Origin of the sequence: Flavobacterium sp. RSP15 (assembly GCF_003968755.1) — a bacterium.
Taxonomy (GTDB): domain Bacteria; phylum Bacteroidota; class Bacteroidia; order Flavobacteriales; family Flavobacteriaceae; genus Flavobacterium.
The window spans coordinates 115,344-173,014 of the sequence record NZ_RYDL01000002.1 but is presented as its reverse complement, the minus strand read 5'-3'; the positions used below and the strand labels follow the sequence as shown (position 1 = coordinate 173,014).

At 36.1% G+C, this 57,671-nt stretch carries 48 protein-coding genes and 2 tRNA genes (2 of these 50 cut by a window edge); 20 read left to right on the top strand and 30 right to left on the bottom strand.

The features are described from left to right. The 5 genes from rsmI to EKM00_RS03110 form a co-directional block, all read left to right on the top strand. A protein-coding gene (rsmI, locus tag EKM00_RS03130; RefSeq protein WP_126451961.1) for a 16S rRNA (cytidine(1402)-2'-O)-methyltransferase crosses the window boundary here: on the top strand, nt 1-559 show its 3' portion. 155 nt of this gene lie to the left of the window's left edge; only the last 559 of its 714 coding nucleotides appear in the window; its start codon lies off the left edge, out of view; the stop codon is at nt 557-559. 13 nt (nt 560-572) lie between these two features. Further along, complete coding sequence (locus EKM00_RS03125) at nt 573-917, top strand: HopJ type III effector protein (protein ID WP_126515210.1); 345 nt, start codon at nt 573-575, stop codon at nt 915-917. Between the two features lie 106 nt (nt 918-1,023). Then, nucleotides 1,024-2,715, top strand: coding sequence for a single-stranded-DNA-specific exonuclease RecJ (gene recJ / locus EKM00_RS03120; RefSeq protein ID WP_126515209.1), 1,692 nt, complete (start codon nt 1,024-1,026; stop codon nt 2,713-2,715). Between the two features lie 9 nt (nt 2,716-2,724). Next, nucleotides 2,725-3,993 (top strand): MFS transporter, encoded by a 1,269-nt coding sequence (locus EKM00_RS03115; protein ID WP_126515208.1) that lies wholly within the window; start codon nt 2,725-2,727, stop codon nt 3,991-3,993. Nucleotides 3,994-4,248: 255 nt separating this feature from the next. Then, a complete protein-coding gene (locus EKM00_RS03110; protein ID WP_126515207.1) occupies nt 4,249-4,605 on the top strand; it encodes a hypothetical protein in 357 nt (118 codons plus the stop codon). A 58-nt stretch (nt 4,606-4,663) separates the two neighbouring features. Here EKM00_RS03110 and EKM00_RS03105 read toward each other — a convergent pair whose 3' ends face one another. The 4 genes from EKM00_RS03105 to EKM00_RS03090 all read right to left on the bottom strand — a co-directional run bounded on the left by EKM00_RS03105 (nt 4,664) and on the right by EKM00_RS03090 (nt 7,133). Continuing rightward, nucleotides 4,664-4,870 carry a hypothetical protein gene (locus EKM00_RS03105; RefSeq protein WP_126515206.1) on the bottom strand — a complete coding sequence of 69 codons (207 nt, stop codon included), beginning with the start codon at nt 4,868-4,870 and terminating at the stop codon, nt 4,664-4,666. An 11-nt stretch (nt 4,871-4,881) separates the two neighbouring features. Then, nucleotides 4,882-5,634 (bottom strand): UDP-2,3-diacylglucosamine diphosphatase, encoded by a 753-nt coding sequence (locus tag EKM00_RS03100; RefSeq protein ID WP_126515205.1) that lies wholly within the window; start codon nt 5,632-5,634, stop codon nt 4,882-4,884. Between the two features lie 4 nt (nt 5,635-5,638). Next, entirely contained in the window at nt 5,639-6,103 is a 465-nt protein-coding gene (locus EKM00_RS03095; protein WP_126458035.1) for a 6-pyruvoyl trahydropterin synthase family protein, read from the bottom strand. 262 nt (nt 6,104-6,365) lie between these two features. After that, nucleotides 6,366-7,133, bottom strand: a complete 768-nt coding sequence (locus tag EKM00_RS03090; RefSeq protein ID WP_126515204.1) for an enoyl-CoA hydratase/isomerase family protein — start codon at nt 7,131-7,133, stop codon at nt 6,366-6,368. Between the two features lie 125 nt (nt 7,134-7,258). Here EKM00_RS03090 and EKM00_RS03085 point away from each other — a divergent pair. Then, a tRNA-Ala gene (locus EKM00_RS03085) sits at nt 7,259-7,335 on the top strand. Between the two features lie 158 nt (nt 7,336-7,493). Here EKM00_RS03085 and EKM00_RS03080 read toward each other — a convergent pair. The 3 genes from EKM00_RS03080 to EKM00_RS03070 all read right to left on the bottom strand — a co-directional run bounded on the left by EKM00_RS03080 (nt 7,494) and on the right by EKM00_RS03070 (nt 11,113). Next, nucleotides 7,494-8,906, bottom strand: coding sequence for an AAA family ATPase (locus EKM00_RS03080; protein WP_126515203.1), 1,413 nt, complete (start codon nt 8,904-8,906; stop codon nt 7,494-7,496). Between the two features lie 348 nt (nt 8,907-9,254). Further along, nucleotides 9,255-10,001, bottom strand: a complete 747-nt coding sequence (gene mtgA, locus EKM00_RS03075) for a monofunctional biosynthetic peptidoglycan transglycosylase (protein WP_126515202.1) — start codon at nt 9,999-10,001, stop codon at nt 9,255-9,257. Continuing rightward, nucleotides 10,001-11,113: an NAD(P)/FAD-dependent oxidoreductase gene (locus tag EKM00_RS03070; RefSeq protein WP_126515201.1), complete on the bottom strand. Its 1,113-nt coding sequence runs from the start codon at nt 11,111-11,113 to the stop codon at nt 10,001-10,003. The genes mtgA and EKM00_RS03070 overlap by 1 nt, the downstream gene beginning before the upstream one ends. A gap of 233 nt (nt 11,114-11,346) precedes the next feature. On the opposite strand from EKM00_RS03070, the gene EKM00_RS03065 reads away from it, so the two are divergent. Together EKM00_RS03065 and EKM00_RS03060 are read left to right on the top strand one after the other, a co-directional pair. Continuing rightward, nucleotides 11,347-13,260: a S9 family peptidase gene (locus EKM00_RS03065; protein WP_126515200.1), complete on the top strand. Its 1,914-nt coding sequence runs from the start codon at nt 11,347-11,349 to the stop codon at nt 13,258-13,260. Nucleotides 13,261-13,370: 110 nt separating this feature from the next. Next, nucleotides 13,371-15,803, top strand: coding sequence for an ATP-binding response regulator (locus tag EKM00_RS03060; protein WP_126515199.1), 2,433 nt, complete (start codon nt 13,371-13,373; stop codon nt 15,801-15,803). Here the strand turns inward: EKM00_RS03060 and EKM00_RS03055 are convergent. From EKM00_RS03055 to pdxA, 9 genes are all read right to left on the bottom strand, one after another. Then, entirely contained in the window at nt 15,800-17,146 is a 1,347-nt protein-coding gene (locus EKM00_RS03055) for a sigma-54-dependent transcriptional regulator (protein ID WP_126515198.1), read from the bottom strand. The two genes, EKM00_RS03060 and EKM00_RS03055, sit on opposite strands and share 4 nt — an antisense overlap. 115 nt (nt 17,147-17,261) lie before the next feature. Continuing rightward, nucleotides 17,262-17,558, bottom strand: coding sequence for a hypothetical protein (locus EKM00_RS03050; RefSeq protein ID WP_126515197.1), 297 nt, complete (start codon nt 17,556-17,558; stop codon nt 17,262-17,264). A gap of 34 nt (nt 17,559-17,592) precedes the next feature. Continuing rightward, complete coding sequence (locus tag EKM00_RS03045) at nt 17,593-17,889, bottom strand: hypothetical protein (RefSeq protein WP_126451976.1); 297 nt, start codon at nt 17,887-17,889, stop codon at nt 17,593-17,595. A 265-nt stretch (nt 17,890-18,154) separates the two neighbouring features. After that, nucleotides 18,155-19,501 (bottom strand): acetyl-CoA carboxylase biotin carboxylase subunit, encoded by a 1,347-nt coding sequence (gene accC, locus EKM00_RS03040; RefSeq protein ID WP_126451977.1) that lies wholly within the window; start codon nt 19,499-19,501, stop codon nt 18,155-18,157. A gap of 91 nt (nt 19,502-19,592) precedes the next feature. After that, a complete protein-coding gene (gene accB, locus EKM00_RS03035; RefSeq protein ID WP_126515196.1) occupies nt 19,593-20,072 on the bottom strand; it encodes an acetyl-CoA carboxylase biotin carboxyl carrier protein in 480 nt (159 codons plus the stop codon). Between the two features lie 23 nt (nt 20,073-20,095). Further along, complete coding sequence (locus tag EKM00_RS03030) at nt 20,096-21,094, bottom strand: beta-ketoacyl-ACP synthase III (RefSeq protein WP_126515195.1); 999 nt, start codon at nt 21,092-21,094, stop codon at nt 20,096-20,098. A 172-nt stretch (nt 21,095-21,266) separates the two neighbouring features. Next, nucleotides 21,267-21,461 (bottom strand): 50S ribosomal protein L32, encoded by a 195-nt coding sequence (gene rpmF, locus EKM00_RS03025; RefSeq protein ID WP_007137315.1) that lies wholly within the window; start codon nt 21,459-21,461, stop codon nt 21,267-21,269. 9 nt (nt 21,462-21,470) lie between these two features. Further along, a complete protein-coding gene (locus tag EKM00_RS03020) occupies nt 21,471-22,013 on the bottom strand; it encodes a YceD family protein (RefSeq protein WP_126515194.1) in 543 nt (180 codons plus the stop codon). 85 nt (nt 22,014-22,098) lie between these two features. Continuing rightward, nucleotides 22,099-23,148 carry a 4-hydroxythreonine-4-phosphate dehydrogenase PdxA gene (pdxA, locus tag EKM00_RS03015; protein ID WP_126451981.1) on the bottom strand — a complete coding sequence of 350 codons (1,050 nt, stop codon included), beginning with the start codon at nt 23,146-23,148 and terminating at the stop codon, nt 22,099-22,101. Between the two features lie 57 nt (nt 23,149-23,205). Between pdxA and EKM00_RS03010 the strand changes: the two genes are divergently transcribed. Both EKM00_RS03010 and EKM00_RS14685 read left to right on the top strand, forming a co-directional pair. Continuing rightward, on the top strand, nt 23,206-23,793 hold the full coding sequence (locus EKM00_RS03010) for a riboflavin synthase (protein WP_126515193.1): 588 nt from the start codon (nt 23,206-23,208) through the stop codon (nt 23,791-23,793). Nucleotides 23,794-23,902: 109 nt separating this feature from the next. Beyond that, entirely contained in the window at nt 23,903-24,055 is a 153-nt protein-coding gene (locus EKM00_RS14685; protein ID WP_158614873.1) for a hypothetical protein, read from the top strand. Nucleotides 24,056-24,367: 312 nt separating this feature from the next. Here the strand turns inward: EKM00_RS14685 and EKM00_RS03005 are convergent, their stop codons facing one another. From EKM00_RS03005 to mce, 3 genes are all read right to left on the bottom strand, one after another. Then, on the bottom strand, nt 24,368-25,816 hold the full coding sequence (locus EKM00_RS03005) for an ATP-binding protein (RefSeq protein ID WP_126515192.1): 1,449 nt from the start codon (nt 25,814-25,816) through the stop codon (nt 24,368-24,370). Between the two features lie 429 nt (nt 25,817-26,245). Continuing rightward, nucleotides 26,246-26,319: transfer RNA gene (locus EKM00_RS03000), tRNA-Ile, on the bottom strand. Between the two features lie 143 nt (nt 26,320-26,462). Further along, entirely contained in the window at nt 26,463-26,864 is a 402-nt protein-coding gene (gene mce, locus EKM00_RS02995; protein ID WP_126515191.1) for a methylmalonyl-CoA epimerase, read from the bottom strand. A gap of 218 nt (nt 26,865-27,082) precedes the next feature. Here mce and EKM00_RS02990 point away from each other — a divergent pair, with 218 nt between their 5' ends. Beyond that, complete coding sequence (locus EKM00_RS02990) at nt 27,083-28,735, top strand: Ig-like domain-containing protein (RefSeq protein WP_126515190.1); 1,653 nt, start codon at nt 27,083-27,085, stop codon at nt 28,733-28,735. Nucleotides 28,736-28,738: 3 nt separating this feature from the next. Here EKM00_RS02990 and EKM00_RS02985 read toward each other — a convergent pair whose 3' ends face one another. Beyond that, nucleotides 28,739-29,509, bottom strand: coding sequence for an amidohydrolase (locus tag EKM00_RS02985; RefSeq protein WP_126515189.1), 771 nt, complete (start codon nt 29,507-29,509; stop codon nt 28,739-28,741). 73 nt (nt 29,510-29,582) lie between these two features. Here EKM00_RS02985 and EKM00_RS02980 point away from each other — a divergent pair, with 73 nt between their 5' ends. Then, a complete protein-coding gene (locus tag EKM00_RS02980; RefSeq protein WP_126515188.1) occupies nt 29,583-30,146 on the top strand; it encodes a hypothetical protein in 564 nt (187 codons plus the stop codon). A gap of 80 nt (nt 30,147-30,226) precedes the next feature. Here EKM00_RS02980 and EKM00_RS02975 read toward each other — a convergent pair whose 3' ends face one another. The 4 genes from EKM00_RS02975 to EKM00_RS02960 all read right to left on the bottom strand — a co-directional run bounded on the left by EKM00_RS02975 (nt 30,227) and on the right by EKM00_RS02960 (nt 35,587). Continuing rightward, the gene (locus EKM00_RS02975) at nt 30,227-30,973 is read right to left on the bottom strand and encodes a succinate dehydrogenase/fumarate reductase iron-sulfur subunit (RefSeq protein WP_091253757.1); all 747 of its coding nucleotides are present in this window, start codon (nt 30,971-30,973) and stop codon (nt 30,227-30,229) included. Between the two features lie 73 nt (nt 30,974-31,046). Further along, complete coding sequence (locus EKM00_RS02970; RefSeq protein ID WP_126515187.1) at nt 31,047-33,047, bottom strand: fumarate reductase/succinate dehydrogenase flavoprotein subunit; 2,001 nt, start codon at nt 33,045-33,047, stop codon at nt 31,047-31,049. A gap of 13 nt (nt 33,048-33,060) precedes the next feature. Further along, entirely contained in the window at nt 33,061-33,726 is a 666-nt protein-coding gene (locus tag EKM00_RS02965) for a succinate dehydrogenase cytochrome b subunit (RefSeq protein WP_126515186.1), read from the bottom strand. A gap of 379 nt (nt 33,727-34,105) precedes the next feature. Further along, entirely contained in the window at nt 34,106-35,587 is a 1,482-nt protein-coding gene (locus EKM00_RS02960) for a helix-turn-helix domain-containing protein (protein WP_126515185.1), read from the bottom strand. 161 nt (nt 35,588-35,748) lie between these two features. Here EKM00_RS02960 and aceB point away from each other — a divergent pair, with 161 nt between their 5' ends. Beyond that, nucleotides 35,749-37,350 carry a malate synthase A gene (gene aceB, locus EKM00_RS02955; protein WP_126515184.1) on the top strand — a complete coding sequence of 534 codons (1,602 nt, stop codon included), beginning with the start codon at nt 35,749-35,751 and terminating at the stop codon, nt 37,348-37,350. Nucleotides 37,351-37,412: 62 nt separating this feature from the next. Then, complete coding sequence (aceA, locus tag EKM00_RS02950) at nt 37,413-38,693, top strand: isocitrate lyase (RefSeq protein ID WP_126451992.1); 1,281 nt, start codon at nt 37,413-37,415, stop codon at nt 38,691-38,693. A gap of 73 nt (nt 38,694-38,766) precedes the next feature. Here the strand turns inward: aceA and EKM00_RS02945 are convergent, their stop codons facing one another. Beyond that, entirely contained in the window at nt 38,767-41,604 is a 2,838-nt protein-coding gene (locus EKM00_RS02945; RefSeq protein ID WP_126515183.1) for a glycosyl hydrolase, read from the bottom strand. Between the two features lie 215 nt (nt 41,605-41,819). Here EKM00_RS02945 and EKM00_RS02940 point away from each other — a divergent pair, with 215 nt between their 5' ends. The 5 genes from EKM00_RS02940 (at nt 41,820) to EKM00_RS02920 (ending at nt 48,152) form a co-directional block, all read left to right on the top strand. After that, complete coding sequence (locus EKM00_RS02940) at nt 41,820-43,112, top strand: aminopeptidase P family protein (protein ID WP_126515182.1); 1,293 nt, start codon at nt 41,820-41,822, stop codon at nt 43,110-43,112. A 370-nt stretch (nt 43,113-43,482) separates the two neighbouring features. Further along, nucleotides 43,483-44,283 carry a TIGR00266 family protein gene (locus tag EKM00_RS02935; protein WP_126515181.1) on the top strand — a complete coding sequence of 267 codons (801 nt, stop codon included), beginning with the start codon at nt 43,483-43,485 and terminating at the stop codon, nt 44,281-44,283. Between the two features lie 564 nt (nt 44,284-44,847). Further along, on the top strand, nt 44,848-45,465 hold the full coding sequence (gene bioD / locus EKM00_RS02930; protein WP_126515180.1) for a dethiobiotin synthase: 618 nt from the start codon (nt 44,848-44,850) through the stop codon (nt 45,463-45,465). A 57-nt stretch (nt 45,466-45,522) separates the two neighbouring features. Then, complete coding sequence (bioA, locus tag EKM00_RS02925; RefSeq protein ID WP_126515179.1) at nt 45,523-46,794, top strand: adenosylmethionine--8-amino-7-oxononanoate transaminase; 1,272 nt, start codon at nt 45,523-45,525, stop codon at nt 46,792-46,794. A 203-nt stretch (nt 46,795-46,997) separates the two neighbouring features. Next, nucleotides 46,998-48,152, top strand: a complete 1,155-nt coding sequence (locus EKM00_RS02920; protein ID WP_126515178.1) for a beta-ketoacyl synthase N-terminal-like domain-containing protein — start codon at nt 46,998-47,000, stop codon at nt 48,150-48,152. Nucleotides 48,153-48,450: 298 nt separating this feature from the next. Here the strand turns inward: EKM00_RS02920 and EKM00_RS02915 are convergent, their stop codons facing one another. Then, nucleotides 48,451-48,948, bottom strand: coding sequence for a regulatory protein RecX (locus tag EKM00_RS02915; RefSeq protein WP_126515177.1), 498 nt, complete (start codon nt 48,946-48,948; stop codon nt 48,451-48,453). A gap of 954 nt (nt 48,949-49,902) precedes the next feature. Here EKM00_RS02915 and EKM00_RS02910 point away from each other — a divergent pair. Then, on the top strand, nt 49,903-53,796 hold the full coding sequence (locus EKM00_RS02910; protein ID WP_126515176.1) for a T9SS sorting signal type C domain-containing protein: 3,894 nt from the start codon (nt 49,903-49,905) through the stop codon (nt 53,794-53,796). A gap of 65 nt (nt 53,797-53,861) precedes the next feature. On the opposite strand, the gene bioB is transcribed toward EKM00_RS02910, so the two are convergent. From bioB to EKM00_RS02890, 4 genes are all read right to left on the bottom strand, one after another. After that, a complete protein-coding gene (gene bioB, locus EKM00_RS02905; RefSeq protein WP_126515175.1) occupies nt 53,862-54,947 on the bottom strand; it encodes a biotin synthase BioB in 1,086 nt (361 codons plus the stop codon). Nucleotides 54,948-55,215: 268 nt separating this feature from the next. Beyond that, on the bottom strand, nt 55,216-55,671 hold the full coding sequence (locus EKM00_RS02900; RefSeq protein WP_126452002.1) for a hypothetical protein: 456 nt from the start codon (nt 55,669-55,671) through the stop codon (nt 55,216-55,218). A 94-nt stretch (nt 55,672-55,765) separates the two neighbouring features. Then, nucleotides 55,766-56,695, bottom strand: coding sequence for a bifunctional riboflavin kinase/FAD synthetase (locus tag EKM00_RS02895; protein ID WP_126515390.1), 930 nt, complete (start codon nt 56,693-56,695; stop codon nt 55,766-55,768). 101 nt (nt 56,696-56,796) lie between these two features. Next, nucleotides 56,797-57,671: the 3' portion of a T9SS type A sorting domain-containing protein gene (locus EKM00_RS02890; RefSeq protein WP_126515174.1), read on the bottom strand. 1,165 nt of this gene lie beyond the right edge of the window; 875 of the gene's 2,040 nt are visible here — the last part of the coding sequence; its start codon lies beyond the right edge, outside the window; it ends in the stop codon at nt 56,797-56,799.

The window sequence follows — 57,671 nt, the reverse complement described above, 5'->3', positions numbered from 1 at the left end:
GTACAGCCATCACATGCACAACGAACACAAAACCATCGAGAATTTAATTTCGAGGTTAAAAGCCGGAGAAAATATCGCCTTAATCTCAGATGCAGGAACGCCAGCGATTTCTGATCCTGGTTTTTTACTGACCCGCGCTTGTGTTGAAAACGGAATTGATGTGGAATGTTTACCGGGTGCAACGGCGTTTGTTCCGGCATTAGTCAACAGCGGTTTACCCAATGATAAATTTGTTTTCGAAGGTTTTTTGCCTGATAAAAAAGGACGGCAAACTAGATATTTAGCGTTGGCAGAAGAAACCAGAACGATGATTTTATATGTTTCTCCACATAAATTAGTAAAAACTTTAGCGGAATTCATTACTTTTTTTGGCGAAGACCGCCAAATATCGGTTTCCAGAGAATTATCCAAACTACACGAAGAAAATGTTCGCGGAAGCGTGAAAGAAGTGGTCGATCATTTTAATAAAATAGCACCAAGAGGTGAAATTGTCGTCGTGATCAGTGGAAAAACTATCACTAAAGAACCTAAAAAAAGTAAATTTTCGGAAGAAGAATAACCCATAAAAAACTATGAATTTAGAATCCTTTTTAGATAAATTAAAGCAAACGCCAGAAATGATCACGTTTGCAGAAACCATCGCAACAATTGAAGATAACTACGATTTTACTCCTACAGCATTTGAGAATGGTTTGCAACACAATGCAGCTGGAGAAAATTCAGGATCTTGCAAGTTGTTCGCTTTCGCTGAAATTCAAAGTTTATCAGAAGCAGCAACATTAGCCTGTTTTGGAGCGTATTATTACGAAGATGTTTTGCAAAATCCAAACGGAACAGATCACCAAAACATCCGCAATTTCATGAAAACCGGATGGGATGGAATTGCATTTTACGGAAGTGCTTTGGTTTCAAAATAAAATTACAATCCGATCTCAGGTCGAGCGCAGTCGAGACACATCAGTTGGTCTCGACTGCGCTCGACCTGACAAAATTCCTAATACAATTTTATAATTCCTAATCAATATGCGTTGGACCCTAAAACCAAAACCTTCCGAAAATGCCGTTCAACATTTGGCGAAAGCATTGAATGTAGAAGATTTTGTGGCCACTTTATTAGTACAACGCGGCATTGAAACTTTTGAAGATGCCAAACGATTTTTTCGTCCGAGTTTAGCTGATTTGCACGATCCGTACTTGATGAAAGATATGGAAAAAGCAGTAGCCCGAATCGAAAAAGCGATTGAAAACGAAGAAAATATTCTTGTTTTTGGCGATTATGATGTCGATGGTACCACCGCAGTTTCTCTCGTTTCTTCCTATTTAAAAACCTATTATCCAAACGTGGCGACCTACATTCCGGATCGTTATGGAGAAGGTTATGGCATTTCATTCAAAGGTATTGACTTTGCTGATGACAATGGATTTTCACTTATCATCGCTTTGGATTGTGGTATAAAATCCATTGATCATGTGGGGTATGCCAAAGCAAAAAACATCGATTTTATCATTTGTGACCACCATAGACCAGGAAATTCTCTGCCTGAAGCCGTTGCTGTTCTCGATCCAAAACGTGATGATTGTAATTATCCTTATGATGAGTTGTGTGGTTGCGGAATAGGTTTCAAATTGATTCAGGCTTTGGGTGTCAACCGAAACCAGACAATTGAGGATTTGGTTCCGTATTTGGATTTAGTATCGGCTGCCATTGCCGCTGATATCGTTCCGATGACCGGAGAAAATCGGGTGCTGGCTTACTTTGGACTGCAAGTCATCAACACTGACCCAAGACCAGGAATCAAAGCCATCATTCACCAGATAAAAAAACAAACCTTAGACATTACCGATGTTGTTTTCATCATCGCTCCCAGAATAAACGCTGCCGGACGGATCAAACACGGCAATCATGCGGTAGAATTACTAACCGAATTTAATTTTGAGCAAGCCCAACAATTTGCTTCTGAAATTGAGGCATATAATTCTGAACGAAAAGATTTAGATAAATTAATTACCAAAGAAGCGTTGCAACAGATTGAGGAAAATAATGAAAAAGAACGTTTTACTTCCGTAGTTTTTCAAGAAGATTGGCACAAAGGAGTAATAGGAATTGTTGCTTCCCGTTTGATTGAAACGTATTACCGTCCAACACTTGTTTTCACCAAAAGTGGCGATAAATATGCTGCTTCGGCACGATCCGTAAAAGGATTTGATGTGTATAATGCACTCGAAGCGTGTACAGAATATTTGGAACAATTTGGCGGTCACATGTATGCTGCGGGAATGACATTGGCGGCAGAAAACTATCAAATCTTTAAAGACGCTTTCGAAAAAGAAGTGGAAAGAACCATTCATTCGGATATGTTGACACCCGAAATTGCAGTTGATGCCGAGATTGATTTTGCGGATATTACTCCAAAATTAATCCGGATTCTGAAACAATTTGAACCGTACGGACCACAAAATATGACGCCAATTTTCCTGACTAAAAACATCAAAGACACTGGTTATGGAAAACCTATGGGTCAAGATCAGGAACACCTAAAACTTTTTGTCAAACAAAATAATTCCGAAGGTATTGCTGCAATTGGTTTTAACTTAGGTGACAAAATGGAACTGACTACGCATCAAAAACCTTTTCAAGCGGTCTATTGCATTGATGAAAACGAATGGAAAGGAAAAATAAGCTTGCAATTGCGATTGCGAGATATTAAAGAATGATTATTTGTTATGAAAAAAAAAGACCCGTATTCGGCACTGCGGTATAAAGAATTTAATATTTTTTTGTTATTGCGTTTTGCTATGGTTTTTGGCTGGTCGATGCAATTTATTGTCATTGAATGGGAAGTCTACAGTTTAACCAAAAACCCGTTGTCCTTAGGAATTATTGGATTAATGGAAGTTATTCCAGCCATTTCAATGGCTTTATTTGCCGGACATATAGTCGATCAAAAAGAGAAAAAAGGATTGCTATTTAAATGCATATTAGGGTTTTCAATTATTAGTTTGGGCTTGTTTTTATTTACATGGCCACCCTTTATAAAAAACTTTTCTACCCAAACTATTTTATATTCTATTTACTTTTTCGTGTTTTTAGGCGGATTGGTTCGTGCTTTTCTTGGCCCGACGATATTTTCTCTTTTGTCTTTGATTGTTCCTAAAAAATTATATCCCAATGCTGCCACTTGGAGCAGTTCTGTTTGGCAAATAAGTTCCGTTTTAGGACCTGCGGTAGCCGGTTTTTCGATCAATTGGATTGGTGTTCATTGGTCCATGTCCATCGTTTTGGGGTGTTCACTTTTTGCGTTAATCGCTTTAACCCAAATTGCAACGAAACCTATTTTGAATCCAAAAATTGGCGAACCCATTATGGAAAGTTTGAAGGAAGGTGTGAAGTTTGTCTACAACAATAAAACGATTTTAGGTGCTTTATCACTAGATATGATTGCCGTCCTTTTTGGAGGAGCTGTAGCGCTGTTACCCATTTTTGCACAGGATATTTTGAAAGTAGGCCCGCAAGGATTTGGTGTTTTGAGAGCCGCACCGGCAGTTGGCGCATTTTTGATGCTAATAATATCCGCTTATATTCCTTTTACCAAAAATGCGGGGATGAAACTGTTGTCGGCAATTTTTGCGTTTGGGATTTGTATTATCGTTTTTGGACTTTCATCGATTTTTTGGTTATCAGTTGCGGCTTTATTTTTAAGCGGTGTTTTCGATGGGATTTCGGTTGTGATACGCCAAACTATTTTGCAATTGAAAACACCAGATCACATGAGAGGCCGAGTTGCAGCGGTGAATTCTATATTTGTGGGTTCCTCTAATGAATTGGGTGCTTTTGAAAGCGGATTAACCGCAAAGCTGATGGGAACTGTTAGCGCAGTGGTCTTTGGTGGAACCATGACACTGATTACCGTATTTATTACAGGAGCTGTATTCCCTACTTTTAGAAAACTGGACTTGCAAAAAGATATTGAGGAACATGAAAAGAGCGAGTAATATTGTCATTGCTTCGCCAGTTTGCTATCACTCGTGTCCGACAAGGGGAAATCACACAATTTGAATAACTTGATGTGATTTCTCCTTCGTCGAAATGACAAACTACACGGTTGTTTATTACAAAAGTAGAATGGCATTAAACATGCTATTTTAAAAAAATCTCAAGATTATTTTACCAAACTTTTATGCTTTTTTATGTTTTATTATTTAGAACAAATATAAATAATACTTATATTTGCTTCAAACTAATGAAACATGCAAGAAATAAAACAAATATATCATAACAATTTAGGTACGGCTTTCTACTGGAGAAAAGATAATGACGTTGTACTGGACAAAGTCCAATTGGTTTTTAGAGAAATGGGCTTTTATTTTACCCAACAGGAACTGCAACTATTTAAGCGTTGTATTGAAGACAGCTACATCCAAAACAGATGCTGCGACGATTGTGAACTGAAAAACAAATGCCACAAATTTTTACTAAAAACACCTTGTTCCCAAATTGATTTGGCCGTTTCCATGGAAGAATTAGATGCCGTAAAAGATTTGGTAGAAGGCACTTTGTTTAAAATAAATCTAGATGATTATTTGTATGGTGTGGGTATGAATTAGGGATTGGTTTATTTGCGATAATTGCAAAATATACAAAAAGTATTTTCTTATATACTTTTCAGTTTTTAATTTGATTGGTATGTTTTTCGTTTTGAATTCTGTAAAACGAAATCATGAAAGATACAATTGCAACGATAATTTTGAAATATGATTTTTTATTATTTTCAAAAGAAAAATCATCCAAGTCGATAGATAAAAAACCAACAGTCAACAATATAATTCCTAAATGAATAAAAAATTTAGATACTTTATTTTCAGTTTTCATAATTTAATTTCTTAATACTTTTTAATCTCAAAATTCTCGCCATCAAAAACACCATAAGTAAAATACGTAATCCAGTCACCTAGATTCACATATTCAGCATTTTCTCCTACTGTTACTTTCATAGGCAAATGGCGGTGGCCAAAAATAAGATAATTGTAGTGTTTGGTTTCCAATTTTCTTTTGGAATACAGAATTAACCATTCATTGTCTTCACCCAGAAAAGTCACATCTTCATCACCAGAGATCAGTTTGTTTTTTACGGACAGGTATTGCGCCAGTTTAACTCCAATATCCGGATGCAACCATCTGAAAAGCCATTTGAAAAACGGATTGGTAAACACTTTTTTCATGCGTTTGTACCCTAGATCTCCAGGACCTTTTCCATCACCGTGGCCAATAAGGAATGTTTTATCTCCAAAAGTATATTCTTGATTGTCATGAAAAACTGGAATGTTCAATTCCTTCTGAAAATAATCTTCCATCCATAAATCATGGTTTCCCACGAAGAAATAAATAGGGATTCCACTGTCTCGGATTTCGGCCAATTTACCTAAAATACGGATAAACCCTTTTGGAACTACGGTTTTGTATTCGAACCAAAAATCAAATAAATCGCCCAATAGAAAAATAGCTTCAGCATCGTCTTTTACTTCGTCGAGCCAAGCTACGAATTTTTGTTCTCTCGGGAAACTCAATTCGGGTGTTGGTGCTCCAAAATGCTGGTCGGAGGCAAAATATATTTTTTTGTTATTGTGTAATTGCATGAAGTTACAGTATGGATTTCACATTATCACTGGCAAACCATTCCGCGAAAGAAGATTCGGTTTCTTGTAATTTCAAAGAGAAAAGGGTGATTCCTTCGGGTAATCTTCTGATGATTCTTTGAGAAAAATCAACTACCATATTTTCGCTTGTTGGTTGGTACTCTACTAAAATAACATGGTGTCCGCGAACTATTAATTCGTTTGCCAATTCGATATGCGGGGTTGTTCCGTTGAAAACAGTCGCATGGTCAAACTGATCTACTATTTCTTCTTTTACAATTTTCTTTAAATCCGTGAAGTCAATCACCATTCCAAATTTCACATTAGAGCGATCTGAAATTGGGGTTCCAATTACCGTTACTGACAATTTATAACTATGTCCGTGGACATTTTTACATTTCCCATCATAGCCATATAAGGCGTGTCCGGTTTCGAAACTAAATTGTTTTGTAATTCTGATATTGCTCATTGGAGTTTAATTTTGATGCAAATTTAGCAAATTGATATGAGAAATGGGATGTAAATATTTTCCCTCCCCAACCCTCCCCAAAGTGGAGGGAGATAGGATGAAATTATTTTGTTTGTAATCCGAATTTGATAATTCACAAATGTTTTAGCCCTGATGGAAACGGCATCCTTTTTATAAGGTGATTTTTTTTTACCTTATAAAAAGATATAGTGTACAGCAGGAAATAGCTCCTGAAATAAATTCAGAATAAATCCTGAGAAAATCACTTTTTGAATTGGGACAATGCTTTTCTGGTAAAATCAGACAACACCAATTTACCCGAAATCGTGGCGCGTTCTATCAACAATGTATCCCAATGTTGCGTTCCTTCCCAGAAAACCTTTTTCATCTCCAATAAAGCTTCTGGATTGTAACCGGATAATTTACCAGTGAAATCAGCTATTGCGGCATCCAGTTCTGTTATGGTTTCAAAAGTATTAGCGTATAATCCTTTGGCTACCGCCCAATCAGTGGTTTTCCATTCATGGGCTGCGAGGGTCATTTCGGCCATTGCCGTTTTTCCGATTTTCTTCGAAACGACAGGTTCTATTACAAAGGGACCAATTCCGATGGCCAATTCTGATAGTTTTATTGATGCATTTTTTGTAGCCAATGCATAATCACAGGCGGAAGTAATTCCTACGCCTCCACCAACTGCTTTTCCATGAATGCGCCCGACGATAAGCTTGGAACATGAACGCATTGCATTGATCAAATGCGCAAATCCAGAAAAAAATTGTGTTCCTGCTTCTTCATCCGAAACAGCTAAAAGTTCATCAAAAGAAGCACCCGCACAAAAAGCACCCGAGCCTTCACTTTGTATAACTATCACCGAAACGGCTGGATCGGCACTTAAATTATTGAATTCAGTAGTGAGTCGATCTAACAATTCTCTCGGAAAAGAATTACTTGAAGGATGAGCAAATGTAACGGTTGCAATTTTATTATCAATAGTTGTGAAGAGCGAACCTATTGGGTTTTCTGATACCATAGTGGGGATTTTGATGTAAAGTTAAAAAAAGTAAAGGAGGATTTGACTTTTTTTCAAATAGAATGGATTTGTATTTTGAAATTTGCTTTTTGGGAAATTTATATGTTATATTTGCGAACTAGTTTGGGGGATTAGCTCATTTGGCTAGAGTACTTGCCTGGCAGGCAAGGGGTGACCGGTTCGAATCCGGTATTCTCCACCAGTAATACCAAGCCTTACAGCAATGTGAGGCTTTTTTTATGGAGTCTAAGTGTACTTATTGAGCGTGCTTTCTTCATTAGTGAGTATGAGAATGGATTTTATTGGTAGCCAAAAATGGATTTTAATCATTACTTTTGGCTGCTAATAATTATTGAAAAGCTATATTTTTTCAAATAAACTATCCATCGTAACTTCATTATCCATAACTTCATTGCTATAAGCATTATTTTTAACTCCAAAAGTTGTAACGAATGTGATAAATAAATTATCCCTTGTTAATGTTTCTTTCTTAAATTCACTTTTCTTTTTTCGAATATTTTCAGCATAAGATTTGTCAATAACAAATTCATTTACAGAAAATTTCATTTCACAAATATTAATACTACGGTCACTTCTTGCTATAAGTAAATCAATTTGAGCATTTTTATTTCTCCAACTGGAGCTTTTACTATCGATGCCTATTAATCCTAGTTTTTTTAATATTTGGTCAATATGTTTAAGACATAACGTTTCAAATGCAAAACCTCCCCATGATATATAACTCCTAGAAGTAAAAAGACTTGTCCAACTTGAACTTAAGTTGTTTTTAATAAATTTAAAATAGAAAAGAGAGTATTCATCTGACAGCCTATAAAGAGTGTCTTTTGTTTTTTTATCGTAGGGAAAATATTCAGAAATGAATCCAGATTCAATTAGTTCTTGAATCGTTTTTGATAGAGTACCGCCAGAAGGAATTTTTGACTTATCTATCAATTCCTGTCTTAACATCCCTTTTTGGGTTGAGGCTAAAGCTTCAATTATTCTCATGTGATTTTCAGAATTCTCAAATAAAGAAGCAAAAATTTGATTAAATTCATTTACTAAAACACCATTTTTTTGGAAACATAGCCTATCAATTGCTACAGGAACACTGTCCCCTGGGTTAATTTTTTCCAAATAATGAGGAATGCCTCCAATAGCCATATACAATTGAAGATAGGAATATCTATCTAAATTAATTTTTTTGGATTTTAGAAAAAGTTCAGTTTCATAAAGATTAAAAGGCAACAATCTTATCGGTATTGTTATCCTATTATGTAAGCCTTTTTTATCATTAATTACTTTATTAACCATAAACGAAGCAGAAGAGCCACATATTACAACAATCAAATCATTTCGTTTTGTGCAATAGCTATTCCAAAAGTGACTAAACATTTGTATAAATTTTGACTTGTGAGTATAAATCCAAGGGAATTCATCTATAAAAATGACTTTTTTGGTTGATTTTTTTAAAGTGTCAATATAGTCTCCTAATAGTGCAAAAGCTTCCATCCAATTTATTGGTATGGTTGTCTTGGTTGGATGTGTATATTTTTTAGAAAGTTCAATATGAAAGTTCATCAATTGTTCTTTAAAACTTCCATCAGGAATTCCCGAAACTTCAAAAATCATTTCTTTAGAAAAAGTTTCACGAATTAAAAAAGTTTTTCCAACACGTCTTCTTCCATATATCGCTATTAACTCTGACTTATCAGAACCGATAGCGTGATGTAATAATTCTATTTCCTTTTCTCTTCCTATAACTTTTTTCATAAAAGTGTTTTTATTGTTAGCCAAATGTATTAAATAATATTGAGATTTGGCTAACAATAGATATTAATTGGCAATAATTTTTAATAGTTATCTCGATTTACAACACATTAATCTAAGTGTACTTAATGAGTGGCAAAATGCTTGAAAATGTATGATTTTGCATTACTTAAAAAACATTAACCCCAGTAAAATAAGGTATTCTTAAAATATAGATTCTACTGGCAGGCAAGGGGTGACCGGTTCGAATCCGGTATTCTCCACAAAACAAAACCGTAAAATCTTTTAATTAAGAGTTTACGGTTTTTTATTTTTAGAAATTATCTGATTACTTTTTAAGACTGCTAAAAACTATTTTGGATATTCAATTTTTCCTACTTGTCGCATCACGCGTACAATTTTAGCTTTTCGCCTGTTGATATACGTGGAAGAACTAGTCGCCGAATATTTTCTTGGATTGGGTAATATCGCGGCTATTCCTGCAGCCTGGATTAGTGTTAAACTGGAAGCATCTTTTCGATACCAATGTTCAGTGGCTGCTTGAGCTCCATAGACACCATTCCCCATTTCGATACTGTTCAAGTAGACTTCCATAATGCGTTCCTTTCCCCAAATGATTTCAATCAGAAGAGTGAAATATGCTTCCAATCCTTTTCTCAAATAACTGCGGCCTTGCCAAAGAAATACGTTTTTGGCCGTTTGTTGTGATATTGTGCTTCCTCCTTTTATTCTTCGGCCTCGTTCATTGCTTTTATACGCTTTTTGCATGGCTACAAAATCAAAACCATTATGTTTCAGGAACGTTCCATCTTCACTGGCAATCACGGCTTTTTGAAGATTCATCGAGATGTTTTCAATAGGTTCCCAGTCGTGGCTGAAGAAAACTTCTTTTCCTGCAGTTTTATTTTCAATTGCACGAATCACCATTAATGGGGTAAACGGAACGGGTACAAATTTAAAAAATACCACAAAAAATAAAGAGAGTCCGATGAACCATAACAATATTTTGAATAAAAAACGAATTAGTTTGCTCATAAAAGAGGTTGTTTCTTTTTTAATGGGTTGTTTTGATTTCCTGGGTGTTATTTTCGTTGCCATTATACTAAATCTGCTAATTCTGTTCCAATTAAACTCCCTATTGCCACTCCCATTCCACCCAATCGTACACCGCAATAGACATTATCTGACAGTTGTGAAACGATAGGACTTTTGCTGTTACCAACACCCATAATGCCGCTCCAACGGTGCGCAATTTGGAAATCCTGATTCGGCAAAATTACTTCTTTTAATAATTGTTCCAATTTATTTTGGACAATTTCTGTTTGTCCAAATTCAGTTGTATTTTCCGTTTCAAAATCCAGATTTCTTCCTCCGCCCAGTAGTATTCTATCGCCAATATTCCTAAAATAATAATACCCTCTATCCAAGTGAAAAGTTCCTTTTATATTTAAGTTTTTGATAGGCTCCGTAATTAAAACTTGTGCTCTGGCCGGTTTAACCGCACCATTTGTCAATGTATTAGCAAAACCATTTGTTGCAAACAGTATTTTCTGGGTACTAAAACTAAAATCAGCAAGTGCCACTTCCACTTTATTCCCGTTGTCGAAATAGGAGGTAACGGTTTGTTGATTCAGGATTAAAATATTTTTAGAAACCGCTTCTTTTAACAACGCCTGCATCATATTTCCGGTATCTATTTGTGCTTCAAACGGATTGAAAACTAAATATTCCTGTATCCCGCTAAACCCAAAACAGTTTACTTCCTTGGCGAAAACATCGGCTTTGAAAAGTGGTCTTAAGATTTCATTGATAAATGGTAATTTCCCAGCACATTCATTATAGCTACTTTCATCTGCTTTTAAAAACAACTCATATCCGCCGTACGGTTTAAAATCTATCGTGTCATCACCCAATCTTTTTCGCAACAACTGCAAGCCTTGCCACCGTTTTTGAACGAGATGAATGACTTCCTCTTCCGAGTGGGATTTTAAATCATCGATGATTTCTGAGAGACTTCCAAAACACGCAAAACCGGCATTTTTAGTACTCGCGCCCTGCGGCAACATTCCTTTTTCCAACACTAGAATTTTGCTTTCAGGGAATCTTTCGCGCAAGCGTAATGCAGCATGTAAGCCCACAATACCGCTTCCTACGATGGTATAATTTACATCAGTAAACCAGTTTTTCAACTCCCAATAGCTCAAATCCATGTTTAAATATTTTTATAAAAATAATAATTTTTTGGAGCTAATACCGCTATCCGTTCTAAATAAATTCACTGAACTCCAATTAAAATAAAAGTAGTGTGAAGTAATGTTTTATTTTTTAAAGAAAAAAACAAAAGGATTTCCACTTTTATCGGGGCTAAAAAACAAGTATTAAAAACAAAAAAACATCAAATTAAATTGGCTAATTTTAGCATTCGAAAAAATAAATTATTAAAATGAACAAATTCCTATTTATACCTTTATTAATGATGAGTTTAACTGCTATGGCACAAAATGTAATGACTCCAGAACTGCTCTGGAAACTAGGAAGAGTAACACCATTAGGCATTTCCAAAGATGGAAAAAATGTAGTGTATAAAGTAACAACTCCTTCTGTTCAAGAAAATAAATCGGATACAAAATTCTTCACTTTACCCGTAAATGGCGGAAATCCAACCGAAGTAAAAGATACCGCAGCCCTGTTAAAAGATAAAAACAGGTCTCCTGACGGGAAATATATCGTTTACAATGAAGAAGTAAAAATGGAGAACGTTCATGGAAAAGATTTTTATCCAGAATTAGTAAAATCAGATGTTCAAATCTATGACGGATTGAATTATCGTCATTGGGATGCCTGGAATGAAGGCAAATACAACCATGTTTTTTATAAAGAAAACAAAGAAGGCGCCATGGGAATTGACATTCTGAAAGGCGAAAATTTCGACAGTCCACAAAAACCTTTTGGTGGTGATGAAGATTATATTTGGTCGCCAGACAGCAAAAGTATTCTGTACGTAAGCAAGAAAAAAGCAGGAACTGACTATGCTCTTTCTACCAACACCAATATCTATGAATACAACCTGAAAACTGGGAAAACCAGCAATAGAACCGAAGAAAACCTTGGATATGATACCGCTCCACAATTTTCTCCAACCGGAAATTTGACTTGGTTGCAAATGAAACGAGATGGCTATGAGGCAGATAAAAACGACCTGATAGTTAGTTTCAAAGGAATGAAAATGAACTTAACGGCCAATTGGGACGGAACGGTAGATAGTTTTATCTGGAGTAGTGACGGGAAAAAAATATTTTTTGTTGCCCCTGTAGACGGAACAAAGCAGTTGTTTGAAGTTAATTTTCCTGGTCTGACCAATCCAGAAGCTTCGGGAGCAATTACCGTTCGCCAAGTTACCAATGGAGAATTTGATGTCAATGATTTAGTTGGGTTTTCCGGTGATAATATCATTGTAACGAGAACCGACATGAATCATGCGGCAGAACTTTTTTCTTATAATCTGAAGAAAAAGACTTGGAAACAACTGTCTAATGTCAATACTACAATTTATAATTCTTTGGCGTTAAGCAAAACCGAAAGAAGATATGTTACGACAACAGATGGCAAAAAAATGTTAGTTTGGGTGGTTCTTCCTCCTAATTTTGATGCTTCAAAAAAATACCCAACGCTTTTGTATTGTCAAGGCGGACCTCAATCTCCATTGACACAATTTTATTCCTTCCGATGGAATTTACAACTGATGGCTGCCAACGGCTATATTGTTGTGGCTCCTAACCGTCGTGGAATGCAAGGTCATGGCGTGGAATGGAATGAGCAAATCAGCAAAGACTGGGGTGGACAAGTAATTGATGATTACCTATCAGCGATTGATGCTGTTGCTAAGGAAAAATATGTTGATGCCACTCGTTTAGGATGCGTTGGTGCCAGTTACGGCGGGTATTCTGTTTTCTATCTGGCCGGAATGCACAACAACCGATTCAAAACCTTCATTGCCCATGATGGTGTTTTTAACACCCAAAGCATGTTTGGAACTACCGAAGAAGTTTTCTTCAGCAATTGGGATTTTGGCGGTGCGTACTGGGAAAAAGACAATGCTGTAGCGCAAAAAACTTACACGACATTCAACCCAATGACTCTGGTAGAGAAATGGAACAAACCTATTTTAATTATTCAAGGCGGAAAAGATTTTCGTGTACCAATAGGACAAGGACAGGAAGCGTTCCAAGCAGCACAATTACGAGGAATAAAAAGTAGATTTTTGTATTTCCCAGAAGAAAATCACTGGGTACTGAAACCTCAAAATGCGCAGGTTTGGCAAGGTGAATTTTTCAAATGGCTCAAAGAAACCTTGTAGAAATCATTTTAAAAATAGGAAGCCTCACTTTTTCGTGGGGTTTTTTGTTCGTGTCAAAATATTTTGAATACCTTAACTTTAAATAATTTTGTAATTTTTATCTTTGAAAAATGAATAACAAAAAAAGTTATATTCCGATAAAAGTTTTCCTGAGTTATCTGGTTTTGGCGGTGCTTTTTGCCAGTGTGGGCTGGTTTTTATACTCCGAGAACAAGAATTTTTCAAAAACCGAAGAAAGAATTACCGAGGAAAGCAATACTATTTTACGGGTTAGCAACTTGCTCTCTGATACGTATGAAACGGAAAATTTAGCTCGAATAGCCATTCAATCAGAATCAGAAAAAGATTTTAACAACTATATAAAGAAAAATACGCTGTTAAAAGCAGAAATTGATTCCTTGAAATTGTTTGTCTCCACACCACACCAAATCACTTTACTAGACAGTGTCAAGCAATTGCTATCTAAGAAAACGATAAATATCCAGCAACTAAAACTTATTAAAAATAAAAGTGAAAATGAAGATGCGGTGGACGACGCGATTGGTGATTTGACTAAAATGGAGTCTTCTTTGCGGAAACTGGAATTAGAAGATTTTGTAAAAGATCCCGCCAGAATGGGAATTTATCAACGAAATGTCCTTCAGAAATATGTTGCCTACTTAAATCAAAACATTCCGGATGATAGTACCAATACGTTAAGTAAAAAAGCAACCGATTCTATTTTGACGGTTTCTAAAAATTTATTAAATGAGGTAAAAAGAGAAACATCCCGAAAGAAAAAATTATTGAATTTTGAGGAAAATAAATTATTGCAAAATGAACTTTCAATCTCTGACCAGCTAAGAAAAGTCCTTAACACTATAGAGCGGGAAATTATAATAAACACCACAAAAAACTATTCGGATAGAGAGAATTCCTTAGCAAAAACGAATCAAATTGTAACCTCTGCGGCTATAATTGGATTATTGCTTACTTTGTTTTTTTTGATTATAATTCTAAATGATTACTCAAAAACCCAATCCTATAAGAAACAATTGGAGGAGGCAAATCTAAAATCCAAAAAATTACTTAGTAGTCGGGAGCAACTCATTGCAACTGTAAGCCACGACCTGAAAACCCCTTTAAGCACGATTATTGGCTATACGGAATTATTGGGAAATTCCGATTTAAGCAGTAAACAATGCTATTACACCAAGAACATCAAAGGTTCCTCCGATTATATTTCACAATTGGTTCAGGATCTATTGGATTTTACTCAAATTGAAGCTGGGAAAATCACGATAGAAAAAATCCCGTTTTCGCTGTACGAGATGATTTATGAAGTGGCAAATAGCATTCAATCCGTTTATGCACAAAAACCAATTCAACTGATTGTTGAAATTGACCCTAATCTCGAAAAAAAAATCATTGGGGATCCTTTTCGTTTAAGACAAATAGTATCAAACCTTATTGGAAATGCGTTCAAGTTTACTGAAAAAGGATTCATAAAAATTAACGTTGAAATCTACTTGGAAACACAATTGATAGCGATACAAATAGAAGATTCCGGGATTGGAATAGCAGAAAAAAACCAAGAACTCATTTTTGAGGAATTCATTCAAGCCGATAAGAATATAGAGAAAAAATATGGCGGGACAGGATTAGGACTTACCATTTCTAAAAAAATGACAGCGATTCTAGGCGGTGCTTTGCATTTGAAAAGTGAATTAGGAAAGGGAAGTTTGTTTACAATCCAAATTCCATTATTTTTTGATGTCACGGTTTCCGAAAAACAGACTACTGCGAATCCGTCAAAAAAGCATTACAGAGCCATACTGATAGATGACGATGAAAGCTTGTTGAAATTAACAACTGAAGTTTTAAAACAAAACCAATATATTGTATTCCCTTTTGCTAGTGCAAAAGAAGCTCTTGATGCGCTATCAAATATTACCTTTGATTTGATTATCACCGATATTCAAATGCCAGTTATGGACGGGTTTTTATTTTTGAAAGAACTCATAAATAATCCCAAATACGAGTATGAAAAACAACCTGTAATAGCGGTCACCGGAAGAAATGATTTAAATCTGGACAACTACACAACCGCAGGATTTACCACTTTAATCAGCAAGCCTTATTCTCCTAAAATACTGCTTAAAACATTACAGTCTATTTTGAACAATGACGCAGTTCCCTTTGAAGCAATTCTAAAAAGCAAGCAAACAAAGGGGGAAAGGCCTTATTCATTAAAAGTCTTGAACGCTTTTTTATCTAATGATATAGTTGCTTTAAAAGAAGTGTTACTCTCATTTATAAAAAGTACGGCAAAGAATTTAGAAAATTTAGATCGGTCAGTTTCAAACATTGATTTTATGGAGATTAAAAATACAGCTCATAAAATGGCTCCCATGTTCAAGCAAATTAGCGCATCAGAAATCAGTGTTATTCTAGATGTATTAGAGCAAGAAGACTTAACACTTGAAGAGGTAAAAATGGCTTCAATTAATTTGAAGCTCAAAATAACAGCACTTTTTGTCCTGTTAGAAAAGGAATTAAACTAATTGATGTTGTATAATTTTAATTTATTATACAGTGTTTTTCTATTGATTTTCAATAATTTAGCAGCTTCTGTTTTGTTGTTATTGGTTTTAGCTAAAGCCTCCTGAATGACTTCTTTTTCGTTTTGAGACAAAGACAGATCAGAGGTGTCTAGGTTTTCATTTTGAAAAAATTCTGTGGGTAGCGCTGATTTTTCAATGAAATCTCCTTGCGACAAGAGCGTGGCCCTTTTGATGCAATTTTGAAGCTCACGCAGATTTCCCGGCCATCTGTAGTTTTGAAAAATTGTAACTACTTCAGCAGAAAGCCCAATGATTTTTTTGTTTAATTCCTGATTTGATTTTTCAAGAAAAAAATCAGAAAAGAGCATCAAATCTTCGTCACGATCTACCAAAGAGGGGGAATGTATAGAGAACTCATTTATTCTATGGTACAAATCCTCTCTGAATGTCCCATTTTTGACTGCTTCCCGTAAGTCTTCGTTTGTGGCGGTGATGATTCTGATGTCTACATCAATTTCTTTATTGCTTCCTACGGGCTTAATTTTTCTTTCTTGGAGTGCTCTCAATAGTTGGATTTGATTTTCATAGGAAAGATTCCCTATTTCGTCAAGAAATAATGTACCTCTGTTTGCTGCCTCGAAAAATCCAATTTTATCATTTATGGCTCCCGTAAAAGATCCTTTTACATGGCCAAAAAACTCACTTGCAGCTAATTCTTTTGGGATCGATCCACAGTCTACGGCAATGAAATTATTGTTTGTTCTGGAACTGTTCTGGTGAATGCTTTTGGCAATAACTTCCTTCCCCGTTCCGCTTTCGCCGATGATTAAAACTGACATATTTGTTGGGCTGACGAGTTGGATATATTCTGCCAGTTTTTGAGATGCTTTTGAGATCCCCTTCACAAATTCACTAGTCGGTTTTTTGTTTTTTTTATTGTCAGTTTTAGGTTCAGAAATTACTTTATCAGAATTAGTGTGCGTTTCCATTTGAAGAGAATTTTGAATAACCAATAAAACTTCTTCGGGATTGAATGGTTTAGAGATATAATCTGCCGCCCCATTTTTCATGGCTTTTACAGCAGTACTCACATCAGAATATCCCGTCATTAATAGTACGGGAACATTGGGATGGGTACTCTTGATTTCTGACATAAGTTTAATTCCATCATAATTTGGAAGTCTTAAATCCGTAATGATGAGGTCAAATTCAGTGTTTTTTATTTGAGATTTGGCTTCTTCAGCTGAAAATGTAGCCGTTACTTCATAGTTGTTTTTTACTAGAAATTTTTCTAATAACTTACAAAAAGCAACATCATCTTCAATCAATAAAATTTTAGCCATTGTATTTTAACTTTACGGCTAAAATAAAGGTATTAAATTTGTATTTAGCTAATTTTTTGCAAAAAAAAGAGAGACTGTTAAAACAATCTCTCTTTTTAAACAAAACTCACCTAAATTATTTATTTATCCAGTTTCCTTCAGCATCCGCATAAACAGTAGCATTCTGGTCTCCAACTGCAATTTCTAGTTTGTATTCTTTATTTTTATTGATGTATGCTTTTCCCAGAATTGCTCCGGGATATGCTTTTTCCATAGCTGTTTTTATTGCTTGAGGAACTGCTTCTGCTTGTACTTCAGTATATTCCTCTTGTAGTAAAACCGATTGATTTTGTGGGTTTTGAACGGGAAGTATTGTTGCAAATGCGGACATGCTTCCTAAAATAATTGCTGCTGATAAAATTAACTTTTTCATAGTGTTTTTTTTAAATTGTTATTGTTTTGATGCTTTATTTTTGAATCCATTTCCCAGTTGCATCTGCAAAAAGATTTCCTTTTTTGTCCCCAACAGTCACATCCAGTTTATATTCTTTATTAGCATTTGTATATGCTTTGTCTAGAATTGCATCTGGGTAAGCCGTTTTTAACGCTTTTGTTACAGCTTCTGGGACTTCTTCATTTTTCACTTCAATATATTCTTCTTGAATTGAGACTGTTTCCGCTGGTGTAGTTGTTCCTTGAGCTGTAGCTGTATATGTTGAAAAACTTGCTATTAAGATTGCTGCTGTTACCATTAACTTTTTCATACTATTTTATTTTTAGATTATTATTGTTACTTATTATTGATGAAGTAATTGAAATAATTGTACCAGAGTTACAAAGGAAGGTGTTGCGTTATTAAGTTTCTGAAATAGAGGTGTTTAATAAAATCTGTTTTTTCTAAAAAGGAGAAATGTGGGTAATACATAGGGTGTTATGGGTATAAATTACCCGCTTTGTCTTTGTGTAGTGGTTCTAAACAAGAAAACCTTGCATCGCTGCAAGGTTTTTTATTATGGATATGTAAATCTGCTATTCTGGGTCGTTCATTTTGAACGTATCCATAAACGCGGTTGTGTAATCACCTGCAATATAACGAGGATCGTCCATTAATTGTCTGTGAAAAGGAATAGTCGTTTTTATTCCTTCTATCACAAATTCATCTAAGGCTCTTCTCATTTTACTTATTGCTTCTTCACGTGATTGAGCAGTTGTAATCAACTTTGCAATCATTGAATCATAATTAGGTGGTATGGTATACCCGGAATACACATGGGTATCTAGACGAACACCATGTCCTCCCGGCATATGTAACGTTGTAATCTTTCCTGGAGACGGACGAAAATCATTATAAGGATCTTCCGCATTAATACGGCATTCAATGGCATGCAATTGAGGTAAATAATTTTTTCCTGAAATGGCAACTCCTGCAGCAACAAGAATTTGTTCCCGAATCAAATCATAATCTATCACTTGTTCTGTAATTGGATGTTCTACCTGAATACGAGTATTCATTTCCATAAAATAGAAATTACGATTTTTATCCACCAAAAATTCTACCGTTCCGGCACCTTCATATTTAATATATTCGGCCGCTTTTACAGCCGCTTCTCCCATTTTCTGACGCAATTCATCAGTCATAAACGGCGATGGAGTCTCTTCAGTCAGTTTTTGATGGCGTCTTTGTACGGAACAGTCCCTTTCAGAAAGGTGACAGGCTTTTCCGTAGGAATCTCCTATAACCTGAATTTCGATGTGACGGGGTTCTTCAATTAATTTTTCTAAATACATACCATCATTCCCAAAAGCAGCTGCCGATTCTTGACGTGCACCGTCCCATGCTTTTAAGAGTTCTTCTTCTTTCCAAACTGCACGCATTCCTTTTCCACCACCACCAGCGGTTGCTTTGAGCATCACGGGATAGCCAAAATCTCTGGATAGTTGCAGGGCTTGTTCATAGGATTCTAAAATCCCTATTGATCCCGGAACGCAAGGAACGCCCGCTTCAATCATGGTTGATTTTGCAGAAGCTTTATCTCCCATTCTATCAATCATTTCTGGCGAAGCTCCAATGAATTTGATTCCATGTTCTTGACAAATCTTAGAAAACTTAGAATTTTCAGAAAGGAATCCATATCCTGGATGTATTGCATCTGCATTGGTAATTTCTGCGGCGGCAATTATATTTGACATTTTCAAATAGGACAAGTTGCTTGGAGGTGGTCCTATGCAAACGGCTTCATCAGCAAACCTTACATGAAGACTTTCAGCATCTGCAGTAGAGTAAACCGCTACTGTTTTTATACCCATTTCCTTGCAGGTTCTAATTACGCGTAACGCAATTTCTCCTCTATTTGCAATTAATATTTTTTTAAACATCTTGTTTTGAAATTTTAAATGTTGAATTTTAAATTTTAAATTATTTCAAATAATGAAAAAACATCATTCAAAATTTATAATTTATAATTTCTTATGATGGATCTACTAAGAATAAAGGTTGGTCAAATTCAACTGGCGACATATCGTCAACCAATATTTTTACGATTTTACCAGAAACTTCAGATTCAATTTCGTTAAATAATTTCATAGCTTCAATAACGCAAAGAACGTCTCCTTTAGCTATGCTTTTACCTACTTCAACAAACATCGGTTTATCCGGAGATGGTTTTCTATAAAAAGTTCCGATAATTGGAGATTTTATAGTGATGAAATGAGCGTTTTCTATCACGGGTACTACCGGAACAACGGCAACGGGAGTCACTTGCTGTGGAGCTAATGGTTGCTGATGCACTCCTTGAGCGGGCATTTGCTGTACATAAGTAGTCTCAGTGACATTTCCTTCTAAGGTTGTTCTGATGGTGATTTTCACGTCATCCATCTCTAGTTTAACTTCTGCAACTCCTGAATTTGCGACAAACTTGATTAGATTTTGAATTTCTTTTAAATCCATAATTATTTGTTTTTAGTTTAAATTTATTTTTTGTCGTATGCCCATTTTAGATAAATAGATCCCCAAGTGAATCCACCTCCAAAAGCGGCCAAAATTATCGTATCTCCTTTTTTGAACTGATGTTCAAAATCACTGAGCACCAATGGCAAAGTGGCAGAGGTTGTATTTCCGTACTTTTCGATATTCATTAATACTTTAGATTCTTCTAAATTCATTCTGTTGGCTGTCGCATCAATTATACGTTTATTGGCTTGATGCGGAACCAGCCAATCGACATCTTCATTTGTCAGATTATTTCTTTTCAAAATTAATTCGCTTGAATCTGCCATATTGGTTACGGCGTATTTAAACACCGTTTTTCCGTCTTGTATAATGTTGTGTTTGTTGTCTCTTACCGTTTCAAAAGAGGCAGGGTTAAGTGATCCGCCGGCATCAATTTTAAGAAAATCTCTGCCAATTCCGTCACTGCGTAAGTATTCATCCTGCAATCCTAATCCTTCATCGTTAGGTTCAAAGAGTACTGCACCTGCGCCATCTCCAAAAATAATACAAGTCGATCGGTCTTTATAATCCACGATCGAAGACATTTTATCAGCACCAATTAAGAGTACTTTTTTATACCTTCCGGATTGAATATAAGCAGCAGCTGTTGACATCCCAAACAAAAAACTGGAACAAGCAGCCTGCAAATCATAAGCAAAAGCATTTGTGGCTCCAATTTGGGTTGCGACATACACGCCTGTTGATGCTACTGGCATGTCTGGCGTTGCGGTTGCCATAATTAGTAAATCAATCTCTAAAGGGTCAATGTTCGCTTTGGCCAATAAATCCTGTGCGGCTTTTATGGCCAAAAAAGAAGTTCCCTTGTCCTTGTCTTTAAGGATTCTTCTTTCTTTTATTCCTGTACGAGAGGTGATCCATTCGTCATTGGTGTCGACCATGGCTTCAAGAGCTTTGTTCGTTAGTACAAAGTCTGGAACATAGGCTCCAACAGCGGTTATTGCGGCTGTGATTGTATTCATTGTATGCGTTTATTTCTAGTCAAATGGTGCCATTTGAAAATTTTTAAAAAGATTGAAAATTACAAAAAAAATTCCATTCTCTTTGAATTAGAACTTCTTATTTAACGAAAATTACAAACAACAAAAAAACTCTCACGATGTGAGAGTTCGAATATCATTTACAAAAAATGTATTATGCAACAGCTACAGATTTATCTATAACAACTTGCCCTCTGTAGTACATTTTACCTTCATGCCAATATGCTCTGTGGTATAAATGTGCTTCTCCAGTAATTGGACAAGTAGCAATCTGTGCTACAGTAGCTTTGTAATGTGTTCTTCTTTTATCTCTTCTTGTTTTGGAGATTTTTCTCTTAGGATGTGCCATTTTACTATATTATTTATCCGTTAATAGTTGCTTTAACTTGTCCCAACGCGGGTCAATATTTTCTTCTTCTTTGCTTTCTTCTTTTTCTTCCTTTACCGCCAATTCATTGAGTTTAGTCAATGCTTCTGTCTTTAAACTCCCATCTTGTATTCCAGGATGAACGCGTCTTAGAGGGACTGACAGCACAATCATTTCATAGATATATTGTGCAATATTTATTTCAAACTCTCCGTGGGGCAAAATCAATAATTCGTCGTTATCATTATTGTAAACCTCATCAAAACGAACGATTAATTTCATTTCTCCCTCAATTGGCAGATCAAAATCTTCGCTGGTAAGATCACAGGGTACATTTACAACTCCTTTGTGATTAAAACGCAACTCTAAGAGTGTGCTTTTTTTCTCTAAAACTACATTTACTTTGATCTTTGAATCTAGATATTCATCATAATCAAAGATTTCAAAGAACGCATTACTGATTTGATACTCAAAATGATGTTTACCTAGCTTTAATCCTATAAAAGGAATTAAATATTCTTTTGTGTTCTTCATTTCAACAACAATTTTCCCCTAAACTTCGGGAGTGCAAAGATATAAAATTATTGCAAATCTAATACTGTTATTCACTTTTTTTTGTTCACAACTGCTTTTCTTTTGTTTTCAATGGTTTTTTGCTGATTTCCGCGTATTGATTTCTGGAATGATAAATGTCTATTGCCAGATATACCGCCTCTTTGAAGGAGTTAAAATCAGCTATTCCCTTGCCTGCTATATCATAAGCGGTGCCGTGATCTGGAGAGGTTCTTATTTTATGCAAGCCTGCCGTATAATTTACTCCTTTTCCAAAAGATAATGTTTTGAAAGGAATCAATCCTTGATCGTGGTAGGTTGCTATAACGGCATCGTATTTCTCGTATTGATTACTGCCAAAGAAACCATCTGCAGCAAATGGACCAAATACTAAGATCCCTTTGTCGAACATTTTTTTTAATGTAGGTTTTATAATCAAGTCATCCTCTGTCCCTATGACTCCGCCATCTCCACAATGCGGGTTTAAACCTAAAACTGCTATTTTGGGTTTATTAATGCCAAAATCTTTGATCAAAGTCTGTCTGACCGTTTCGATTTTTCGCACAATCAATTCTTCCGTTAGCTGCGAGGCGACTTCACTAAGCGGAATATGATCTGTCAGCAATCCTATTCTCAAAGTATCCTGAACCATCAACATCAGGGCATTGCCTTCTAGTTCTTGGTCTAGGTAATCCGTATGGCCCGGGAACTTAAAATCGTCTGATTGTATATTGAATTTATTTATTGGTGCGGTTACCAGAACGTCTATGACACCTTCTTTGAGTGCTTTCGTCGCTGCAATAAATGATTTTATAGCATATTCCCCTGCCTTAGTATCATCCATGCCAAGATTTAAATCCACACTTTCTTTCCAGAGGTTTAATACATTGATTTTGCCCACTACAATTTGATCTAATTTGTCGATCCCGTGGAGCAAAGATGTTGATGGAAAACTTTTCTTAACAAAAGACAACAACTTAACATTAGCAAAGATAACTGGAGTGCATAACTCTAACATGCGAGAATCCTCAAATGTTTTTAGAACAACTTCGCTTCCAATACCGTTTAAATCTCCTATAGAAATTCCGACAATTATATTTTCTGCTTTTTTCATAATGACATACCGTTATTTATTGCTAATTTTGAAGTGCAAATTTAGTAAAAAAAACAAGAAATGTTTACAGGAATCATAGAAACCCTTGGTGTCATCCAAGAAATAAAAAAAGAAAAAAATAACGTTCATATTACCATAAACGCATCAATTACCAGTGAACTTAAGATAGATCAAAGCGTGGCTCATAACGGGGTCTGTCTTACGGTTGTTGCTATCAACGACACTTTCTATACCGTAACTGCAATAGACGAAACAATAAAAAAAACAAATTTATCGGATTGGAAAGTTGGGGACAGTATCAATCTGGAAAGAGCAATGAAACTGGGAGACAGGCTGGACGGACATATTGTTCAGGGACATGTAGACCAAACGGGCACCTGCATCACTGCCGAGCAGACTAACGGAAGCTGGCTTTACACATTTGAATACGAGGAAAATTGGAACAACATTACCATTGAGAAAGGATCCATTACGGTAAATGGTGTTAGCTTAACGGTTGTGAACTCAAAGAAAAATCAGTTTAGTGTCGCCATTATTCCTTATACATACGAACATACTAATTTTAAAACCTTTGAAGTTGGTACAAAAATAAATCTTGAATTTGATGTCATTGGTAAATACGTTTCTAGATTGTATGCCAACAAATAAGAACTCAATAGTATTATAAACAAAAAAAACTCCAATCTAGATTGGAGTTTTTTGTTTTAACCTAAAGCTATAAATGATGTAAACCCCAAATAATAAAGCAACTAGCATCATGGTGTTTATATTTTCGTCTACAGACACCCCGGGAGGAGGAGGAGGAGGAACTACTTCTGTTGTCCTTGCCTGCGGTGGTGGTGGTGGATCTTTAGCTAATACATTAAAAATACAAAACACAAATAAAATCAGAGTAATAAAAAACCTTTGAATAAATTTCATATTTAAAATTGAATTATTCTTTAAAAAATCAGAGTATTTATGGTGTAAAATAAATACATCCTTTTAATATAAACAAGACTAACGCTGACAAAAGGCGGTTTTTATAAAATTTTAGATATAAAAAAAGAAAAGCCTCACAGTACTGCAAGGCTTTTAAACTTAAACTGTGGTCCCACCTGGGCTCGCCCAAGTCCCATTACAAAGCTACGCTTCAAGTCTTTATATGTGCTATTCTTAAAACCCAACTTAGAGAAAGGAAGAAAAGCGTCCTTAATTATTACGGAAAACAACTTTTGATTGTTTAATATGATGTGTTTTTCATCTTTAAAGTATTCTCCCCAACATTGTAAGCATATAGGGCTGAGGGTACAAAAGTAAAACGAATGTCGCCAATCTCTTTTACTCCCTCTTTATCAATTGAAGTAACTAATGCACTTTTAAAATCATTGGCTTGACAAAATTGAATAAGACTGTTTAACTCCTGTGGTTTATCAAAATAGCGGTTGCTCCATTTGATCTCAATTGCCCACAACGGTTTGAATTTCCTATCGTCTAGTAAAACCAAATCAACTTCTCCTTCTTTTCTATCTTTCCATCTGGCATAGGTTAAATCTAAATTCTCTCGGTGCATCCATTGGGATAGAATTGCGGTTTCAACCATATTACCCATTTCGCTATCCGTTTCAGAAATAGGAGAAAATAAGGCGGTTCTTAGTGATGGATTGGTTAAGTACACTTTAAAACTGGTTACTCTTTTTAATCGCTTGGCATTGATATCAACTTTATTCAATACTTTAATTAGAAAGGCAGATTCTAGATATTCTAAATATTTTTTCAAAGTATCTTTAGTAATTCCACTTTCTCTTGACATCGTTTCATAAGAGAATTCATTTCCAGTGTTGTAAGCGATGTATGTGAAGAAACGATTTAGTTCTTGAACATCTTTAATGCCGTATAGACTTGGTAAATCTCTCAAAAGCACTTTATCTACAATGTCATTTTTCACATACCTACCCATATCACTTTGTATCTTTTCAGACAAAACAACTTCTGGATAGCCTCCAAAATTTAAGTAGTTCAAAAATTCTTTATTTAGAGCTTTGGTGTCATGCGCTATGGTATATGGGATTTTTCGATTGCCATAATCAATTTCGCCTTTCAATACTAAATGATTCATATTCTTTAAATGAATGTATTCCTGAAAAGTTAGCGGTGGTAGCATAAAATCAGTAAATCGACCAGCACCACTTTCAGTGCTATGCCATCTCAAAGCTGCTGCAGCAGAACCTGAAACTATAAATTTGGTGTCCGGGTATGAATCTACTAATACTTTCAAATGACGTTCCCAATCTTTTAAGTATTGTACTTCGTCAAAAAAAACATAGCATCCATCTAAATTTTGCAATTTGACAGCATCTTTGCAAAGCAATAAAATATCTTCTAAGCTTAAGTTTAAATATAACGGGTTATCGATACCCACAAAAAATATTTTTTGAGGATCAACTTCTTCTTGTATCAATTGATCAATGGAATGAAACATCATGACGGTCTTACCAACGCGACGAGGACCCATCAAGACAACAGCTCTGCGAATATCCTTTTCTTTTACAAAAGGATAAAACAAATCAAAATACAATCGTTTTTGCATGTTCTGATAAGCCGAATGGACTGCCTTAGAAACCCACCACGGATTTTCATAATGTAAACGTTCAATTATTTTTGCTGTTGGAATAATACTTGAAATACTCATAAAAATATTTATTTACACAAAAATAACAAAATAAGCAGACCTAGAACTATCTATTCGTGTATTTTTTGGAGTAATTAGAAAAATGTACCCGTTTTTAATATCTATTTTTTATTAAAAAAGTCCACCTGTAAAATCGAGTTTATCAATTTCATTCTCCACTAGAATAACGTAGCAACATGGGGCCAAAAATGTACACCGCCCTATCAGATTCGAAAAAAGCTTTTACATTTAGTAATGTCCCATGCATGTAGAAGAAATTGTATCGCAAATTATTTTCCATAGCTTTTAGTTTTATTTACAATCATAAATAAAAAAAAGATAGTAATTGAAACAAAATGAAAAGATGACTATATTTGTAAACAACCATTTGTTGTACTGATAGAAACAAAAAAAGCCTCACAGTACTGCAAGGCTTTTAAACTTAAACTGTGGTCCCACCTGGGCTCGAACCAGGGACCACCTGATTATGAGTCAGGTGCTCTAACCAGCTGAGCTATAGGACCGGTTAAGAGTGTGCAATATTACTACTATTTTTCATGTACTCCAAATATTTTGACTTAGATTTCAATAATATTTCAATGATTCATCGCTTTTAAAGAGAAACGTGCTGAATAGTAGATTACTAAATGAATTATCCTGAAAACACTTATTTTATTTCCTGACACAACTCAATCAAAACGCCATTCGTACTTTTTGGATGCAAAAAAGCAACTAGCTTGTTATCAGCCCCTTTTTTAGGAATTTCATTTAATACAATAAACCCCTCTTTTTTTAAACGCGCAATTTCTAAAACTATATCTTCTACGTCAAAGGCAATGTGGTGTATGCCTTCTCCCTTTTTTTCAAGAAACTTAGCAATAGGACTTTCTGGATTGGTAGCTGCTAAAAGCTCAATTTTATTAGGCCCATTCATAAAAAAAGAAGTTGTTACTCCTTCACTTTCCACCGCCTCGAATTTGTAGGCCGGAGCGCCAAAAAGCTTTTCGAAAACTAAATTCGACACTTCTAAATCCTTAACTGCAATCCCAATATGTTCTATTTTTCTCATTATTTATGTTTTGAGCGCAGCGCTACTTTAGTTGAAAAACTCTGGTACCACTGCGAATTATAACTGCAATTATTTTTCTGGGTAAAATTAAACATTAAAAAGAAAAAACAACATTCCCACAAAAAGGAAGTTGAATTTATTGCTCATAATAATTTTATAAAAAATAGCAATCACATGAATTATAATTGTTATTTTGTAAATTCTAATTATGATTTGATATGTTGAAAAACAATTTAAAATACGCCTTCTTATTATTGCTTTTTATTGTAGCTGGTTGTGCCAAAAGAGGCTCTATCACTGGGGGATTAAAAGATACTATTGCGCCTGTTTTGAAAATGAGTTTCCCGGAAAACTTCAACACAAACTTCAAAGAAGATGAGATTAAGTTGGTATTTGACGAAAACATCAAAATAAAAAACCTGAACAAACAATTGATTATTTCACCACCAATGAAGAACGATCCATTGGTTTTACCCACAACGGCAAGCAAAACGATCACCATAAAAATTAAAGATACACTACAACCCAACACCACGTACAGCTTTAATTTTGGACAAAGTATTGCTGATAATAATGAAGGAAATCCGTTAAATCAATTCAAATATGTATTTTCTACCGGCGATTATATTGACTCTTTAAGCCTTGGTGGTACTCTGAAAAGTGCGTATGAAAAGGAAGTGGAATCATTCGTATCAGTTATGCTTTACGAAGTCAATGACAGTTTCAAGGACTCCGTTGTTTATACTGAAACCCCAAGATATGTAACCAACACATTGGACAGCTTGAAGACGTTTCGTTTAGAGAATTTAAAAGCAGGGAAATATCTTCTTGTAGCCATGAAAGACTACAACAGCAACAATAAATACAACCCAAAAACAGATAAAATTGGATTTAGTAAAGACTTTATTACGATTCCAAATGACACTATTTATGAGTTAGAATTATTTAAGGAAACACTTCCTTTCAAAACATTTAAGCCTAGTCAAGCCTCAGGAAACCGCTTGTTAGTAGGGTATGAGGGACTAATAAATTCTGCTGATGACAGTCCCAAAATAATTTTAAAAAACAACAACAATCTTCTGCCTACTGTTATTACTAAATTTCCAAAAAAAGATTCCCTTCAAATCTGGTACAAGCCCATTAAAGCTGATTCACTAAATTTGGCTGTAGCCAAAGGTCAATACGAATCGAAATTCAACTTTAAAATAAAAGACCAGAAAAAAGATACTTTAAACGTCATAGCCCTGCAAAACGGAACCTTAAAATTTAGAGAGCAATTTACATTAGAAAGTAATACTCCTTTAACCCGTTTCGAAAATTCGAAAATAAAACTAACCAATAACGCAAAAGATACAGTGCCTTTTACCACTAAATATGACGAATTCAATCAAAAGCTATTTTTTGATTTCATAAAAGAACCTTCCGAAAATTATACATTTGAAATTTTACCTGGAGCGTTAACTGATTTTTTCGAACAAACAAATGATACTTTAACGTATAAATTAAACACTCAAAGCACTGCTGATTATGGGAATCTGACCGTGCAGTTGCAAAATGTAAAACAATTTCCCGTCATTGTTGAACTCACAAATGCGAAAGGGGATGTTTTAGTTACTGAATATACCGAGGAAAACACCACAATAAATTTTAATTTAATTGACCCTGCGCTGTACACCCTCCGTATTATTTATGATGCCAATAAAAACCGGGAATGGGATTCCGGTAATTATTTAGAAAAACGTCAAGCCGAGGAAGTGATTTACTTTTCCAAAGAAATTGATGTTCGGGCAAATTGGGACGTCAATCAGGCATTTGATTTAAGTCTTCCCTACATTCCGGAACCTAAAAAGAAAACCGACAAAAAGAAATAAATGTTACCTGTTTTCTATTTCAAAAGAATCTCTGTCATTCAAAAAACCCAGTTTTTGTCGGGTTTCCAGCATTTTTTCTTGGTCTAATTCTACTAAAAACAAACCTTCTGGTGCTATTGGCTCTTGAATGTAATTCCCCAGAAAATCGACTGCTTGTGAGTGACCAATGTATTCGTGTCCATTGGCATCGGTTCCTATTCTATTGACACCAATGGTATAGCACATGTTTTCTATCGCTCGTCCTTTCAATAAAGCATCCCAAGCATTTGTTCTAATTTTTGGCCAATTCGCCACATAAATCACCAAGTCATAATCCTCTGAATTTCTGGAAAATACAGGAAATCTCAAATCGTAACATATTTGAAGGCAAATTTTCCAATCTAAATAATTTACAATCGTTTTTTGGGTGCCACTAGTATATACTTTATCTTCGCCAGCTAAGGTAAACAAGTGTTTTTTATCATAGCACTGAATTGTCCCAGAAGGAAATACAAACACCATTCTGTTGTAAAAACTTCCGTTTTCCTTAATAACTAAACTTCCTGTTATAGCACTATTTGTAGCTTTTGCCAATGATTGTAACCATACAATGGTTTCGCCTTGCATTGTTTCTGCAACATCTTTTGGATTCATCGTAAAGCCCGTTGTGAACATTTCAGGAAGCACAATCAAATCTACCTTTTCAGTAAGTGCACTGATTTTTTCTTCGAAATAGTTTCGGTTGGCTTTTGGGTTTTCCCAAACTAAAGGAGCTTGAATTAGGATAATTTTCATTTTACTTTATTTTTTATAAAAATAAGAAATATCACAATACCATAAGTTCATTATATTAGCAAAAAAGAACTTTATGAAAAAGACACTTCTTGTGTGTACACTATTATTTTCTGTTTTGATTTTTGGACAGGAAAAATCGGGAGCGAAACAATTTTGGGAAAACCTACAAAAACAATGTGGGAAATCCTTTGAAGGAACAGTCACAGAGGGTGCAACCAATGACACTTTTCGGGATAAAAAACTGGTGATGCATGTCCGCAACTGCGATGAAAACACGATTCGGATTCCGTTTTTTGTAGGAGACGACAAGTCAAGAACCTGGGTACTTGCTTATGAAAACGATCGCATCCAGTTGAAACACGACCACCGCCACGAAGATGGTTTGGAGGATAAGGTGACACAATATGGAGGTACAACTACTAATTCTGGCTCAGCAACGCTTCAATTTTTTCCGGCAGATCAGGAAACCTGTGATTTGATTCCAAATGCTGCTGCAAATGTTTGGTGGATTACTCTTGACGAAACTTCTTTCACGTACAACCTAAGGCGCATCGGTTCTGACCGATTGTTTTCTGTGAAATTTGATTTGACAAAAACAGTAGGTACGCCTGCTGCACCTTGGGGATGGAAAGATTAGTGTATAATAGATTATTTTACATAAAAAAACGCATTCAACTTTGACATTGAATGCGTTTTATAAATTTATATCTTACGGTTTTATCCTTTCAAACTTGCAGACAAATATTCTCTATTCATTCTGGCAATATTTTCAAGAGAAATTCCTTTTGGACATTCTACTTCACATGCTCCAGTATTGGTACAGTTACCAAAACCTTCTGCATCCATTTGAGCAACCATATTCATTACACGGTCAGCAGCTTCAACTTTACCTTGTGGTAATAAAGCAAATTGAGACACTTTTGCAGAAACAAATAACATAGCCGAGGAGTTTTTACAACTTGCAACACAAGCTCCACAACCAATACAAGTTGCAGCATCAAAAGCTCTATCTGCATCATGTTTAGGAATAGGAATTGTATTTGCGTCGATCGTGTTTCCAGATGTGTTTACAGATACAAAACCACCAGATTGCTGGATTCTGTCAAATGCACCTCTGTCTACTACTAAATCTTTAATTACAGGAAAAGCTTTAGCTCTAAAGGGCTCGATAAAGATAGTATCTCCATCTTTAAATTTACGCATGTGCAATTGACAAGTTGTAACCAAACGGTCAGGCCCATGCGCTTCGCCATTGATGTACAACGAACACATCCCGCAAATTCCTTCGCGACAATCGTGATCAAAAGCAACAGTATCTTCTCCTTTTACGATTAATTCATCGTTCAAAATGTCAAGCATTTCAAGAAAAGACATATCTGGTTCAATTCCATCAATTGGATATTCAACTATTTTTCCTTCTGCAGCGGCATTTTTCTGACGCCATATTTTTAATGTAAGTTTCATATTTTGAGTTTGAAAGTCTTAAAGCCGAAAGTCGAAAGTCGATTGACTTTAAGACATTAGCCATTAGACTAAATTATTTATAACTTCTTTGAACTAGTTTAACATTTTCGAATTTCAACTCTTCTTTGTGCAATACCGCATCGCTTGGTTTTCCTTTGTATTCCCATGCTGCAACGTATGCAAAATTTTCGTCGTCACGTTGCGCTTCTCCTTCTGGAGTTTGATATTCTTCACGAAAGTGCCCTCCACAAGATTCATTTCTATGCAGGGCATCTTTGGCAAACAACTCTCCTAATTCAAGGAAATCAGCAATACGAAGTGCTTTCGCCAATTCTGGGTTAAAACTATCCGCTGTTCCAGGAATCTTTACCTCTTTATAAAATTCGTCTCTAATTGCGGCAATTTCATTTTGTGCCTCTGTTAAACCTTCGGCATTACGAGCCATTCCTACTTTGTCCCACATGATTTTTCCTAATTTTTTATGGAAATAATCTGCTGGTTTAGTACCACCATTATTCATCAATGCCTCAATCTGTTGTTGAACATTTTTCTCAGCTTGCTCAAACTCAGGAGAATCAGTAGAGATAGCACCCATCTTAATATCTGGGGCTAAATAATCTCCAATAGTATAGGGAAGAACAAAATATCCATCAGCCAAACCTTGCATCAGTGCCGAAGCTCCCAACCTGTTGGCTCCGTGATCTGAAAAGTTAGATTCTCCAATAGAGAAACAACCTGGAATTGTAGTTTGTAAGTTATAATCAACCCAAGTTCCGCCCATCGTGTAATGCACGGCAGGATAAATCATCATTGGAGTTGAATATGGATTCTCATCCACAATTTTCTCATACATTTGGAACAAGTTACCGTACTTATTTGCTACAATTTCTGTTCCTAACTTAATAACCAAAGCTTTATCATTCTCGTCTAAATGCTTTAATCTCGCTTGATCCACTCCGTATCTTTCGATTGCGGCAGCAAAATCAAGATAAACAGCTTCTCCCGTTTTGTTAACACCAAAACCGGCATCACATCTTTCTTTAGCCGCACGAGAAGCAATATCTCTGGGTACCAAATTTCCAAAAGCAGGATATCTTCTTTCTAAATAATAATCTCTGTCTGTTTCTGCAATTTGAGTTGGTTTTAATTTTCCCTCACGAATCGCTTTTGCATCTTCTAATTTTGCAGGAACCCAAATACGGCCATCATTACGCAACGATTCAGACATCAAGGTCAATTTTGCTTGGTGATCTCCGGATACTGGAATACAAGTTGGGTGAATTTGTGTGTAACATGGATTAGCAAAATACGCGCCTCTTTTGTGAATTTTCCAAGCTGCTGTTACGTTACTTCCCATTGCGTTAGTCGACAAGAAAAATACGTTTCCGTATCCTCCGGAAGCAATAACTACAGCATGAGCAGAATGTCTTTCGATTTCTCCTGTAACCAAGTTTCGCGCGATGATTCCCCTTGCTTTACCGTTTACAATTACTAAATCTAGCATCTCGTGACGGTTGTGCATTTTTATTTTTCCACGACCTATTTGGCGATTCATTGCTGAATACGCTCCAAGTAATAATTGTTGACCTGTTTGTCCTTTGGCATAAAAAGTTCGAGAAACTAATGTACCTCCAAAAGAACGGTTATCCAATAATCCACCATATTCACGAGCAAAAGGAACACCTTGAGCCACACACTGGTCAATAATATTAGTGGAAACCTCAGCTAGACGGTGTACGTTTGCTTCACGCGCACGATAATCGCCGCCTTTTACAGTATCATAAAACAAACGGAAAGTTGAATCTCCATCTCCTTGATAATTTTTTGCAGCGTTAATCCCCCCTTGTGCAGCAATAGAGTGCGCACGACGTGGTGAATCTTGAAAACAAAACGCTTTTACATTATATCCTAACTCTGCTAATGTTGCAGCTGCAGAACCTCCAGCTAATCCAGTACCTACTACAATAATATCTAAATTACGTTTGTTAGCAGGGTTTACTAAATTAATATGATCTTTATAATTTGTCCATTTGTCCGAAATTGAACCTCCTGGAATTTTTGAATCTAATGCCATTTATAATTTAATATTAATGATTAAAATGATGAAATAATGCAATGAAAATGAAACCAAAAGGAATTACGATTGCAAAACCGTATCCGAAACCTTTTAACGATTTTGAATACTTATTATTAAATCCAACGGATTGAAAAGAAGAACTGAATCCATGCCATAAGTGCAATGACAACAAAAGGAACGATAAGCAATACAACCCCGTTCGTATTGGACTCTCAAATTTTTCAGCTAATTCATGAAAATATCTAGTTTCATTCAATGGACTAACATCTACGTATTTGTAAACCATTTCGGGAACCCAAAAATCATAAAAATGAACTAATAAAAAAGCTAAAACTACTGATCCAGAAATAATCATATTTCTTGAAGCCCAAGAAGAATTAGCCGCTCCGTTATTCTTAGCATAAGAAATTGGTCTTGCACTGTTATTTTTAAATTCCAAGACAAAACCCATGATAAAGTGAAATATTACCCCTACAATCAATATAGGCTGTATAACAAATTGAACCAATGGATTATTTCCCATAAAGTGGGAAATGGAATTAAAAGTATCGGCACTGAAAACCGATGTCATATTGATAAAAAAATGCTGTGCTAGAAACAACATCAGAAAAAGGCCTGAAAGTGCCATAGCTACTTTTTTTGCTATTGACGATTTCAATAATGCAGATTTTGCCATAAGATTTAAATAATTGATTTTAAAGAATCGTACAAAAATAGAGCAATTAGACAGCAACTACAACCTTTTCGCTGTTATTTATAATGAATTTAAAGTGTTTTACACAAAACACCAAGAAATCCTTAAATATCAAACACAAATCTAGAAATGAACTAAAAATGATTCAACAAAAAAGAAAAAAAACTTAAATAAAAAATGAAAAAGACTGAAAATCAATCTTACTATTGAAGAGCAAAAATAGTATTTAAGCACTCGATATTAATAATTTATACATCAATTTCCAAACCTTTAATTACTCTCGCGCGAAATTAAAATGTTTAAAATATAATAAAAAGCACTTCCCAGACTAAAATTTATTTTACTAAAACAGGACTCTATATTAACTGAATTTTGTCATGTATTGCTGCACGATTAAATCCGTATTCTCGTTCCGCATTTTTTGCTCTAACTGAATTGGTGGAGAAGCCCGTTCCAAACAATTTTTTACCGCACAGGTCTCACAGGTAACCCCAACAATTTGTTTTTTAATGGAGTCGTTTTCCATAAACTTAAATTTTTTCTTCACGGCCGGAGTGATTAAAATTCCTACCGAAATACTGCGGATACAATCTACTTTGAACGGATCCGGTGTTGCGGATGAAAAAACAAGATATTCATTTTTACTGTTTTCATAACTGGAGATTTGTGCATCAAAAAAGTGGTTTTTCTTTTGCTTCAAAGACTCCTCAATTGTGCGTATCGAAACCCATCTTCGGCAGTAATGCTCATTCATTTCATTCGCATGCGGCTCCTGCTGATTGGTGATGTGTAATTCTTTCTTTATCTGATAGGTGTCCGTTCCTTTTTGATGGGACAATCGCAGAAAAAAAAGATTTTTTAACTGAAAATCTTTTGGCAAAATATTGGTCAGCCTTTGGTAGAATGATTCCGGAGAAACATTAAACCCGCTCATCAAAGCAATCATTTCCTGAGGTTTCGGATCTGTTTTGGACAAAAATAAATTCAGTTCGTCTATCAGTTTCTGTCTCGGAATAAGCAATGCTCCCGCAAAGTATGAAGCATAAAAATTATTCAGAACTTGGTCGAAATTATCAAATTTAATCCAACTGAACGTATACAGTCTATCGGTGATTGCGAGATAATTATACGCAATTTCTTTGGCCAGAATAAATGCTTTTTGAGGTTCGTCAATATCTAATGAAAGTAACAAAGTCTTGCTTTTTGGCACAAAAATCGACCTCAAATCCCCCAATTGTTCTTGTTCCGAAAAAACAAGTTCTTTTATCGTATATCCGTATTCCTCCATTAATATTGCTGTGAGTTCTTCAATCGAAATTTTAGTGTCAATATTTACGTAGAACGCTTTGGAAAACTGCAAAACCTTCAGCTCTAAATCTTCAAAATAATTGGTGTGCGCTTCCTGATACGAACGCAATGAAGCCAAGAAGAAACTCTCTCTGGTTAAATTATAATGTTGCGCAATCTCAATAATCGTACTGATAAACGCATTGACTTTTGCAGGAGCGTTAGCAATAATGTCGATAAGATCATTTTCCTGAATCCCGAAAATATCCAACGGGATCTCTTTCAGAATACCAGATTTTAGGATTTCTCCAATGGGTGCCAGATTATTATCCAGTTTCAAGGAAACCATATTGTCATAGGAAATATCGAGTTTTTCGGCTAACAGAATAATTTTATCCGTTTTAGGATACTTTTTCCCTTTTTCAATTTCGTTCAAGTACGATTTTGAAAGGTCCGTGATTTTTGCCAAACCAAATAAAGACAGTTTTTTATTGGTACGAGCCTGCTTCAGTTTAAGTCCAAAAATTAACTTGATATAATCCTTTTCTATATTCATATTTCAAAGATAATGTAAAAAATATTTACGCCAAAAAAAATATTTTTAATTTTTAGCGTACGTTCGCTTGTTTTGTAAAAAACTTTTTGTAGTATTGCAGTGTTGAATAATTAATAATTATCAGCAAAAGTTTAATAGTATCAATTTAAATGTGTTAAAAAATGAATTTTAAAGAAGTATATTCGAAAAATTTGTTAAATTTTTCAGAAGAAACCACCGAGCAGTACCCGGAAATCTTAACTGATGAAGCCATGACTTTTTTGTCTTTACTTCATGAAAATTTCAACAAAAAAAGACTCGACCTTTTAGAAGAACGAAAAAAACAACAGGATTTATTTGATCAGGGGGTCTTACCCACTTTTCCTGCTGAAACAAAAAGCATCCGAGAAAGCAATTGGAAAGCAGCGCAAACACCCAAGGATTTATTAGACCGAAGAGTCGAAATAACAGGACCGGTCGACAGAAAAATGGTGATCAATGCCTTGAATTCCGGAGCAAAAACCTTCATGGCTGATTTTGAAGATAGTACTTCGCCTACGTGGAGCAACCTAATGTCAGGACAGCAAAACCTGAAAGACGCGGTGAATAAAACCATCACTCTTGAAGACAAGATAAAAAATAAAAAATACAGCCTGAACGACAAAACTGCCGTTCTGCTTGTCAGACCACGAGGATTGCATTTGCCGGAAAAAAATATTTTGATTGATGGAGAACAAACTTCGGGATCGCTAATTGACTTTGGTTTGTATGCTTTTCATAATTACAAACAACTTATTGAGGATGGAACGGCGCCCTATTTTTACATTCCAAAACTGGAACATTATCTGGAAGCGCGATGGTGGAATGAGGTTTTCGAATTCACGCAGGAATATTTGGGTGTAAATAACGGAACATTCAAAGCTACAGTTTTGATAGAGACCATTACGGCCAGTTTTCAATTGGATGAAATCATTTTTGAACTGAAAGAGCATATTGTAGGCCTTAATTGCGGTCGATGGGATTACATTTTTTCATACATCAAAAAACTAAGAAAAAACCCAGCTTTTCTTGTTCCAAATAGAGATCAGGTGACTATGACTGCCCCATTCATGAGTGCGTATTCCCAATTGGTTATACAAAGATGCCATAAACGAAATATTCACGCAATAGGCGGAATGGCCGCACAAATTCCAATAAAAAATAACGAAGAAGCTAATAAAATTGCTTTCGATAAAGTAATATCCGACAAAGAACGGGAAGTAAAAAATGGTCATGACGGAACTTGGGTTGCACATCCAGATTTGGTTCCGCTTGCCATGACGGTATTCGACAAATACATGCCAAACCAAAACCAAATTCAGGTAAAAAGAGAAGACGTATACGTTACCGAAAGTGATTTACTGGAAACGCCAAAAGGAACCATTACCGAGCAAGGTGTTCGAAAAAACATCAGTATTTCGGTTTTATATATTGCTTCATGGCTCAACGGACAAGGCGCCGCGGCCTTGCACAATTTAATGGAAGATGCCGCTACTGCTGAGATTTCAAGATCACAATTGTGGCAATGGCTGCAAAACAAAGTGGTTTTAGATAATCAAAAAGTCCTGACTGAAAAATACTATCACCGACTGGCTATGGAAGAATTTGAAAAAATAAGAAAGCTCGTTGGAGATGAGAATCACGAAAAACAAAAATACAGATTGGCAGAACAATTATTAGATATTCTGGTCGTGAACGACAATTTTATCGAGTTTTTGACTATTCCAGGATACAAATACATTTAAAATTTCAATAAAATCAATTTCAATAAAAAATTATTAAACACCATTAAACCTTTATAAACACTATGAAAACTACAGAAACAAGAATTCAAGAATTAGTTACCGACTGGATTACAAACCCAAGATGGAATGGCATTGAGCGACCATATACTGCTGAAGAAGTGGTGAAATTGCAAGGTTCATATCAAATAGAACATAGCGTAGCCAGAATTGGAGCGAATACTTTATGGAATAAACTAAATGCTCAGGATTTTGTAGCCGGACTTGGCGCGCTTACCGGAAACCAAGCCATTCAAGAAGTAGAAGCAGGATTAGACGCCATTTATTTGAGCGGATGGCAAGTTGCTGCTGATGCAAACGTAGCCGGCGAAATGTATCCTGACCAATCTTTATATCCTGCTAACAGTGTTCCATTGGTTGTAAAACGTATCAATAACGCTTTATTGAGAGCAGATCAAATACAAGTGGTTAACGGGACTGCAGACAAAAAAGAATATTTAGTTCCTATTGTGGCTGACGCCGAAGCCGGTTTCGGAGGAAACCTAAATGCTTTCGAATTAATGAAAGCGATGATTGAAGCGGGAGCAGCCGGAGTTCACTTTGAGGATCAATTGAGCTCTGCAAAAAAATGCGGTCACTTGGGTGGAAAAGTATTGGTTCCTACGCAAGAAGCCATCAACAAATTGATTGCGGCTCGTTTAGCAGCTGACGTAATGGGAACGCCAACAATTGTTGTGGCACGTACCGATGCGGATGCAGCAAACTTATTGACTAGCGATATTGACCCAAGAGATGCTAAATTCATCACAGGCGAAAAAACAGGAGAAGGCTTTTTCTATGTAAATTGTGGTGTGGAACAAGGAATTGACAGAGGATTGAGCTATGCGCCTTACGCTGATTTAATTTGGATGGAAACTAGCAATCCGGATCTGGATTACGCTAGAAAATTTGCTGAAGGAATTCACGCAAAATTCCCAGGAAAAATGTTGGCTTACAATTGTTCGCCTTCTTTTAACTGGGCTGCTAAATTATCCGTGGCTGAAATGGAAACATTCCGCGAAGATCTTGCAGCAATGGGATACAAATTCCAATTCATCACTTTAGCCGGATTCCATGCGTTGAATACCAGCATGTTCGAATTGTCTAAAGCCTATAAAGAAAGAGGAATGGCAGGATATTCTGAATTGCAGGAAAGAGAGTTTGCTTTGCAAAAACACGGTTTCAAAGCGGTAAAACACCAAGGTTTCGTAGGAACATCTTATTTTGATGCGGTACAAAATACTGTGACAATCGGGAAATCTTCTACAACCGCAATGAAAGATTCTACAGAAGCGGCACAGTTTTAAACAGAACAACAACTATAAAAAAACACGATTTCAGATGAAATCGTGTTTTTTGTTTTTAAAATAAAAGGACTGTTTATTTTGATTCGATAATTTCCAGATCAGTAACCACTTTCTCTTTTCCTTTTTGAATGCTTATTTTATTCACTGAAACCGGAAGGTAATAGTTGCCGTTTTTAGCTGGTTCCATTTTTAATTTTTTGTCTTTATTTTTCCAATTATCAGCAATTGCTTTGGTTATGGAAAGATCATATACGTGTTTGTTCAATCCTTTTACAGCTTTTACTTTCTGAGAATAAACCACTTCTTTCAAGCTGTTCTCAATTTGCAAAAGCACTTCTGCATCTCCATTCGAATAAAACCAAATCTCCGCTTTTGGCTCTGAAGCCTTAGCCCAAGAACTCCAGCTGTTTCCCCATTCTTTTGTTTTTTTTATCTTTTTAAGTTCGAAAACATGAAGATTTTCCGCTACAACTTTATCATTCAGTTGTTGCACTTGATCCAAATTGACTTTATAAATTGAACGACCGTGAGTTCCTACCACTAAATCTTTTGCTTTCTTTTGAATCACTAAATCGTGAACGGCCACGTGTGGAATTCCATTAGAAAAATCATCCCAAGATGTTCCTTTATTTAATGAAACATACAAACCGTTATCCGTTCCCACATATATAACATTCTCGTTTACATTATCCTCCACAATTACATTCACTGGACTTGCAGGTAAATTATTGGCGATATTTTTCCACGTTTGACCAAAATCATCTGACATATAAACATAACTGGTAAAATCATCATTTCGATACCCGTTCAAAGTCGCATACACTCTTTCTTTCTTATGTGCCGAAGCCACGACTCTTGAAACCCATTTGTTTTGCGATAAATTTCCCGAAATTTTGTTCCAAGTTGCACCGCCGTCTTTCGAAACATGAATCAATCCATCATCACTTCCTGTGTAGAGTAACCCAAACTGCAAGGTACTTTCACTGATAACAGCAATTGTTCCAAAAGCAACATTTCCTTCTTTTGCTCCTTGCGTTAAATCCGGCGAAATAGCCGTCCAAGTTTCCCCTTGATTCATCGAACGATGCAAGAAATTAGATCCCATGTATAAAATATCCTGGTTGTGTGAAGACAATAAAATAGGCGTTTGCCAATTGAATCGAAAGGGCTTTTCGTCCTTTTTTGGCTTTGGCGAAATATACTCCCGCTTGTTAGTGGTGCGATCAATTCTGTAATAATTTCCAAATTGAAACCCTGTAAAAACAATATTGGGATTCCTTTTGTCAATTTGAGTCTGCATTCCATCTCCACCCATCAAATTTTCGTAAGGATATTTTCCGGTTTGGTACCATTCTGAGGAATATTTATAATCACTTGGACCAACCCAAACCCCATTATCCTGCATCCCACCATAAATATTATACGGTTCTTGCTCATCCACATTTACTGAATAAAACTGACTTACTGAATGCGAATTACTTTTTACCCAGTGCGCTCCATCATCATACGAAATATTTAGACCGCCATCATTTCCATTGATTAAATGCCCAGATTTATTTGGGTTCACCCAAACAACATGATGATCCGCATGAACATTCTCTTCGCTTATGGAGGTGAATGTTTTTCCGCCATCATTTGATTTTATAATGGGCACACCAGATAAATAAATTTTATTGACATCGTTAGGATCAACTGAAATAACACTGAAATAATACCCGTATGAATAAAAGAAATCATCGATAAAATCTTGATGGGTCTTCGTCCAATTTTTTCCTCCGTTACTTGATTTGTAAACTTCGGCTCCAATAACTTCTGTCTCGGCTAAACTATTTATTGCATCCAAAACTACTTTGGCAGCTTCGTTAGGTTGCAAATAGCCGTTTTGAACCCAGTGTTTGATATTTTCGGCTCTGTATTTTTCTGTCAATCCGTAATTCTTTAAAATAGAATTCAGACTTTTATTAGGTAATTTTAAGAATTCGTCTCCCGGAACAGAAAATGCAATTGGTAACGAATTACTTTTTTTGGATTGTAACGGTCTTTTAAATTGGTTGTCCAAAATGGCATACACATTTTCATCGTCATATACCGCTAAACCAATCCTTCCAACGCCTTCTCCAACCGGAAATCCGCTTTCAGCATTCGTGAAAAGTTTCCATGTCAATCCCGCATCTTCACTTTTATAAATTCCCGAAGTAGCACCGCTTCCTATAAAATCCCACGCTTTTCTGTCTTTACTCCAAGAAGCCGCATATTGAACCTTGAAATTTTTTGGTGAAACAGCCACATCTATTATCCCCGTTTCATCATTGATATAAAGTGTTTTACTCCACGTTTTTCCACCATTTGTCGTTTTGTAAATTCCTCTTTCTTCATTTTTTGAGTACAAATGACCCACGGCACCCACAACAACTTCATCTGGATTTGATGGATTTATCAAAATTCTGCTGATGTGATGACTGTCGTGCAATCCCATATTTTGCCAAGTCTTTCCTTTGTCTTCGGATTTTAAAATTCCAATTCCGGCGTAAGACGATCGCGACGAATTGACTTCGCCAGTTCCTACCCAAATCGTGCCTTGTTTCCAGTCTATCGCAATATCACCCACATTTTGTGTAGGCGCCGCATCCATAATAGGCGAAAAACTCATTCCGTTATTATTCGTGTACCAAAGTCCGCCTGAGGCATAGCCCACATAAAACTCGGTTGGATTTTCGGGGTTTACATCTATATCTACCACTCTTCCGCTCATCACCGTTGGACCCACATTTTCGAAAGCAACATTTTGAAAAAGCGATTGTTTCTCCATTATTTTTTTGGCTTCCAATGCTTGCTGAATCGCTTCGGCAGAAACTTGTCCCCAAGAGATACTTTGTACAATAAGAGCCGAAAAAAGCACTATTTTTTTCATGTAAATTAATTTGAGTTGGAAAATTAATCATAAAAATAGTTATCTGAAAATTTTATTGTGTAATTAACATCCGTTTCTCTCAAAGTTAGTATTTTTGATTATTCAAGATATTAAACGATGTGTAATGAAATGAGTAGACCCAGAAATGGTATCAGAACCAATACTAGCGCTCTGCTAATTACGCTTATTCCATAAAAAACAATAAAAATCAACACATGAAATACCATCAAATTGACAGCGATTTATTTATAAAAAACAGAGCAAAGTTCATGGCTCAGATGAAGCCAAAAAGCGTTGCTATTTTTAATTCTAATGATATTTATCCCGTTTCGGCAGATAGTACGTTGCCTTTTGCACAACACCGCGACATCTTTTATCTGAGCGGAGTAGATCAGGAAGAAAGTATTTTATTGCTTTTCCCGGATGCGCCTTACGAGCACCAAAGAGAAATGGTATTCTTGAAAGAAACCAGTGAGCACATTGCCATTTGGGAAGGGGAAAAACTGACTAAAGAGCGTGCTTTTGAAGTAACAGGAATCAGAACTGTGTATTGGTTGCAGGAATTTGAAAAAGTCTTATTTGAGATGATGACGCACGCTGACACGATTTACATCAATACCAACGAGCATTACCGCGCTACTGTAGAAACCGAAACTCGCGAAGCCCGTTTTGTAAAATGGTGGAAAGACAAATATCCAGCACATGCAGTTGCCAAAAGCAATCCGATATTACAACGCCTGCGTTCTGTAAAAGAAACCGAAGAATTGGATTTAATCCAAAAAGCCTGTACTATTACGGAACTCGGTTTTAGAAGAATATTACCTTTCGTGAAACCAAATGTAACCGAATACGAAATTGAAGCCGAGCTAATTCACGAATTCATTCGCAACCGTTCAAGAGGTTTTGCCTACACGCCAATTATTGCTTCCGGAAATAATGCTAATGTATTGCATTACATAGAGAACAATCAACAATGCAAACCCGGTGATTTGATTTTACTGGATGTTGCGGCTGAATATGCGAATTATTCCAGTGACATGACGCGTACCATTCCGGTTTCAGGAACGTATACCAAAAGACAAAAAGAAGTGTATAATGCCGTTTTAAGCGTAAAAAATGAAGCGACTAAAATGCTGACAACAGGTACACTTTGGAAACAATATCATATCGAAGTGGGGAAATTAATGACTTCAGAATTGCTAGGTTTGGGTCTTATTGACACAGCCGATGTGCAAAACGAAAAACCGGAATGGCCCGCTTACAAAAAATATTTCATGCACGGAACATCACACCACATGGGATTGGACACGCACGATTATGGAATCCTCACCGAACCCATGCAAGCGAATATGGTTTTTACCGTAGAGCCTGGAATCTACATTCCTGCCGAAGGTTTCGGAATCCGTCTGGAGGATAACATTATCGTTCAGGAAAGCGGCGAACCATTCAACATGATGCGTAACATCCCAATTGAAGTAGACGAAATTGAAGAATTAATGAACAGTTAATTCCTTAAAAACGTATAAGGAAATCGGTTTACAGCAATGTGAACCGATTTTTTTTGGGCGCTACCCAGCCTCCGTAAACTCCGGCTGCGTCGGGCTATTCGCTGCAAATGAAATTCACTGAACTCCTATAAAAATAAATGTACGATGAAGTAATCCCTTGCGCACTTCAACGAGAAAATCTACAATTCCAAAACATCAATTCCAAAATCCATGGTAAAGCTGTAACTTTTTAATCATCTTACCGACCTATTTAAAAACAAAAAATATTTTAAACCATTAAGTAATTAAGAAAAATTAAGCTCTGATTCTAAATGAAACTTAATTTCTTAATGGTAAAATCTTTTAAACAAAAACTTAAAGTACAGAAATCATGCAAGCACACGAAATAGACTACCACATTTACGGCGAGGAAATGCAATATGTGGAAATAGAATTAGACCCACAGGAAATTGTAATTGCCGAAGCCGGAAGTTTTATGATGATGGACAATAATATCCAAATGGAAACTATTTTTGGAGACGGTTCCGGACAAGAAAACGGATTGTTCGATAAACTTTTAAGTGCCGGAAAAAGAGTATTGACCGGCGAAAGTCTTTTTATGACCGCGTTCATCAATCAAAATACTATCAAAAGCAAAGTTTCCTTTGCCTCACCGTATCCCGGAAAAATAATCCCAATTGACTTAACGCAATTTAACGGCAAATTCATTTGCCAGAAAGATGCCTTTCTCTGCGCCGCTAAAGGTGTTTCAGTGGGAATTGAATTCTCTAAAAAACTGGGTCGCGGATTGTTTGGTGGCGAAGGTTTTATCATGCAAAAATTAGAAGGTGACGGTTTGGCGTTTGTGCATACCGGCGGAACATTAGCCAAAAAAGAATTAGCAACAGGCGAAATCCTAAAAGTCGATACCGGTTGCATTGTTGGCTTTACCAAAGATGTGGATTACGATATTGAGTTTATTGGCGGGATCAAGAATTCTATTTTTGGTGGTGAAGGTTTATTTTACGCCACGCTTCGTGGTCCGGGAACAGTTTACGTGCAATCGTTGCCTTTCAGTCGACTCGCCGACAGAATCATCGCATCTGCTCCTAGAGCTGGCGGAAACAGTCGCGAGGAAGGTAGTTTATTGGGCGGTTTAGGCAGTTTACTCAATGGTGATAAACGATTTTAGTTTACAAAGTATTTTGTCCAATTGTCATCCCGACAAAGGAGGGGGTCTCATTATTAAAGTCAAGAATGTGATTTCTCCTTCGTCGAGATGACAAAACAAAAACACTTTTTGTTTACTAATTCTGCTCAAATATTTTTTTTAATTTTTATTGGCATTTTTTAGTCTAATCCATACAAGAATTCTAAAAAATAATATGACGCATCTGTTTAAAAAAAATTAAAGTCCTAATTTTGCAGTCGTTCGAAACAAACCCAAAAAAGGGAAACAAATTATCTTTAAAAACACCATCATCTCCTATTGCGATATCAGGAAAGGAACCGCTATTATTTTGCCTCATGGTTTTCTAGAGAACAAAACGATGTGGGGTTTTACACTCCGAAACGGAATGCTTGAATTACATACAAAGAATGAAATGTTCAAAAACTTCTGAGATTGATCTTGGATTGGTAATGTGCTTTGGGGAAAATCCAGAATTGAAACGTATTATACATACAAACAATAAAAAACATAACAAATAAAATTAGAGATAATCTGTAAAATCAGAATTGTCCGCAGGCTAAATTTATGAAACTATTCATCACAGGAATTGGTACTGATGTAGGTAAAACCATCGCGTCAGCCATTGTAACAGAAGCTTTAGAAGCTGATTATTGGAAACCCATTCAAGCGGGGGATTTAGACAACTCAGACAGTCATAAGATTAAGTCGTTTTTGTCCAATAAAAAGACGGTAATTCATCCCAACGGTTATGCCTTAAAAACGCCTGCAAGTCCTCATTTTGCTGCAGAACGAGATGGAGTTGTTATTGATTTAAAGAAAATTAGAGAACCTCAAACACAAAACCACTTGGTTATTGAAGGTGCAGGCGGTGTTTTTGTGCCGTTAAACGCTAAGGATTGTGTTGTAGATTTGATTCAGCCCGATTACAAAGTGATTGTGGTTTCCCGACATTATCTGGGAAGTATCAATCATACGTTATTGACCATTGAAGCTTTGCAAAACCGAAAAATTAAAATCGCCGGAATTATTTTTTCGGGGGATGAAAATAAGGCTACTGAAGAAATAATTCTGAGTAAAACGGTTGTAAAGTGCATTGGACGAATAGCGCAAGAACCGTATTTTGATCAAAATGTAATTCAGGAATATGCAGCTTTATTTCGGGAGCAGCTATTGAGTTTATAAAATCTTTGGGAAACTCTGTGCTTTCTCTGTGTATCTTTGTGAAATATATTATTTAAAATGACTTTAACAGAAAGAGACCGCCAATATCTATGGCATCCGTATACCCAACACAAAACGGCAGCGTTACCAATTGCGATCAAAAAGGGGAAAGGCGCTTTGCTTTGGGACGAAAACAACAAAGAATATATTGATGCGATTGCCTCGTGGTGGGTCAATCCGTACGGACATTCCAATACATTTATCGCCGATGCGATTTACAAACAACTCACCACATTAGAGCACGTATTATTTGGCGGATTCACTCACGAACCAGCTATTTTGGTAGCAGAGAAGCTAATGGAAATTTTACCTAAAAATCAACAAAAAATATTCTTTTCCGATAATGGTTCTACGGCTGTTGAAATTGCGATTAAAGTTGCCCTACAATATTTTTTCAATAAAGGAGAAAAGAGAACGGTGATAATTGCTTTTGAAAATGCGTTTCACGGAGACACTTTTGGTGCTATGGCCGCAAGTGGAATATCGTTTTTTGTGGAAGCATTTAAGGATTCTTTGATTGAAGTGATTCGGATTCCGGTTCCTGTTAAAGGGCAGGAAGAGCAAAGTTGTAACGCTTTACGTCATGTAATAAAAAACAATAATTGTGCGGGTTTTATTTTTGAGCCATTGGTTCAGGGAGCTGCAGGAATGGTGATGTACGAACCGGAATCGTTAGATAAATTAATGCGAATTTGTCAGCAGAATAATGTACTGACTATTGCAGATGAAGTGATGACCGGCTTTGGGAAAACGGGAAAAACGTTTGCAACGGATTATTTGATTGAAAAACCAGATATGATGTGTTTGTCTAAAGCGTTGACCGGAGGAACAATTCCGATGGCGATTACGACTTTTACACAGGATTTATTTGATGCTTTTTATGATGATGATATTAATAAAGCGTTGTTTCATGGGCATACATTTACAGCAAATCCAACAGGTTGTGCAGCGGCTTTGGCCAGTTTGGAATTGCTGCAAACGAATGAAATGCAGGCGAATTTAATTCGGGTCAATCAAAGGCATCTGAACTTTCAGGAGCGGATCAAAAATCATCCAAAAGTTACTGCAACCCGAGTGCTGGGCGTTATTTTTGCTTTAGAAATAAAAACCGAAAGTGCTGCCAGTTATTACGGGAGTTTACGGAACAAACTCTATGATTTTTTTATCGAAAACGGAGTGATTCTGCGTCCTGTTGGTAATATCGTTTACATCTTACCGCCTTATGTTATTACCGATGAGCAATTACAAAAAGTGTATGAAGTGGTCGAAAAAGCGTTAGAAATAGTCTAGTTTTTTGGCTGCAGATTAGAAAAATCCGTTTTGATCGGTTTAGATCCGTGTGCTATTTTCTGGCCACAGATTAAACGGATTTTCACTGATTAAAAAAAATCCGTTTTTTATCGGTTCAGATCCGCGTCATTGGTGTGCTATTTTTCCGCAGATTGAACGCAGAATGTAAATAACTTTGCGACCTTTGCGAAAAATAAAATAACTTGTCAACAACAATCTCCATAACTGCCATAGCTTCCCTTTCTCCATTAGGAAATGCACCTGAGGAAATTTGGAAAAAATATCTCGATAAAAATCATTGTTTTTCCGAACATTTTTTAGACCAAAAAAACACATTTGTAGCCAAAATTGATGCTGATTCTACTGAAATAATTCGCAAGTTGAAACAGTCAGATAACAAATATAAATCCTTGGACCAATCGGTTTTGTATGCTATAGCGGCTTCGCGGCAAGCGATGCAAAATGCAGGCTGGAATATAAATGACGTTTTTGGAATCAATATTGGTTCATCTCGCGGTGCCACGGATTTATTCGAAAAGCACCATCAGGAGTATTTAAAAACAGGAAAAGCACAAACATTGGCTTCTCCAACGACCACTTTGGGTAATATTTCCTCTTGGGTGGCACATGATTTGCAAAGTTCTGGCCCTGAAATTTCACATTCTATTACGTGTTCTACTGCGTTGCATGCCGTGTTAAACGGAGTGGCGTGGCTAAAAGCGGGAATGGCAGATAAGTTTTTAGTCGGTGGAACTGAAGCGCCTTTAACTGATTTTACGATTGCTCAAATGCGCGCCTTGAAAATTTATTCTAGCCGCGCAGAAGAATATCCCAATCTTGCTCTTGATTTAGAAAAAAAGCAAAATACTATGATTCTGGGTGAAGGTGCTGGGGTGTGTTGTCTCGAAATTGGGAAAAAAGAAAACGCCTTGGCCTACATCGAAGGAATTGGATACGCTACAGAAATTCTGGAACATAGTATTTCTATTTCGGCAGAAGCGACCTGTTTCCAGAAATCCATGAAGATGGCACTTCAAAATACTGATTTGTCCAAAGTGGATGTGATTGTCATGCATGCTCCGGGAACTGTAAAAGGGGATTTGACCGAATATAAAGCGATACAGAAAGTTTTTGGTGAAAGCCTGCCTTTGCTCACTACCAATAAATGGAAAATTGGTCACACCTTTGGTGCATCAGGGATTTTGAGTATGGAATTCGCTATTTTGATGCTGCAACACAATCGTTTTATCGGAGTCCCTTTTGCAAAAGCGCAAGCACAAACAAAACCGATTAAGAAAGTATTGATTAACGCCGTTGGTTTTGGAGGAAACGCGGTAAGTGTTCTTTTGAGTGTATAAGGATGCCATTTATAAGAGGTGTTCTTTTTAAAAAAGTAGCTACGAATTACTCTAATTTCACAAATTTTGGTAATCAGTGTTAATTGGTGCGATCTGTTTATAAAGGTCAAGGTTTAATGGCACGCAGATACCGCAGATTTAAGCGGATTTTTATTTTTGTGTGGAATACCATTTGAATGAAATCAAATAATTCCATTGTCGGTTTTGGTTTTTTTTCAATGTGACTTAGAACTGAATCTTGGGCTAAAATTAATTGTTTTGGAGTAGCTTTTTCTTTTGCAAACAAAAAAAATCAGCGTTAATCGGTTTTATCCGTGTCATCCGTGTTCCAACTTTCCAGTTCTTTTGCTTTTTCGTAAACCAAATTACTTTCGTAGCCTTTTCGTAATAAATAATCACAAAATTTTTTTCGTTTTTTCAACCGGCTTGTTTCCCGGATGGCTTCCCATTGTTTTTGGGAAATGCCGTCAAAGGTTGCGGTATATTCCTCATGCGTAATTTCTTTGAGTGCCAGATTAATATTGTATTGTGTGATTTTTCGGAATTTTAATTCATTGACAATTCTGATTTTGCCCCAAAACTTGATGCGGTGTTTTCCTCTGGCGAAACTGCAGGCAAAACGACTTTCATTCAGGAAATTGCTACTGATCAGATGTACTACAATCGTATCGATTTCATCAGAGTCCATTTTCATGCTCCACAGCTTTTGTATTACTTCTTCGTGACAGCGTTCCTGATAAGCACAGTAGTATTCAATTTTAGGAATGGCTGTTTTTAGGGTATATATGGGATTCATTTTTTTTGCTTTTGTACTTGTTCTTTATGGTTTAAATAGGTTCAAGAATCCTTATTGAGAATTTCAAAAATAAGATATTAAATTTAAAGTGTCGCAGGACGGGAAACAGGAATTTATTTTTTGTTGTTTTAGCTAGGAAAAACGTGTTTGATCTTAGGAAATTCAGTTTTTTTAAGAGTGACGGATAAATAGAGCGTTTTTAGTCTCGGATGCTATTAATATAGGAAGATGCAGTTGTTGAAATATTTATTTGGACAGCGAAACAAGGACATGCAAGATTTTAATTTATTTTCTAATTTGTAGGACCAACTTTTGTGCGATTTTAGATTTTCATAAAGGAGCAAATTATATTCAATAATGGCAGGGTCTAATGTTATAAATAAATAGTCAAACCTGATCTTTGAACGGATATTGTAATTTCAAAGAAAATAGGAAGTGGAGCTGATAATATTAATTTATCGTAATAATTCTATAAGGGATGCTAAACTAAAGATATATGATGATTTTGATACAGCGATTAGCTACAAAGTTAGATTGGGTATTTGGTTGCATAATGGTGCAAAGAATAATAAATTTAAAAAAGTTAATATTTCAGCACAATGACAAAAAGATAAGTTGACGAAACAGTAAATTTTTATAAGTTCCAAACTACTACTTTTAAACATAACAATAAAATTGTTTTAGTGAAAGTACCTTTAGATAATGGAAAGGTAATTGTTGAAAAAGCCATGTATTAGAGGCTGCGGATCGATTTTACAACCTATTTTAAGTGTCATTCTGTTTGTTGAGAATAGGTTTTTTAGTTTAAATATCACTAAATGTGGGTATTGTGATTGCAAAAGATTGTATTTACTTTTATAAAGTTATCGCTGGTATTTCTTTATCAAATGAGTTTCAATAAAAAAAGCAACAATTTAAAATAACCCATATGGCACTTAATCTTTTAGTACAGTCATGAATTTTCGTGCGATTTTCACAAATGTTAATAACTCAATTTTAGCGATTAAAATACGACACTTCACTGTTTTTTTCTTCTTCCTTTTTATCAATGTAGCTTTTTCGCAACAAGGAAAGTCGGATGTTGCATTCAATACGTATGATGACGGTTTGCAAGGCGACGGTTTTGATGGAACTGTCAGAACAGTTGCTTTGCAAACGGATGGGAAACTAATTGTTGGAGGTGATTTTTTTAATTTTAATGGGGCTTTAACGCCATATTTATGTAGGTTACTGCCGGACGGTTCCAAAGATCTTTCGTTTAATTTAGGTTCAGGCATCAATGGCAAAGTATATTGTTCCTTAATACAACCGGATGGGAAGATTATTTTAGGCGGTTCCTTTACAACCTTCAACGGTGTAAATGTTGGAAAGCTGATTCGTCTCAATGCGGATGGTTCTAGAGACGTCACATTCAACTCTTCACCAGGAACTACAACTTACATTATTTATGCCTGCGATTTACAACCAGACGGCAGCGTTGTTATTGGGGGAAGCTTCACGAGTTACAACGGAGTTGCGGCACCTAGGGCAGCCCGGATTTTACCTAATGGAAATATTGACACAGGCTTTACAATAGGCAGTGGTGCTGCCTCCCTTGTTGAAGAAATCAAAATTCAAGCTGATGGTAAAATAATTTTGGGCGGATCTTTTACTTCCTTTAATGGGACTGCTTGCGGAAGAATAATTCGATTGAATAGCAATGGAACTGTTGACGCTACTTTTGTTCAAGGAGCCGGTTTTGATGATAATGTGTCAGCACTCGCGACACAAGCGGACGGAAAAATTCTAGTAGGAGGTGTGTTTTTAAATTTCAATGGTGTTAAAGCCAGTAGAATAATTCGGTTAAATAGCGATGGCTCACTTGATGCTAATTTTAGCACAGGCTTAGGATTTAGTGGTGGTGCTGTAGAGGTTGTGAAATTAAATCCGGCTGGAGGTGTTTTGGTTGGAGGATCTTTTACGGGGACTTATAATGGAGCCGCTGTTAATAGATTAGTTTTACTGGAAGCAAATGGAGTTATTAGTCCTGCCTTTGATATTGGTGCAGGCCCGTTTTCGGCATCCGTTCTTGATTTAGCTACTGCATCTGAGGGATCTTGGTACGTTAGTGGATCGTTTTCTGTTTTCGATTCCCAGAATCAAGGACGTTTGGCGCGAATTGATGCTTTTGGCGCTTTAGACATTGGATATCTCACTGCTGGAGTTGGTTTTGATAATTCTGTTTTAAAAGTAAATGCGTTATCAGACAATAAAACAATGGTTTTTGGAAATTTTACCAAATTTAACGGAACGATGTGCAACCGAATTGCAAGGTTATCAGAAGACGGAGCAATTGATGTGTCTTTTAATAATTCTGGTGCCGGAGCCAATAATTCTATAAAAGCTGCGATCGTACAACCGGATGGCAAAGTTGTTATTGCAGGCGTTTTTACATATTATAATGGTGTCGTAAGGAACAGAATTGTGCGGATTCTGGCAAATGGTGACATTGATGCGACTTTTTCCATTGGAACCGGATTTAACAATCAGGTGTATGCTTTGGCGGTACAGCTAGATGGAAAAATAATTGTCGGTGGAAATTTCACAAATTACAATGGGGACTTGAAGAATAGAATTGTTCGATTATTACCCGATGGAACTTTAGACTCCAGTTTTAATACCGGTTCTGGAGCTGATGCTATCGTAGAAAATATAGTATTGCAACCCGATGGAAAAATTGTTTTAGGTGGTCAGTTTTCTTTTTTTAATGGGATTTCGTATAATAGGATGGTTCGCCTGAATGCGGATGGAAGCATAGATTCTGGATTTTCTATTGGAACTGGTTTTGACAAAAATGTGTATGCAATAGCACTACAATCAGATAGTAAACTGATTGTTGGGGGCGTATTTACAACTTATAAAGGCGTTTCCGCAAAAAGAGTGTTGCGATTGAACATTGACGGGAGTTTAGATACCACTTTTGCAATGGGATTGGGTTTTAGTAATGGAGAAATTAGGGTAGTTTTAGTCCAGCCCGATGATCGCTTATTAATTGGCGGAACGTTCTCCGGGACATACAACGGGACAGCTGTAAGGCGAATGGTTCGTTTGCTTGCAACTGGAGTTGTTGATACGACATTTTTGGTAAATTTAAATAATACATTGTTCAGTATTTGTTTTACTCCAAATAATAAAGTGCTTATTGGCGGAAATTTCAATTCGGTTTCAGGTGTATCAAAACATCGTATAGCCCGAATTAAACTCTGTTCCAATAGCTCCGTTTGGAATGGGAGTTCCTGGAGTAATGGAACGCCTTCTGCTGAAAAAACATTGCTTTTTCAGGGAAATTACCCCTCATTTACAACAGTTAACTCCTGTTCTTGCTTCATTAGTGCGGGGAACACGGTTACAATTATGGCTGGAAATACGTTAGGATTGGTTTTCGATTATGCGGGTTCAGGCACATTAATTTTAGAAAACAATGCGGCATTGTATCAATCCGAAGAGCAGGTCAGTAATTCCGGAGTGATCCAATTAAAAAGAAAAACAACGCCTATTCTCCTCACAGATTATACCTTTTGGTCTTCGCCTGTTTTAAATCAAAGACTGATTGATGTTTCGCCTGATACGTCTTGGGATAAGTTTTATTCCTTTGATGCTTCAAGGTATTCATGGGCTAATGAGATTTCAACAAACGTAATGTCAGTTGGTAAAGGATATATTATTCGTGGTCCGGAAACTTTTTCAGAGACAAGTGCAGCTAATTATGAAGCTATTTTTACGGGAGTTCCCAATAATGGGTCGGTACCAATTGCGACCACAGGTACGTCAAATTTGATTGGTAATCCGTATCCCTCAGCAATTAACGCAGATTTGTTTATAAATGAGAATAAAAAAATTATTGACGGAACTATTTATCTCTGGACACACAATACGGCTATTAATAAGAATGTATATACTTCAGATGATTACGCTGTGTATAACTTATTGGGAGGTGTAGGTACGAGTGCTGCAACTAATTCAGGCGTTAATAATACTAAGCCAGACGGGAAAATAGCTTCAGGACAATCTTTTTTTGTGACGAGTATCAATGGTGGCGGAACAGCGATTTTTAATAACAATATGCGTGTTATTGGTCAGAATGCTAATTTTTTTAAATCAAGTGCCACTAATAAATCAAAAGATGAGGCTATAGAAAAACACCGAATTTGGTTGAATTTGAGTAATAATGAAGGTGCTTTCAAACAAATCTTAATAGGATATGCAACGGGAGCGACAAATGATTTTGACCGTTCTTTTGACGGCGAGAGTTTAGATGAAAATAAATATTTAGACTTTTATAGTAGGAGTCAAGATAAGAATTTAGTAATTCAAGGGCGTGCGTTGCCGTTTGAAGAGACGGATGAAATAAAATTAGGTTTCAAAAGTACAGTAGCAGGAACTTTTATCATTAAAATAGATCAGACAGACGGGGTGTTAGTCGATAAAAATGTTTTTATTGAGGATAAATTAAACAATAATCTTGTTGCTATAAAAAACGAAGGTTATGCTTTCACTACTGCTGTGGGAATATTTGACGATCGTTTTGTTTTGCGATATACAAACAAAACCCTGATTTCAGATGAATTTGAAAAAGAAGATGAATCTGTTTTTGTTTCGAGTAAAAACAAAGAATTGCAAATAAAATCAACCAAAGAATTCATAGAGCAGGTTGTTGTATACAATTTAGCAGGAAGTACAATTTATCAAAAAAACGAGATTTACAACCGTGATTTCTCAGTGCTGAATTTGCTTGTTGGCCATCAAGTTGTGTTGGTGAAAATAGTTTTGCAGCATGGAAGGGTTGTTACTAAGAAAATAGTGTACTAAAAGCGAAGCCAAAAAAACCATCCTGCAAGAGCAAGATGGTTTTGAGTATTTATTCAAAATAAAGTTTATTTACCTTTGCCGGATGCTTCAAGGTTCTTCTCGATCATATGACCAGGTCTTGACCATTTTGGTTTTTCACCCAAGGGAGCAAATTGAGAATCTGCAGCTTCAACGGTTTGAGGCTGAGAAACTTTTGTAAAGGGTTTTTGTGGATTTAAACCTAACATTTCAAACATTTTCATATCTTCGTTTACGTCAGGATTTGGAGTGGTCAATAACTTGTCTCCAGCAAAAATGGAATTGGCACCAGCAAAAAAGCACATGGCTTGACCTTCACGACTCATGTTCATTCTTCCCGCAGAAAGTCGGACTTGGGTTTCTGGCATGATGATTCGGGTTGTGGCTACCATTCGAATCATTTCCCATATTTCAACTGGTTTTTCTTCTTCCATTGGCGTTCCTTCCACAGCAACCAAGGCGTTTATAGGCACTGACTCCGGTTGTGGGTTTAAGGTAGAAAGTGCGACAAGCATTCCAGCTCGGTCTTCAATACTTTCTCCCATTCCAATTATTCCGCCGCTACAAACAGTGACATTTGTTTTACGAACATTCTCAATAGTTTGCAAACGGTCTTCAAATCCACGGGTCGAGATTACTTCTTTATAATATTCTTCAGAGGTGTCTAAATTATGGTTGTAGGCATATAAACCAGCTTCTGCCAGTCGATGTGCTTGGTTTTCAGTGATCATTCCAAGGGTACAACACACTTCCATATCCAGTTTGTTTATGGTACGGACCATTTCCAGTACCTGGTCAAATTCAGGACCATCTTTTACATTTCTCCAAGCGGCGCCCATGCATACACGGGATGATCCGCTTGATTTTGCACGTAAAGCTTGTGCTTTTACCTGACTTACTGACATTAAATCATTGCCTTCAATTTCAGTATGATACCTTGCGGCCTGTGGGCAATAGCCACAATCCTCAGGACATCCACCTGTTTTTATAGAGAGCAAAGTAGAGACCTGAACCACGTTAGGATCATGGTGTTCTCTATGAATAGAAGCTGCTTCATACAGCAAGTCCATCATAGGTTTGTTATATATTGCGATAATTTCGTCTTTGGTCCAATTGTGTTTTGTAATGCTCATTGATACGATTTTTTGATGGTTCAAAAGTAGTTAAATTGTTCTAAAGAACCAATGTAATACCATTGAAAAGCCGGTTCTGAAAATTTTAATAGCCAAATTAAGTAGATGTATACCGGTGTTTTTATATTCCATAAATTCTGGTTGTGCTACTGTAGATATAGCGGTTTATTGATACAGCGGATTTTAGAATTTAATAATACTGTTACAAAGACCAACATTAATTGTGCTTTGCGACGGTATTAGAGGAAGAGATAATTTAAAATATAGGTTATGATTCAGCTCCGTGTTTGTCTGATGCATAGCGGGGGTCCCAGTACAACATAAGCATAAAGGTCACAATTACAGCGGATACTATCCCTTCAAAAAACAAAGAAATGGAATACGTCATCACTGACGGATCTCCGCCAAATAAAAAGGTTTTGGATAGTGATCCCACATAAGCATCACCACCTTTGGAATAGCTGTAAATAATTAAGCCAATAATGCTCAGAAATATTCCTGTAAGCGCTGTTAATAATGCTGAAACCGCATTAGAAACTAATATTGTTTTGTTTTCGGAAAAATTAGCCTTTAGTGTTCTATGGGCGCCGTAAAAGACAAACAACACGTTAAATAAACGCAACAAATAAATATCTGCCAGGCCTAAAAGTTCCATTATTAAGAAATAAAGACCAATTCCTACGAAAATAATGAATCCGTTTACTAATTCTTTAGGTAGTTTCATACAGCTAGTTTTAAAATTTAAAAAGGATACATTTCTTATAAAAAGCATCCTATTTTCAAATTTACAGAAAAAATAGTAATGTTTTATGAAAAAATCAATATTTATTCCAATAGGCAAGTGCTGTTTTTTTATCTTTTTCAAGTTGTCCTTTTAGTATGTCAACTGATTCAAATTTTTGTTCGGAACGAATTCTTTGAAGGATAGAGACACTAATATCTTGATTGTATAAATCAGCATCGAAATCAAAATAATGAATTTCGATCGACTGATTTTGTCCGTCAACAGTAGGATTGAACCCAATGTTCATCATCCCGAAAACCGTTTTTTGATTGATGCTACTTTGGACAATATACACTCCATTTTGTGGAATCAGTTTGTAGTTTTCTTCAATTTTTAAGTTAGCCGTAGGAAAACCGATAGTCCTTCCCAACTGTTTTCCTTGAATAATTTTCCCCTTGAGCGAATAATCATAGCCTAAATATTCATTGGCCAAAGCCATATTGCCTTCTAATAAGGCCTTTCTGATTTTCGTGGAACTCACGGAAATGGCATTGATTTCCTGAACGGATATTTGTTCTACTTCAAAATTATACTCTTTTCCAAAGGCGATAAGATCGTCAATATCAGCTGTTCGATTTCGTCCAAATCGATGGTCGTGACCTATTATTATCTTGTGGATGTGAAAACGATCTACGAGAATAGTACTTACAAATTCTTCGGCAGTCAATCTTGAAAAAGTTTCGTCAAAAGGATGGATGACAAGGTTTTCGATACCAATTTTTCCCAACAAATCAATTTTCTCAGCGATGGTGTTGAGTAATTTTAGATCAGAATGTTCCTGCAAAACCATTCGGGGATGGGGAAAAAAAGTAAGTACCAGACTTTCGTAATTCTCGTTTTCCGTATTTTGGATTAGTTTATTCAGGATTTTTTTGTGACCAATATGGACACCATCAAAGGTACCCAACGTTAGAATTGTTTTTTTGGGGGAAGCGAAATCGTTTATAGAATGAAAAATCTTCAAAGCAAGTGTTTTATAATGATGCAAATTTAAGGTATCCAATTGATATAATTAAAAAAGGATTAAAAAGTTCAATCCTTTTTTAATGTATTATAGACTTTAGTTTAGTTTTTAATAAACGGTATAGTTGTCGTTTCAGATTGATTTTTCGATAATTTTAAAAAATAAATACCTTGCGATAAATGGGAGACGTTTATCTGAAGATCCTCCGCTGATTCTATTTTTTTTGATTTTAGGATCTGACCTAAAGTATTGATAATAGTGTAAACCTCCGGAGTATTGAGTTTGTTCTCACTAACTACGTTCAGTATGTTAGAGGTGGGATTTGGGTAGAGGTAAACCGAATTTAATTTTTCTATATCGACTGTAGATAATGATCCAATTCTAAAACTTTTAGATTCGGTTTCCCTAAAGGCTCCTCCGGAAGCAATAATTTCATTCGTAGGGGTTGATATAGTGTAAGAGCCATTTCCGAAATCACAACAGATACCATCATTTTCAGTATCAAATATAGTAAAAGTGTAACAATCATTGCCTGTGAGATCGAAGCTTATATTGATTGGATTTGGAAGCGGCCCGGATTCTGGAAGATCTGTATAAGGCCCTCCTTTGTATAATACGGTTCCGGCTGAATTTGTAAGATTCCAGGTGGTTTCTGAACCATAATAGTCTTGTTGTAAGGAGAAAACTACTGTATTGTTGGCGTAATTTTTTGTAATGTCAAAATTTATAGTATCGTTGTTGTTGGCGCTGTTTTGATCCGTTGTCCTGTTGGTACTGGTTATTGTACTGCTGAAATTATGATTGCCTCCAGTAGTGGTTAAACTATTTAAAGTGATATTTTGGGCTTCGTTATTTGCCAGGCTTCCAGTCCAATTATAGGTTTGCAGATTGTTATTATCAATTCCATAACGGATTGATGCTTGAGTTAATGTCGCGCTACCTTTATTCACAATTCTAATAACAGGAATAAAACTAG

Coding starts and splice junctions, on each gene's coding strand:
- EKM00_RS03105 (WP_126515206.1), bottom strand. CDS start 4,870: ATGAAAACTGAAAATAAAGTATCTAAATTTTTTATTCATTTAGGAATT.
- aceA (WP_126451992.1), top strand. CDS start 37,413: ATGAAAACTACAGAAACAAGAATTCAAGAATTAGTTACCGACTGGATT.
- mtgA (WP_126515202.1), bottom strand. CDS start 10,001: ATGGCAACGAAAATAACACCCAGGAAATCAAAACAACCCATTAAAAAA.
- EKM00_RS02940 (WP_126515182.1), top strand. CDS start 41,820: ATGAAATACCATCAAATTGACAGCGATTTATTTATAAAAAACAGAGCA.
- bioD (WP_126515180.1), top strand. CDS start 44,848: ATGAAACTATTCATCACAGGAATTGGTACTGATGTAGGTAAAACCATC.
- EKM00_RS03125 (WP_126515210.1), top strand. CDS start 573: ATGAATTTAGAATCCTTTTTAGATAAATTAAAGCAAACGCCAGAAATG.
- rpmF (WP_007137315.1), bottom strand. CDS start 21,461: ATGGCACATCCTAAGAGAAAAATCTCCAAAACAAGAAGAGATAAAAGA.
- EKM00_RS02910 (WP_126515176.1), top strand. CDS start 49,903: ATGAATTTTCGTGCGATTTTCACAAATGTTAATAACTCAATTTTAGCG.
- EKM00_RS02980 (WP_126515188.1), top strand. CDS start 29,583: ATGAAAAAGACACTTCTTGTGTGTACACTATTATTTTCTGTTTTGATT.
- EKM00_RS03090 (WP_126515204.1), bottom strand. CDS start 7,133: ATGGTATCAGAAAACCCAATAGGTTCGCTCTTCACAACTATTGATAAT.
- EKM00_RS03100 (WP_126515205.1), bottom strand. CDS start 5,634: ATGCAATTACACAATAACAAAAAAATATATTTTGCCTCCGACCAGCAT.
- EKM00_RS02990 (WP_126515190.1), top strand. CDS start 27,083: ATGTTGAAAAACAATTTAAAATACGCCTTCTTATTATTGCTTTTTATT.
- EKM00_RS03010 (WP_126515193.1), top strand. CDS start 23,206: ATGTTTACAGGAATCATAGAAACCCTTGGTGTCATCCAAGAAATAAAA.
- EKM00_RS02970 (WP_126515187.1), bottom strand. CDS start 33,047: ATGGCATTAGATTCAAAAATTCCAGGAGGTTCAATTTCGGACAAATGG.
- aceB (WP_126515184.1), top strand. CDS start 35,749: ATGAATTTTAAAGAAGTATATTCGAAAAATTTGTTAAATTTTTCAGAA.
- EKM00_RS02975 (WP_091253757.1), bottom strand. CDS start 30,973: ATGAAACTTACATTAAAAATATGGCGTCAGAAAAATGCCGCTGCAGAA.
- EKM00_RS03050 (WP_126515197.1), bottom strand. CDS start 17,558: ATGAAAAAGTTAATTTTATCAGCAGCAATTATTTTAGGAAGCATGTCC.
- accC (WP_126451977.1), bottom strand. CDS start 19,501: ATGTTTAAAAAAATATTAATTGCAAATAGAGGAGAAATTGCGTTACGC.
- EKM00_RS02900 (WP_126452002.1), bottom strand. CDS start 55,671: ATGAAACTACCTAAAGAATTAGTAAACGGATTCATTATTTTCGTAGGA.
- accB (WP_126515196.1), bottom strand. CDS start 20,072: ATGGATTTAAAAGAAATTCAAAATCTAATCAAGTTTGTCGCAAATTCA.
- recJ (WP_126515209.1), top strand. CDS start 1,024: ATGCGTTGGACCCTAAAACCAAAACCTTCCGAAAATGCCGTTCAACAT.
- EKM00_RS03060 (WP_126515199.1), top strand. CDS start 13,371: ATGAATAACAAAAAAAGTTATATTCCGATAAAAGTTTTCCTGAGTTAT.
- EKM00_RS03045 (WP_126451976.1), bottom strand. CDS start 17,889: ATGAAAAAGTTAATGGTAACAGCAGCAATCTTAATAGCAAGTTTTTCA.
- EKM00_RS03115 (WP_126515208.1), top strand. CDS start 2,725: ATGAAAAAAAAAGACCCGTATTCGGCACTGCGGTATAAAGAATTTAAT.
- EKM00_RS03070 (WP_126515201.1), bottom strand. CDS start 11,113: ATGGATTTGAGCTATTGGGAGTTGAAAAACTGGTTTACTGATGTAAAT.
- EKM00_RS03020 (WP_126515194.1), bottom strand. CDS start 22,013: ATGAAGAACACAAAAGAATATTTAATTCCTTTTATAGGATTAAAGCTA.
- EKM00_RS02945 (WP_126515183.1), bottom strand. CDS start 41,604: ATGAAAAAAATAGTGCTTTTTTCGGCTCTTATTGTACAAAGTATCTCT.
- EKM00_RS03110 (WP_126515207.1), top strand. CDS start 4,249: ATGCAAGAAATAAAACAAATATATCATAACAATTTAGGTACGGCTTTC.
- EKM00_RS02915 (WP_126515177.1), bottom strand. CDS start 48,948: ATGAATCCCATATATACCCTAAAAACAGCCATTCCTAAAATTGAATAC.
- EKM00_RS03030 (WP_126515195.1), bottom strand. CDS start 21,094: ATGAATACAATCACAGCCGCAATAACCGCTGTTGGAGCCTATGTTCCA.
- EKM00_RS03005 (WP_126515192.1), bottom strand. CDS start 25,816: ATGAGTATTTCAAGTATTATTCCAACAGCAAAAATAATTGAACGTTTA.
- EKM00_RS03065 (WP_126515200.1), top strand. CDS start 11,347: ATGAACAAATTCCTATTTATACCTTTATTAATGATGAGTTTAACTGCT.
- EKM00_RS02965 (WP_126515186.1), bottom strand. CDS start 33,726: ATGGCAAAATCTGCATTATTGAAATCGTCAATAGCAAAAAAAGTAGCT.
- EKM00_RS03080 (WP_126515203.1), bottom strand. CDS start 8,906: ATGAAAAAAGTTATAGGAAGAGAAAAGGAAATAGAATTATTACATCAC.
- mce (WP_126515191.1), bottom strand. CDS start 26,864: ATGAGAAAAATAGAACATATTGGGATTGCAGTTAAGGATTTAGAAGTG.
- bioB (WP_126515175.1), bottom strand. CDS start 54,947: ATGAGCATTACAAAACACAATTGGACCAAAGACGAAATTATCGCAATA.
- EKM00_RS02985 (WP_126515189.1), bottom strand. CDS start 29,509: ATGAAAATTATCCTAATTCAAGCTCCTTTAGTTTGGGAAAACCCAAAA.
- EKM00_RS02935 (WP_126515181.1), top strand. CDS start 43,483: ATGCAAGCACACGAAATAGACTACCACATTTACGGCGAGGAAATGCAA.
- EKM00_RS03095 (WP_126458035.1), bottom strand. CDS start 6,103: ATGAGCAATATCAGAATTACAAAACAATTTAGTTTCGAAACCGGACAC.
- EKM00_RS14685 (WP_158614873.1), top strand. CDS start 23,903: ATGGTGTTTATATTTTCGTCTACAGACACCCCGGGAGGAGGAGGAGGA.
- EKM00_RS02960 (WP_126515185.1), bottom strand. CDS start 35,587: ATGAATATAGAAAAGGATTATATCAAGTTAATTTTTGGACTTAAACTG.
- bioA (WP_126515179.1), top strand. CDS start 45,523: ATGACTTTAACAGAAAGAGACCGCCAATATCTATGGCATCCGTATACC.
- EKM00_RS03055 (WP_126515198.1), bottom strand. CDS start 17,146: ATGGCTAAAATTTTATTGATTGAAGATGATGTTGCTTTTTGTAAGTTA.